At 39.9% G+C, this 57671-nt stretch carries 46 protein-coding genes and 1 pseudogene; 14 read left to right on the top strand and 33 right to left on the bottom strand.

Going from position 1 to position 57671, the window contains the following annotated elements:
- The first annotated feature begins 151 nt into the window (after window positions 1-151).
- Window positions 152-1078, top strand: a complete 927-nt coding sequence (locus G622_RS0112910; RefSeq protein WP_026511064.1) for an ArsR/SmtB family transcription factor — start codon at window positions 152-154, stop codon at window positions 1076-1078.
- Window positions 1079-1284: 206 nt separating this feature from the next.
- Here the strand turns inward: G622_RS0112910 and G622_RS24720 are convergent, their stop codons facing one another.
- From G622_RS24720 to G622_RS0112880, 6 genes are all read right to left on the bottom strand, one after another.
- A complete protein-coding gene (locus G622_RS24720; RefSeq protein ID WP_049945848.1) occupies window positions 1285-3231 on the bottom strand; it encodes a DUF3298 and DUF4163 domain-containing protein in 1947 nt (648 codons plus the stop codon).
- 151 nt (window positions 3232-3382) lie between these two features.
- Window positions 3383-4303, bottom strand: coding sequence for a carbohydrate ABC transporter permease (locus G622_RS0112900; RefSeq protein ID WP_044913777.1), 921 nt, complete (start codon window positions 4301-4303; stop codon window positions 3383-3385).
- A 14-nt stretch (window positions 4304-4317) separates the two neighbouring features.
- Window positions 4318-5199, bottom strand: a complete 882-nt coding sequence (locus tag G622_RS0112895; protein WP_242833000.1) for a carbohydrate ABC transporter permease — start codon at window positions 5197-5199, stop codon at window positions 4318-4320.
- Window positions 5200-5352: 153 nt separating this feature from the next.
- Entirely contained in the window at window positions 5353-6891 is a 1539-nt protein-coding gene (locus G622_RS0112890) for an ABC transporter substrate-binding protein (RefSeq protein ID WP_026511061.1), read from the bottom strand.
- 209 nt (window positions 6892-7100) lie between these two features.
- Window positions 7101-8753 carry a glycoside hydrolase family 43 protein gene (locus G622_RS22880; RefSeq protein WP_044957642.1) on the bottom strand — a complete coding sequence of 551 codons (1653 nt, stop codon included), beginning with the start codon at window positions 8751-8753 and terminating at the stop codon, window positions 7101-7103.
- Window positions 8754-8926: 173 nt separating this feature from the next.
- Complete coding sequence (locus G622_RS0112880; RefSeq protein ID WP_026511060.1) at window positions 8927-9883, bottom strand: glycoside hydrolase family 43 protein; 957 nt, start codon at window positions 9881-9883, stop codon at window positions 8927-8929.
- A gap of 319 nt (window positions 9884-10202) precedes the next feature.
- On the opposite strand from G622_RS0112880, the gene G622_RS0112875 reads away from it, so the two are divergent.
- Together G622_RS0112875 and G622_RS0112870 are read left to right on the top strand one after the other, a co-directional pair.
- Entirely contained in the window at window positions 10203-11546 is a 1344-nt protein-coding gene (locus G622_RS0112875) for an MATE family efflux transporter (RefSeq protein ID WP_026511059.1), read from the top strand.
- A gap of 370 nt (window positions 11547-11916) precedes the next feature.
- Window positions 11917-13134: an iron-containing alcohol dehydrogenase gene (locus tag G622_RS0112870; protein WP_026511058.1), complete on the top strand. Its 1218-nt coding sequence runs from the start codon at window positions 11917-11919 to the stop codon at window positions 13132-13134.
- 207 nt (window positions 13135-13341) lie between these two features.
- Here G622_RS0112870 and G622_RS0112865 read toward each other — a convergent pair whose 3' ends face one another.
- The 3 genes from G622_RS0112865 to G622_RS0112855 are packed head-to-tail and all read right to left on the bottom strand — an operon-like array spanning window position 13342 to window position 14913.
- Window positions 13342-13971, bottom strand: coding sequence for a hypothetical protein (locus G622_RS0112865; protein ID WP_026511057.1), 630 nt, complete (start codon window positions 13969-13971; stop codon window positions 13342-13344).
- A 1-nt stretch (window position 13972) separates the two neighbouring features.
- Entirely contained in the window at window positions 13973-14374 is a 402-nt protein-coding gene (locus G622_RS0112860; RefSeq protein ID WP_026511056.1) for a hypothetical protein, read from the bottom strand.
- Complete coding sequence (locus G622_RS0112855) at window positions 14371-14913, bottom strand: RNA polymerase sigma factor (RefSeq protein WP_026511055.1); 543 nt, start codon at window positions 14911-14913, stop codon at window positions 14371-14373. Before G622_RS0112855 ends, G622_RS0112860 begins: the two co-directional genes overlap by 4 nt.
- Window positions 14914-15104: 191 nt before the next feature.
- Here G622_RS0112855 and G622_RS24715 point away from each other — a divergent pair, with 191 nt between their 5' ends.
- The gene (locus G622_RS24715) at window positions 15105-15596 is read left to right on the top strand and encodes a cyclic nucleotide-binding domain-containing protein (protein WP_049945847.1); all 492 of its coding nucleotides are present in this window, start codon (window positions 15105-15107) and stop codon (window positions 15594-15596) included.
- A gap of 321 nt (window positions 15597-15917) precedes the next feature.
- On the opposite strand, the gene groL is transcribed toward G622_RS24715, so the two are convergent.
- The 3 genes from groL to G622_RS0112830 form a co-directional block, all read right to left on the bottom strand.
- Window positions 15918-17540, bottom strand: coding sequence for a chaperonin GroEL (groL, locus tag G622_RS0112840; protein ID WP_026511054.1), 1623 nt, complete (start codon window positions 17538-17540; stop codon window positions 15918-15920).
- Window positions 17541-17594: 54 nt separating this feature from the next.
- Window positions 17595-17879, bottom strand: coding sequence for a co-chaperone GroES (locus tag G622_RS0112835; protein WP_026511053.1), 285 nt, complete (start codon window positions 17877-17879; stop codon window positions 17595-17597).
- Window positions 17880-18025: 146 nt separating this feature from the next.
- A complete protein-coding gene (locus tag G622_RS0112830; protein ID WP_026511052.1) occupies window positions 18026-18922 on the bottom strand; it encodes a metallophosphoesterase family protein in 897 nt (298 codons plus the stop codon).
- Between the two features lie 123 nt (window positions 18923-19045).
- On the opposite strand from G622_RS0112830, the gene G622_RS0112825 reads away from it, so the two are divergent.
- Window positions 19046-19348 (top strand): hypothetical protein, encoded by a 303-nt coding sequence (locus G622_RS0112825; RefSeq protein ID WP_026511051.1) that lies wholly within the window; start codon window positions 19046-19048, stop codon window positions 19346-19348.
- A 109-nt stretch (window positions 19349-19457) separates the two neighbouring features.
- Here the strand turns inward: G622_RS0112825 and G622_RS0112820 are convergent, their stop codons facing one another.
- From G622_RS0112820 to G622_RS0112810, 3 genes are all read right to left on the bottom strand, one after another.
- Window positions 19458-21869, bottom strand: a complete 2412-nt coding sequence (locus G622_RS0112820) for a glycoside hydrolase family 3 protein (RefSeq protein WP_026511050.1) — start codon at window positions 21867-21869, stop codon at window positions 19458-19460.
- A 296-nt stretch (window positions 21870-22165) separates the two neighbouring features.
- On the bottom strand, window positions 22166-24802 hold the full coding sequence (ppdK, locus tag G622_RS0112815) for a pyruvate, phosphate dikinase (protein WP_026511049.1): 2637 nt from the start codon (window positions 24800-24802) through the stop codon (window positions 22166-22168).
- A gap of 99 nt (window positions 24803-24901) precedes the next feature.
- Entirely contained in the window at window positions 24902-25777 is an 876-nt protein-coding gene (locus tag G622_RS0112810) for a glycerophosphodiester phosphodiesterase family protein (protein ID WP_026511048.1), read from the bottom strand.
- A 252-nt stretch (window positions 25778-26029) separates the two neighbouring features.
- Here G622_RS0112810 and G622_RS0112805 point away from each other — a divergent pair, with 252 nt between their 5' ends.
- Window positions 26030-27670, top strand: coding sequence for an ABC-F family ATP-binding cassette domain-containing protein (locus G622_RS0112805; RefSeq protein WP_026511047.1), 1641 nt, complete (start codon window positions 26030-26032; stop codon window positions 27668-27670).
- A 131-nt stretch (window positions 27671-27801) separates the two neighbouring features.
- Entirely contained in the window at window positions 27802-28671 is an 870-nt protein-coding gene (locus G622_RS0112800; RefSeq protein WP_026511046.1) for a phosphoribosylaminoimidazolesuccinocarboxamide synthase, read from the top strand.
- A gap of 227 nt (window positions 28672-28898) precedes the next feature.
- Here G622_RS0112800 and G622_RS0112795 read toward each other — a convergent pair whose 3' ends face one another.
- Together G622_RS0112795 and G622_RS0112790 are read right to left on the bottom strand one after the other, a co-directional pair.
- Entirely contained in the window at window positions 28899-30320 is a 1422-nt protein-coding gene (locus G622_RS0112795) for an MFS transporter (protein WP_044957660.1), read from the bottom strand.
- A 246-nt stretch (window positions 30321-30566) separates the two neighbouring features.
- A complete protein-coding gene (locus tag G622_RS0112790) occupies window positions 30567-31418 on the bottom strand; it encodes a PHP domain-containing protein (protein WP_026511044.1) in 852 nt (283 codons plus the stop codon).
- A gap of 147 nt (window positions 31419-31565) precedes the next feature.
- Here G622_RS0112790 and G622_RS0112785 point away from each other — a divergent pair, with 147 nt between their 5' ends.
- Both G622_RS0112785 and G622_RS24710 read left to right on the top strand, forming a co-directional pair.
- The gene (locus G622_RS0112785; protein ID WP_026511043.1) at window positions 31566-32585 is read left to right on the top strand and encodes a NifB/NifX family molybdenum-iron cluster-binding protein; all 1020 of its coding nucleotides are present in this window, start codon (window positions 31566-31568) and stop codon (window positions 32583-32585) included.
- Between the two features lies 1 nt (window position 32586).
- Window positions 32587-33393 carry a Cof-type HAD-IIB family hydrolase gene (locus tag G622_RS24710; RefSeq protein ID WP_049945845.1) on the top strand — a complete coding sequence of 269 codons (807 nt, stop codon included), beginning with the start codon at window positions 32587-32589 and terminating at the stop codon, window positions 33391-33393.
- Window positions 33394-33581: 188 nt separating this feature from the next.
- Here G622_RS24710 and G622_RS0112775 read toward each other — a convergent pair whose 3' ends face one another.
- The 8 genes and pseudogenes from G622_RS0112775 to G622_RS27040 all read right to left on the bottom strand — a co-directional run.
- Window positions 33582-34022 carry a DUF3592 domain-containing protein gene (locus G622_RS0112775; protein ID WP_026511042.1) on the bottom strand — a complete coding sequence of 147 codons (441 nt, stop codon included), beginning with the start codon at window positions 34020-34022 and terminating at the stop codon, window positions 33582-33584.
- A 108-nt stretch (window positions 34023-34130) separates the two neighbouring features.
- Window positions 34131-34544, bottom strand: a complete 414-nt coding sequence (locus G622_RS0112770) for a hypothetical protein (protein ID WP_026511041.1) — start codon at window positions 34542-34544, stop codon at window positions 34131-34133.
- Window positions 34545-34695: 151 nt separating this feature from the next.
- Window positions 34696-34950, bottom strand: a complete 255-nt coding sequence (locus G622_RS0112765; RefSeq protein ID WP_026511040.1) for a hypothetical protein — start codon at window positions 34948-34950, stop codon at window positions 34696-34698.
- Between the two features lie 52 nt (window positions 34951-35002).
- Window positions 35003-35587 (bottom strand): Maf family protein, encoded by a 585-nt coding sequence (locus G622_RS0112760; protein ID WP_026511039.1) that lies wholly within the window; start codon window positions 35585-35587, stop codon window positions 35003-35005.
- 116 nt (window positions 35588-35703) lie between these two features.
- Window positions 35704-37860 (bottom strand): RNA degradosome polyphosphate kinase, encoded by a 2157-nt coding sequence (locus G622_RS22865; protein WP_044957639.1) that lies wholly within the window; start codon window positions 37858-37860, stop codon window positions 35704-35706.
- An 87-nt stretch (window positions 37861-37947) separates the two neighbouring features.
- Window positions 37948-39492, bottom strand: a complete 1545-nt coding sequence (locus tag G622_RS0112750; protein WP_026511038.1) for a Ppx/GppA phosphatase family protein — start codon at window positions 39490-39492, stop codon at window positions 37948-37950.
- A 117-nt stretch (window positions 39493-39609) separates the two neighbouring features.
- Window positions 39610-40944, bottom strand: a complete 1335-nt coding sequence (locus tag G622_RS0112745) for an ATP-binding protein (protein ID WP_044957657.1) — start codon at window positions 40942-40944, stop codon at window positions 39610-39612.
- 63 nt (window positions 40945-41007) lie between these two features.
- Window positions 41008-41247, bottom strand: a pseudogene (locus tag G622_RS27040) (chorismate mutase); the annotation flags it as partial.
- Between the two features lie 168 nt (window positions 41248-41415).
- Between G622_RS27040 and G622_RS0112740 the strand changes: the two are divergent.
- From G622_RS0112740 to G622_RS0112730, 3 genes are all read left to right on the top strand, one after another.
- On the top strand, window positions 41416-42438 hold the full coding sequence (locus tag G622_RS0112740) for a DUF5050 domain-containing protein (protein WP_026511036.1): 1023 nt from the start codon (window positions 41416-41418) through the stop codon (window positions 42436-42438).
- 111 nt (window positions 42439-42549) lie between these two features.
- A complete protein-coding gene (gene pyrB / locus G622_RS0112735) occupies window positions 42550-43506 on the top strand; it encodes an aspartate carbamoyltransferase (protein ID WP_026511035.1) in 957 nt (318 codons plus the stop codon).
- A 130-nt stretch (window positions 43507-43636) separates the two neighbouring features.
- The gene (locus G622_RS0112730) at window positions 43637-44074 is read left to right on the top strand and encodes an aspartate carbamoyltransferase regulatory subunit (RefSeq protein ID WP_026511034.1); all 438 of its coding nucleotides are present in this window, start codon (window positions 43637-43639) and stop codon (window positions 44072-44074) included.
- 165 nt (window positions 44075-44239) lie between these two features.
- Here the strand turns inward: G622_RS0112730 and G622_RS0112725 are convergent, their stop codons facing one another.
- The 5 genes from G622_RS0112725 to G622_RS0112705 form a co-directional block, all read right to left on the bottom strand.
- On the bottom strand, window positions 44240-45013 hold the full coding sequence (locus tag G622_RS0112725) for an ABC transporter ATP-binding protein (RefSeq protein ID WP_026511033.1): 774 nt from the start codon (window positions 45011-45013) through the stop codon (window positions 44240-44242).
- 1 nt (window position 45014) lies between these two features.
- Window positions 45015-45899: an ABC transporter permease gene (locus G622_RS0112720; protein ID WP_026511032.1), complete on the bottom strand. Its 885-nt coding sequence runs from the start codon at window positions 45897-45899 to the stop codon at window positions 45015-45017.
- Window positions 45900-46012: 113 nt separating this feature from the next.
- Window positions 46013-47230 carry an ABC transporter substrate-binding protein gene (locus tag G622_RS0112715; RefSeq protein WP_026511031.1) on the bottom strand — a complete coding sequence of 406 codons (1218 nt, stop codon included), beginning with the start codon at window positions 47228-47230 and terminating at the stop codon, window positions 46013-46015.
- Between the two features lie 125 nt (window positions 47231-47355).
- Window positions 47356-47913 carry a CAP domain-containing protein gene (locus G622_RS0112710; protein ID WP_049945844.1) on the bottom strand — a complete coding sequence of 186 codons (558 nt, stop codon included), beginning with the start codon at window positions 47911-47913 and terminating at the stop codon, window positions 47356-47358.
- A gap of 209 nt (window positions 47914-48122) precedes the next feature.
- Window positions 48123-50336, bottom strand: a complete 2214-nt coding sequence (locus G622_RS0112705; protein WP_026511029.1) for a leucine-rich repeat protein — start codon at window positions 50334-50336, stop codon at window positions 48123-48125.
- An 806-nt stretch (window positions 50337-51142) separates the two neighbouring features.
- On the opposite strand from G622_RS0112705, the gene G622_RS0112700 reads away from it, so the two are divergent.
- The gene (locus G622_RS0112700) at window positions 51143-51958 is read left to right on the top strand and encodes a class B sortase (RefSeq protein ID WP_026511028.1); all 816 of its coding nucleotides are present in this window, start codon (window positions 51143-51145) and stop codon (window positions 51956-51958) included.
- 3 nt (window positions 51959-51961) lie between these two features.
- Here the strand turns inward: G622_RS0112700 and G622_RS24705 are convergent, their stop codons facing one another.
- Window positions 51962-53581 (bottom strand): DNA polymerase Y family protein, encoded by a 1620-nt coding sequence (locus tag G622_RS24705; protein ID WP_049945843.1) that lies wholly within the window; start codon window positions 53579-53581, stop codon window positions 51962-51964.
- Window positions 53582-53626: 45 nt separating this feature from the next.
- Window positions 53627-55018, bottom strand: coding sequence for a PhoH family protein (locus tag G622_RS0112690; protein WP_026511027.1), 1392 nt, complete (start codon window positions 55016-55018; stop codon window positions 53627-53629).
- A 237-nt stretch (window positions 55019-55255) separates the two neighbouring features.
- Between G622_RS0112690 and G622_RS0112685 the strand changes: the two genes are divergently transcribed.
- Window positions 55256-56521, top strand: coding sequence for a hypothetical protein (locus tag G622_RS0112685; protein ID WP_026511026.1), 1266 nt, complete (start codon window positions 55256-55258; stop codon window positions 56519-56521).
- 277 nt (window positions 56522-56798) lie between these two features.
- Here G622_RS0112685 and G622_RS0112680 read toward each other — a convergent pair whose 3' ends face one another.
- Entirely contained in the window at window positions 56799-57527 is a 729-nt protein-coding gene (locus G622_RS0112680; protein WP_026511025.1) for an SEL1-like repeat protein, read from the bottom strand.
- Window positions 57528-57671 lie beyond the last annotated feature (144 nt).

Genomic DNA, 57671 nt, shown 5'->3' with positions numbered 1-57671 from the left:
TGCACTACTACACTTTCGAAATTACAATACTTTTATATCCCTTTATCGATATTTATTACAATTTTTACAAAGATTTTATAATTGAATCTTAGACAGCTTCTGTGATATTATATTAATGTTAAATATTTTACTTTTATTTAAAGGAGTTATCATGCTTCATATTAAATCACTTTCAGAAGGTCTTGATCTTTTCAAGGCACTCGGTTCTGATGTACGAATAGAGATAATCAAGATTTTATTAGAAGAAAACGGCATGAATATGAATGAACTTGCAAGCCGTTTAAATATAACGAATGGTGCTCTTACAAGTCACATTCGCAAGCTTGAGGAATGTGGAATGATCACAGTCAGCAACGAGACGAATGGTCATGGTAATCAGAAGATTTGCTCTGTGCACGTTGATAAAATTCTAATCGATATTCAGGATGATGAACACGATGAAAATATTTATACTGCTGATATAAAAGTAGGACAGTTTTCAGATTACGAAGTATACCCTACCTGCGGGCTTGCATCATCAACTCAGATTGTAGGGCAGGTAGATGACACCAGGTATTTTTCACATCCTGATCGTTACAACGCTGATATTCTTTGGTTTACCAAGGGTTATGTAGAATATGTTGTACCTAATTTCATCCCTTTTAATCAGAAAATCGATGAAATATGTATCTCTGCAGAGTTATCAAGCGAGGCACCCGGTGTAAATAATGTATGGCCTTCTGATATTTCTTTCTTTATTAATAATGAATTTTTAGGGACATGGGTTTCACCGGGAGACTTTGGTGATGTGAAAGGTATATTCACGCCGGATTGGTGGTTTCCTAACTGGAATCAGTATGGTCTTTTGAAGATGCTTGTTATAAATCATCATGGAACTTTTATTGATGGTTTGAAGATTTCTGATGTTACTATTGATCATTTTGCTCTTACAAGTAAAAGCAATATCAAGTTTAAAATGGCAGTACTTGATGACGCTGAGCACGTTGGTGGTCTTACAATTTTTGGAAAGACCTTCGGAAACTACAGTCAGGATATAAATGTTAAGATCGCATATAGTCCTATTACAGTTGAGGAATAAGAGCATTTTGAATTTCTGCCAGGTACACACTTGCCCGCAAGCTCCACTAAGCCTGCCAAACAGACTTACGGGGTTGGGCCCCGCTCGTTCAGACAAGTTTTCACTTGTCTCGTCCTACATCTAATGAAGTAATTTGCTCAAATAAAATATTAAAAGCGCTTTCCCTATTTGATTTTTAATAAGGAACGCGCTTTTTTGAATTAATGTCAATCCACTATTTTATACAGATATTCTGTATTATATGTCAGCACATACATGGTTTCTTCCTGCACGATAAAGTAATATGGAGCTGATTTTACATTTATTTTTTGCTGTACTTTTCCATTCTTTATATTAAGTACATAGATATAATCAGGCTCCTGGGTAAATCCATATCCGCAGTAAATACTGTCACCAAGGATTACGAAATTATATGAACTGCATACCTGATCATCGCTTTTCCAAAGTGTTTCACCGGATACCATATCAATTGCTACCATATATGATTTATGAGGATTGGCTGACGCATAGGTTCTGTGTCCAAGTGACACATAAAGTATGTTGTCCTTTATTTTTGCATAGTAAATATATGGTGTCGTAACGTCTGCAAATAATCCATCTCCCTGATCAGGTGGATTCAGGAACTCATCGAAATAATAATTACCTTCAAGACTCCCAAGCTCATTATTAAACACCGTAAGCGAGAGTTCACCGTTATCAGCATCATTCACAACACTATAGCTATAGGTTTCATCTGAGTATGGAAATCTTTCAGGAAGAGGTATTCCTTTTTCCTTAGCCCATGTTTCTTCATTAAGCCAGTCTGTGGTGTTTGAGCTGATTTCGCTTAATTCATATGAAGGTTTTCCTGCTTCTGTATCTATCCCGTCTGCTGTAAAAGAAGTCCATCCGGGATTTTTGACAACAGCATGGTACCACCAGTCCTCACCATATTCCTCATCTTCGCCTTTGCCATCATCGTCTAACCCTCCGGGGAATTTCCCTTTGTTATCAGTTATATCAGTAAGAAAAGGTGTGGCATCGACAGTTACGGTATCAGTTTCTTTAAGCTCTTTTCCTATCTCATTTATGTCAGGCATTTCGCTCTCATCATAATTATCATATGTATCTGTAAATATTTCAGGGTAATCTTTGAATTTCACTTTTACCATCTGCCATCCAAGGGCATAGCTACCCATTGCATAATCCTCAAAGCAAAACACTACTCCATCATAATCCAATGCCCAAGACAAAGCTTTGGCATTTTCCTTTAGTCTGTCAGGGAAGCTTGAAATAAAATTATTTCTGTCATCAGGATATCCCCTGAAATCTTTTGCTATATCTTCATTTTGCTTTTCAATTTCATTTGCAATTATCTCCGGTAATGTCTCAGTATTTTTTACAACATCTGAGAATGCTATCTCTTTACCGGTTACCGGGTCAAAATTATAATCTTTAAAATATGTATATCCGTGAGCGCCTCCAAGAAATGCATAGTCTTCGACTACGAAAGAAAATACTTTTCCATCTGCTCTTATCGGATAGTAATTAAGAGCCACTTCATAAGGAATATTCCATTCGCTTTCAAACATCTCCTTAATTTCCGGTGCACTTGAAGAGAAAAATTCGTTAGTCTCTTTCTCACCTTCAGCGCCAAAAGCATCCAGTGTTTTTTGAAGCTTATCAAATTCGTTAATTACGTTTTTATCAAGTTTTACTGTATAGTAGTTAGCACTGGCATAATCAGTATCTCCATTCTTAAGCGTCATTGGATGGCTCTGATAGGTGTAATCCAAAGTCGCTTTAAGATCTTCATCTGTGAGTTCATGAGATGACTCATCATTCAGCGCACTATCTGTTGGGATATTTTCTTTGGATGCATCTCCATTTGTAGAGTTATCATTTTCTGAATCATCTTCCAAAGGATTATTCCCGGCATTATTTGATTCTTCATTATTATTTGAAGATCCATTATTTTCATCATCTGCAATGATATTATTTGGAGAATCATTTGATGTCTCACCTGCCGTATCTGCTTTATCGGCGGATTCAAGCGGCTTATCTCCTGCAGCCTTTCCGGAATTATTCACACCACATCCTGATGAAAAAACAATTACTCCCGACAGCATAAGTGCCATGATTTTTCTAATAACATACTTATTTCTTCTATTCATATGTCCCCCTATATCAAGTAAACCTGCCAGCTAAAGTGCTGCAATTGTCTTTGCATAATTGTTTCTAACTCTTTTCTGGTAATTTGATGATACCATCAAAAGGACAAAAATGAAAAGGGACAACAGATATGATGTCTGTTGTCCCAAAATTTTACTTTATTCCACTTATAGCAATTGATTCGATGATAACTCTCTGGAATAAGAAGAACAATACCAGTGTAGGTAACATCGCGATTACAGAAGCTGCCATAATTAAAGCGTAATCACTTTGAATCGCATAATATGAATTGAAGGATCTGATTACAACCTGAAGTGTCCAGTGTTTCTCACTTCTAAGGAAGATCGTAGGTGCAAGGTAATCATTCCAGATTCCCATGAACCAAAGCATAAGCTGTGTTCCAAGAGCTCCCTTCATAAGGGGAAGGAATATCTTGTAGTAAATCTCAAAATAGTTACAGCCATCGATTTTTGCTGCATCCATGAGTTCTGTGGGTATGCTGTAAAGGTTCTGTCTTAAGAAGAATATCATGCTGACATTACCGAAGCATCCAGGAATGATAAGTGGTGCAAGTGAGTTAGTCCAGCCAAGTTTTGTAAAGAGAACGTACTGAGGAATCATAACTACTGCAAACGGAATCATGATAGTTGCAAGTAATGCCAGGAAAAGGGCATTTTTACCTCTAAAATTCATCTTGGCAAAAGCAAATGCCGAAAGTGATGAAGTGAATCCACCGATTAGAAGAACCGGTATTTCTACGGTAATAGTATTTATAATGCCGCTTATAAACTGGCCTTTACTAAGTACCTGGCTGTATTTTCCAATCAGGATCGGGTTAGGAAAAAGTGTTAATGTTCCTGAAAGAATCTGATTTTTAGTCATGAATGATGTAGCCACCATGTAAACAAGAGGGAACACCATTGTTATAGCAAATGCAAAGAGTAAAACAAAGATGATTATATTAACAATCTTCTCTTTAGAAGATGTGACGCGATCTGTCTGATAGTCTTTAGCACTTGACTTCGCTCTTTTGGGCGATTGTGAATTCATATTTGATTTTAAAGCCATTTCCATCTGTCACACCTCCTTTACTCTATAGTTTTAACCCATTTATCCTGACCCCAGAAATTGATGGCAGTGATAATGAAGATAATTATTGCAAGAATTACAGCTACTGCACTTCCGTAGCCAAGCTGTCCGTTTGTAAATGCCTTTTCATACAGATAGAATACAACCGTTGCTGCACTGTAGTTTGGTCCGCCTGAAGGTGTCATTACCTGTACTTCTACAAAAACCTGGAACCCACCGATAAGCGATGTGATGAGAACATAGAAGGTTACAGGTGAAAGAAGAGGCAGTGTGATGTTTCTGAACTTCTCCCAGCTGTTTGCTCCATCAATCATTGCTGCTTCATAATAATCCCTCGGGATATTCTGTAAGCCTGCAAGATAAAGGATAATCGTTCCTCCGAGTCCTTTCCAAACCATAAAGATGATCATGGATACTTTAACCATAGTCTCATCTCCAAGCCAGTTAGGACCATGTATTCCTGTGAGCGCTTTGTAGATACCATTCAAAAGACCATAATCATAGTTGAATACCCATGCCCAGAGGATAGATACAGCAACCAGTGAAGATACTACAGGAACATAATACATTGTAGTAAGAACTCTCTTGCCAGGGATTTTTCTGTTAAGTCCCATGGCTACGAGCATTCCAAGTATCATACCAATCGGGATACCAATCATGTAGATGATAGTTGTTCCCATTGCCTTCCAGAACTTAGCATCGCTTATTATCTTAATGTAGTTTCTAAGACCAACAATATTTCCCAACAGCGAGTTGATTCCGGTCCATTTGCTTGCGCTGGCAACCAGGGCAAATACGATTGGGTAAGCCATAAAAAGCATGAACCCTACAAAAGGTGCAGCAATAAATAACCATGCCCATCTTTCTTCTCTCTTTGCCATCGCAGACATCCGAACTTTTACTTTTTTTGATGCCATCATGTACTCCTTAAAAACGTTCCTTATATATAGAAGGAACAATGCTAGTTATAACCCACTTCAAAGTCTGTTTAAAGTTATCTCCTGCCCTTTGGCAGGCAGGAGATATAATGTCAATTAGTTTGTTGCTGAATTCTGAAGTTCAATTGCTTCATCAAGTGCTTCCTGCATTTCAGGCTCTACCTGATTGAGGTAATCCTCTACAGAGATATCACCATTCTTGATGTTAAATACGCCTGACCAGAAAGGTGTGAACCACTCACCGTTATATGTGTAGTCAGTCTCCTGAAGAGCTGCTGCATAGTGATCATTGCCGTCGAAGTATCCGAAGATTACATCTACGTTTGAAGCATAAGGAACTTTTCCGCTGTTTACTGCATCCTTGAATTCGCCATAAGCAAGTTCTGTGATGTTAGGAAGCTGGATAGATTCACCTGTTGTGATACCGGAAACTGCCTTCTGTCCTTCTTCGTCAGTTGAAAGCTTAGCTGCAAGCTGTGCTGCAAGATCAGGATTCTCAGATGTTGCTGATACACAGTAACCAACTGAACCCATCCATGTGTGTGATCTTCCATCACCTGAAGGTCCTACAGGCCATCCGCAAAGGTTCCACTTGTAAGGGAATGTAGCCTCATCCATGAATGCTGCAACATCCCATGTACCACATGCATAGAATGCAACCTGCCCATCGAGCCATCTCTGATATCCGCCAAGTGCTGTATCCTGCTCAACTGAAGGTGTAAGTCCATCTTTTGTAAGATTTGTGTAGAATGTAAGTGCTTCCTTAAGAGGCTCGTTGTTAGCAACATTAACCTTTGTCATATCATCGTTAAGGAACTTAACGCCATTAGAATAAAGGAAAGGAGTCATACCGAACTGGTCTGCGTTAGCAACGCCCCACTGATCGATCTCACCATCGCCGTCCTTATCTATTGTAAGCTTCTTACAAACTTCGACAAATTCATCATATGTGTAAGGCTTCTCGGGATCAGGATATTCAAGTCCTGCTGCATCAAACAGATCCTGGTTGTATGCAAATGCAAAGCATGAAAGATCCTTGGGAAGTGCATAGAGAGAACCGCTACCAACATTTTTACCATCATAACGGTAAATCTCCTGTGTAGTTCCCCATACGCTGCTGATTGTATCAGCATCTACATAATCATCAAGAGGAAGAACATATCCGTTGTCTACATAAGAACGAACTGCTGCAGGTCCTACATAGAATACATCAGGCATATCGTTGGCTGTCATGTTAGCGATCATCTTCTGGTTGTACTCATCCTGAGTTGTAACCTCAAATACAACCTCCTTGATCTCATCCTTGTGCTCATCTACGAACTGCTTTACAAGATCTTCATAAATCTTCTTCTCATGCTCCTGCATGTAAAGGAATACATGAAGTGTCTTATCACCATTACCTGTAAGAGAATCTGAAGATGATCCGTCTGAACTCTCAGCTTCTGCTGCATCTGCGGTCTCAGTAGCTTCACCGGCATCAGATGCTTCTGCAGTATCTCCACTTGCAGTCTCTTCCTTTGCTTCTGTTGTGCTCTCAGCTTCGCCTGCTTCTTCAACAGTTGTTGTTGCGCAACCAGTCACTGTACTAAGTCCCATGATGGTTGCAAGTGCAATACCTAAAAATTTCCTTCTCATGTTAAAACCTCCTAAAAAACTTGTCTAAGTAATTAACTTATGTAGTAATTCTAACTAATCCAATTTACATCGTCAATAAATATTTTAGATTTTTGTAAACAATTTTACATTTTTGTTATTTTATATAAAAACTTAAAATACTTTTTGTGTAAATAAACAAACTTATCAAATATTGCTGCCTTGTCTTTACAAAATTGCTTTTTCGTGCTCTATTTCAAATATTTTACTGCCCACAGAGTCTTATTGTCAGTGCCTTTTGCAGATATACAAAGTGTATTGTTACCTGCTTCATCCGTCATTGTAAAAGCGCAGCCATCATAACTGATTCCGTCAATTGTGAAATTCACATAGGTCTTACCTCCACTTAATGCATAAGTTCCCTGCAGAGCATCTTCACCTTCATATGATTCGATCCTGCCTGCTTCAAATTTGCACTTAACAGGCTTATTTACTATGTCATTCACATCTAGTCCATGACTTAAAAGGTAAAAGGTTCCATTCAGCATGTCATCTGTCACATTAGCATTTTCCCCAATTGAAGTAATGCTCTCATCTCCTGTGTATTCAAATGGTGCTGCCGTAAACCATCCATCCTCTGTCATGAAAAGCTTATGAATTCTGGGCTCATGGAATTCCTGTCCATCATCAAATCTCTGATGATAAACAATGTAGTATTCTCCATTTTCATCCTGAAATACAGACTGTCCTCCCGGTGCCATATAGGTAACGGATAAGCTGGGAAGTGTATAATTTCCCATCATTTTAAGTCCGTAGCTCATGTAATTTTCTTCGTTGCCAAGCCTGTTTCCCGCTGCATCAACGTAAGGTCCTGTGGGATTCTCACTTCTAAACTGCCTTATCTGATATCCTCCATTACTTGTAAGTCCGCCATATGAAAGGAAAAGGTAGTAGTAGCCTGACTCTTTTGAATAGGTAATATATGGGCCTTCAATTGCATGATGTCCGCCGCCTACAAGTCTGTAACCATAGTACGGGTCAGGAGCATCCTCTCCGCCTTTTGCAGCTTCTTCAATAGGATGAATTGGTTTTCCTGTGGCAGGATCAATTTCCAGAAGAAAAATTCCGCCTGACCATGATCCATAAACCATCCACATTCTGTCATCTGCATCCGTAAAAATTGCGGGATCTATGCAGTTTGGCCACTTTTTGTTATCATACCCGCCAAGCTTTAAGTAGGGCGTTATATCCGCATCTTCTCCCAATACATCATATATGTCTGTTTCAGCTGCATGTGAACTGGTAAATCCGGAGTAAAGAATCGTATCCGTATATGTATACTTTCCACTAGGTTCATCAGACACTGCCATGCACAAATTTGATTTTATATAGGAAGAAGTCGTACAAAAATACATGACATATTTTTGCATTATCTCGTTGTAAAAGGTGTTAGCTGCCCAGACAGAATATCCACCTTCTTCATTTTTCCCGACATAAGAAAAAGCCGGGAGACTGCCCGAAAACAAGTTGTCAAAGACATTGTTCCCATTACCGATATAGCTCCAATCCTTTAGGTCATCTGACTTTGCAAGTATCTGATGACTGCCTGTCATATAATAAGTACCATCAGCAAGAATAATCTGTGGATCATGGCAACTCACAGCATTTTTGTATACACCTTTTTTTATTTCAGATTCACTCAGTTCATTCTGATTCACTTCGTCATCTCCCTGTGCAGCATCTGCACTTCCATTATTATTGTTCGTGGCATTCTCGCTTTGAGTATCACTGACTTCTGCTTCATTGTTTTTTGCTGCATTTCCTGCGCATCCTGAAAGAGTCCCAACCATAAGGGAAGTACAGATTGCAGCCAGCGTCCTCTTATAAAAATTCCTTCTTCTCATATCATTCCTTTCGCACCAGCACTAAACTTAACTTTCAAAATTCATCTGCGCATGAGGCACATCCATAGCGCATCGTTTTTATCCTAAAGGAAATCAAATGTAATTACCCTTAAGGTGGAAAAAATCCCCATCTTTCATACGAAAGACAGGGATTTAAGCCTTATAACCGATTATTATCTACAGGAAAAAACCGGACGACCGCTTTCGTCGTATTTAATTTTCATTAACATCGCATGGCGATTGGGATTGTAAAGAGGATCTCCGACTATCTCTGTCTCGGTTCTGGCATGATAAACCATTATGTCATTGCCATCCTCATCTACAGTAAATGAATTGTGTCCTGGGCCATAAACAACAGCATCTGCATCACTCTTCAAAACAGGATAGCGCTCTTTTGACCAGGATCTTGGATCCAGTAAGTCAGCATCTTCATCAGCAGTCAGCATACCAACGCAGTATGCAATTCCTGTTTCGCTGGCTGAATATGTGACAAATATCCTGCCATTTCTTTTAAGCACCGCAGGGCCTTCGTTTACCCAGAAACCAACTCTTTCCCAATCATAGTCAGGTGTTGTAAGAAGCACCTGCACAGTCTCAAGTTCATAGGGTGACTTCATTTTTGCAATATAGAGATTTGATATTTGTTTTCCGACTCCTACCTTCTCAGCCCAGATGTAATACCAGTCACCTTTATGCTCAAACACTGTACCATCCAGCGAAAATGCTTCAAATGAAAACTCATCATCAGCAGCTCTTTTAATTTTACCTTTTTCGATCCACTCATCGTTTATGGGATCATCGCCCTGACATTCAAGCACATATGGACGAATCGCCCATATGTCATCGACATCTCCGGCAGCAAAGTAGATGTACCATTTTCCCATCACATAATGAAGCTCCGGGGCCCAGACATGTTTACTCATTACCCCTGAGTCATGCTTCGTCCAGATTGTATGTTCCTCAGCATCTTTAAGTCCCTGAAGAGTAGTTGATCTTCTAAGTGCAATTCTGTCGTATTCGGGCACAGATGCAGTAAAATAATAAAAACCATCATCTGCCTTGAGAACATAAGGATCTGCTCTCTGGAGTATCCATGGTTCATTGTATTTAAGGTCTTTCTCATTACTCATAATAACCAGCTCCTCTGATAAACGTAGCTTTAATCTATCTCATTCCATCAGGATACGGATACTGTAAGCACTCCAAAAGAAGTATGCTGACAGCTACTAATCCCTTAATGGTTTAAAGAATTTTGATCAATAGTTCAGGTTATAAGTTAATCTTAGACATTGATTTATTTTTAATTCGTTCTGAACTATTTTATATTTTCCTAAATTATATTATTATTATCTAAAATTTTCAAGTTTTTTATAAAAGCTATATTGAAAATGATTTTTTTAGAGCATAAAATCATATAAATAATTTCGTATGTCTATGGAGAATGTACTTATGAACGGAAAAATGACTGAGGGAAAGCCTCTTAATATTTTATTGAGATTTGTTATACCGATATTTTTAGGATTCATATTCCAGCAATTTTATAATATGGTGGATACAGTTATAGTCGGCCGTTTCGTTGGACCAAAAGCTTTGGCAGCGGTGGGATCCACAGGAACTATCATGTTCATGATCATGGGACTTGCCAATGGTCTTACCACAGGATACACAGTGCTTATCAGCCATAAATTCGGTGCAGGTGATGATGCTGGAACAAAAAAGGCTTTCATCAATGCAATCTTACTTGGCATCATAAGTACATTCGTTGTAACTGTTATAGCTATTTTGGTCATGCCTTCTTTGCTACATATAATGAATACTCCTGATGACATATACAAAGATGCTTATTCCTACATAATTACAATATGCGCAGGCAGTATAGCACTTATAGGATATAACCTTCTCGCATCTTCACTAAGAGCAATAGGGAACAGTAAAACACCTCTGTACTTTTTGATTTTCTCAGCATTTTTAAACATTTTGCTGGATTTATTATTTATCGTAATTTTCCGTCTTGGAACCTTTGGTGCTGCCCTTGCTACAGATCTCTCGCAGGGAATTTCTGTTATCCTGTGTGCAATATACATTTATAAGAACGTTGATCTTCTAAGGCCCCAGAAAGGTTGCTGGAAGATGGATGCCAATTTTGCAGCAAAACAGCTGAATATCGGCATTCCCATGGCACTTCAATTCGGAATAACTTCATCAGGCACAATGGTAATGCAGGCATCAATCAACATATATCAGTCTGTTGCAATTGGCGGATTTACGGCTGCCGGAAAAGTTGTAAATCTAATGACAGCAGGCATGCCTTCAATCGGTCAGGCTACAGCTGCCTATGTAGGACAAAACTACGGTTTTGGGAATCTGGACAGAGTTCACCAGGGTACAAAGGATGCTATGAAAATATCCGTGGTGTATTCTATAATAACCGGTATTTTAAGTGTTGTTCTTATGCCTTATATTGTTTCTCTGTTCTTTGACAGTAGTGTAAATCTTGCAGAATATATGCCTTATTGCAGAATATATATTACAGAAGCTGCCCTATTCTATATCCCGCTTTGTATGATTTTCATATACAGAAATGCCATGCAGGCCTGTGGGTACGGAAAAACAGCTCTAACCCTTGGTTTTATGGAATTGACATCAAGGCTTTTAACAGCCTATGTTTCAATCAGACTTCACAGTTATGCCATCGCAGTAGCAGGTGATGCACTGGCATGGTTCACTACCGGAGTATTCTCATGGATTTTATATACGATAGTACTAAAACAGTGTATTAAAAAAGTTTCTTAAATATAGTACTAAAACAGTGTATTAAGAAAGTTTCTAAATATAGTACTACTAGAGATTAAAGTATAGTACTAATAGTAAATTAAGTGTAATTCAATCAAGTAGCAGTTTTGCTGAATATGCATAGTTTCATATTTTTCTTCATGAAAACGGGAATCGTATGGGGCAGGTCCTCGCGAAGTAAGGGGTGTGTCCTGCCAAAGGCAGGATTCTTGAACGCATTTTCATCTCTTTGTTTGGAAGGTCATATTTCACATATAAATACTTATTTTGCTTTTTATTTTTGACGTTTTATACTATAATAATCCTTAGGGTTACGTTATTTGTTTAACATTTTTAACAAATTCAATAAGCAATAAGGAGGTTTTTTAGTATGGCACGTTTTACATTGCCCAGAGACATCTATCACGGAAAAGGTGCTCTTGAGGCGTTAAAGACTTTTGAGGGCAAAAGAGCTATGGTCTGCACAGGTGGCGGATCTATGAAAAGAGGGGGATTCCTTCAGAAGGTTGAAGAGTATTTGAAGGAAGCAGGAATGGAAGTTGAGCTCTATGAGGGTATTGAGCCCGATCCTTCCGTTGAAACTGTTATGAAGGGTGCAGCAGCCATGGAGAAATTCCAGCCTGACTGGATTGTTGCTATCGGCGGTGGTTCACCTATTGATGCAGCTAAAGCTATGTGGATCAAGTATGAGTATCCTGACACCACATTTGAAGATATGTGTAAGGTATTCGGTCTTCCGAAGCTTCGCACAAAAGCTAAGTTCTGTGCTATCTCTTCTACTTCAGGCACAGCAACAGAGGTTACAGCTTTTTCAATCATCACTGATTATCAGAAGGGTATCAAGTATCCTATCGCAGACTTTGAGATTACTCCCGATGTAGCTATCGTTGATCCCGAGCTTGCACACACAATGCCTAAAAAGCTTGTTGCTCACACAGGTATGGATGCTATTACTCATGCTATTGAGGCTTATGTTTCTACAGCTAACTGTGACTACACAGATCCGCTTGCTATCCACGCAATCGAAATGATCATGGACAACCTTGTTAAGTCATATAACGAAGACATGGAAGCAAGAGATGCTATGCACAATGCTCAGTGCCTTGCAGGTATGGCATTCTCTAATGCACTCCTTGGTATCGTTCACTCTATGGCTCACAAGACCGGTGCTGTTTTCGCTGATCTCGGCGCTCACATTATTCATGGTGCTGCAAATGCTATGTATCTTCCTAAGGTCGTTGCATTCAACGCAAAGGATCCTGTAGCTAAGAAGCGCTATGGTGTTATTGCTGATTACATGCATCTTGGAGGATCAAATGATGACGAGAAGGTAGACCTTCTTATTAAGTATCTCCGCAAGATGAATGATGACCTCAATATTCCTCACAGCATCAATCATTACGGTGCTGACGGCCTTCCGGCAGAACAGGGCTTTGTACCTGAGGATGTTTTCCTTGAGAGACTTCATGACATTGCTGCCAACGCTCTCCTTGATGCCTGCACAGGATCAAATCCTCGTCAGCCCAGTCAGGAAGAGATGGAAAAACTTCTTAAGTGCTGCTACTACGACACAGAAGTTGACTTCTAAATAAACTATAAAAAGAAGGTGGACCCGTATTGTGATCCACCTTCTTTTTTAGTATTTGACAAGGTATCTTTGAATTTCTATTCTGTTCCTCGCTCCACTAAGCTCGACAAAAGCCTATCCTAGTGAACTTATATGACTCCACTAATCTCAATAAAGCCTATCTAAGTGGACTTGTATAGCTCAACCTTGCTAGTGCTCTTCTCAAAATCAAATAACACCCTGACCTTTTTCCTGATCATCTTTCTTGGTAAACTCATTTTGAGTATAAATGGGTGCACTATCCATATATTTATCAGTAATATACAGGTCTTTCTTTTTTCCAATAATAAGTCTTATTCCGATATATACGATTACAATTGCGAATATGAATGTAGGTAAAAAATAAAATGCATTATTTATAATTTCGAAGATAGCCAGTCCGGTGTAATCCGCGATATAATTCAAGCCTTCAGAAATAGGACTCATTATCATATTCCATATTATTGATAAGCCGGCGATAATGAGAACCCAGGCAACAATCTTTCTTGCAGTTGATGATTGAATATTTATCTTTTTCTCACCAAAAAGCTCATTCCAAAAATAATCATCCTGTACTGTCATGAAAAATTGAGGATTACAGGTTGCAAGATTTCTTGCATGGAAAAAGGCATAAAACCACAGTACAACCGGTATAATCATAAACGCATCACTTAATCCTAAAAAGCCTATGATTCCTATCATTCCCATAAAGCTGCCCATAATGCTTATTCCCATTTTCATGAACCCCATATACATTTCAGCAGCCCCCGGCATAAATGCAAATATAAAATTAAAAAATCCTCTCTTCTGTGCTTTCATATCAATCCTCCTTGTCCTTATCAAAATGACATCCGGTCATCGTCTCACTCATTACGTGATTTCCTAAAATTGCTGACACGTAATTTGTTCTTATTCTTTCTGAAGTCTGTTTTTCAACTACCTGAGCTTTTATAGCATTTATGCTGTCACTCTCCGATATAAATGGCGAAACTATCAGAAATAGAACCGCAGCAGCCATGGCCATACATACCTGAAATCTGAATTTCTTGTACTCTCTCTTTTTGTCCTCAAAAGAAACAGTGCTTTTCATTTCTGCTCTTTCAAGTCTCTTTAGCACTTCTGCCTCAAAACTAATCGGAGGTTCAAGAAGGCCTGCTTTTTCAGTTGATTCGATAAGACTATTCAAATCATCATCGCTTAAATATTTAAAATCATCATTCATGCACGAAGCCACTCCTCTCCATAAGATTTTTTCAGCATTTCTTTCGCACGATAAATTCTTGTCTGTACTGTTTTTATGTTTGATCCATTTTCTTCTGCAATCTCTTTTGCTGTCCTTCCGTTCACGAAATGCTCAAGAGCCACTTCATTGTAGCCATCTGGTAATTCTTTACAACATTTTGTGAAGCTACTCATAACTGCTTCTGATTCGTATATTTCTGCCGGATTATTTGAAGAAATACCTCCGCCCAAATAACCGTCATCCAAATCAGGCATCTCATCTTCTGCAGTCGGAAGAGCCCTTGCAGCAGCACTACGCAGATAATCTGTACATTTATTTGCCGCAATTCTGCAAATCCAGGCCTTTTCATTTTCTCCATCAAAGCTGTCCATGTGCATATATGCCGAGAGGAAAGTTTCCTGAGCAATATCTTCTGCTGTAAAATAATCTCCGGTCATTCTAAGGCAGATGGAAAAAACCAGCTTCTTATATTGGTCCATCCAGCGTATTAAATTGTCCTTTGCCTCTACTTTTTTCACCCTTTAGCTCCAATATCACCAGCAAAATCTTATTTTCGTCTCTCATATAATATAACGAGATAAAAATCATAAAGTCTTCAATTTTTTATTTTATATAATATTTATTTTTAAATAAACATTATTCTGCTTTCGCATATACTGATTCATGTATAATTTTATTATAGTTATTGTATTTCTAAGAGGAGGTCCTTATGAATATATCTGTGCCAGAGGGAACAATCATAATAAAGGAAGGTGAAAAAAATAAAGATCTGCATAAAATTGTAAGTGGTAATGTGGAGATTTATACCGGTTATGGCACAAAAAATGAATGTCTTCTGGGCATACTATCAAAGGGTAATTTTGTTGGAGAACTCGGATTTTTCACCCAAAAACCGTCCGTATATACTGCAGTTACTTATAATGATTGTATCATTTACAGGATACCAATATTGGATATGCGCAGATATCTTCTCGATAATATAGACGATGCCATAATGCTAATGCATAACATGGCTGATTCTGTATATAGTATCAGTTACATGATTGACCATATGCAAAAAGAATTAAATGAATTTAACAATGTAAATAAATCTGAGAATACTATTATCGCCAGAGATATGGCAAAGGAAATGACAAAACAAATCCTTAAATACAACATGGGATTAACAAGAGCCGTTTCGGAATTCAATCTTAAGACCTGATTTATTCTATAAGTAACCATTCTATCCATAAAGCAGCGCTTGACTTCATGCCGACAAAAAGCAGAATATATTCATGAGTTTTTGCTAGTGCTGCTGTCATTAAATACCTCGACTTTTTACGAAGTATACATTGTTCTTCTGCAAGGCGGAGGAATGAGTCGTACCGGGCGGTACGGCGATTGACGCCAACGCAGCAGAAGACAATTTAGACAAGTAATAAAGTCGACTTATTTGATGACAGTAGCACTAGATATAAAGAAAGACGACCAACTTATCACACATAAGCTGGCCGTCTTCAATAATTTCTATTTAAATGTCAGATTACATCATGCCCATTCCAGGGTTTCCTGCAGGCATCGGAGGTACGGGCTCCTTAACAGTAGCTACTGCAGCTTCTGTTGTAAGGAAGCTTGATGCTACTGATGTAGCATTCTGAAGTGCACTTCTTGTAACCTTAGCAGGATCGATGATACCATCCTTAACCATATCTACATACTCTTCTGAATATGCATTGAAACCAATACCCTGCTCAGATTCCTTAACCTTGTTAACAATAACTGATCCATCAAGACCTGCATTGTTTGCAATGTGGTAAAGAGGAGCTTCAAGAGCCTTAAGAACTACCTTAGCACCTGTCTTCTCATCACCTTCAAGTGTATCAGCAAGCTTTGCAACTTCCTTAGAAGCGTGGATATATGCACTACCACCACCAAAGATGATACCTTCTTCAACAGCAGCTCTGGTTGCGTTAAGAGCATCCTCCATACGATACTTAGCTTCCTTCATCTCTGTCTCTGTAGCAGCACCAACTCTGATAACTGCAACACCGCCAGCGAGCTTAGCAAGTCTCTCCTGAAGCTTTTCCTTATCGAAATCAGATGTTGTATCTTCAATCTGCTTCTTGATCTGAGCGATTCTAGCCTCGATCTCACTCTTCTCGCCAAGACCATCAACGATTGTTGTCTTTTCCTTCTCAACCTTGATGCTCTTAGCACGACCAAGATCATCCATAGTTGTATCTTTAAGCTCGAGACCAAGATCTGAGCTGATTACCTTACCGCCTGTAAGAATAGCGATATCTTCAAGCATAGCCTTTCTTCTGTCACCATAGCCGGGAGCCTTAACAGCTACTACATTGAATGTACCACGAAGCTTATTAACAATAAGTGTTGTAAGAGCTTCACCATCAACATCCTCAGCGATGATAAGGAGCTTAGCACCTGTCTTAACGATCTGCTCAAGAAGAGGAAGGATATCCTGAATATTTGAAATCTTCTTATCTGTGATAAGAACATAAGGATCATCAAGGTTAGCTTCCATCTTGTCCATATCTGTAGCCATGTAAGCAGAGATATATCCACGATCAAACTGCATACCTTCTACAAGGTCAAGCTCTGTAAGCATTGTCTTGGATTCCTCGATTGTGATAACACCATCGTTTGAAACCTTCTCCATTGCATCAGCGATCATCTGACCAACTTCATCATCACCTGATGAAACTGCTGCAACTCTCATGATCTGATCTTTACCCTTAACCTTAGTAGCCATCTTGCTGATAGACTGAACAGCAGCATCTGTAGCCTTCTTCATACCTTTTCTAAGTACGATGGGATTAGCACCTGCAGCAAGGTTCTTAACACCTTCATTGATCATAGCCTGTGCAAGAACTGTAGCTGTTGTTGTACCATCACCTGCTACATCGTTAGTCTTTGTAGCAACTTCTTTAACAAGCTGAGCGCCCATGTTCTCATAAGCATCCTCAAGCTCGATCTCCTTAGCGATTGTAACACCGTCGTTAGTGATTGTAGGAGCACCATAGCTCTTATCAAGAACTACATTTCTTCCCTTAGGACCAATTGTTACTCTTACTGTATCTGCAAGCTTATTAACGCCTTCAACCATAGCTGTGCGGGCATCAGCGCCATATTTAATTGTCTTTGCCATTTCTATTTGCCTCCGTTTTTTATATTACCTTCATCAGGCTCTATATAAATCCAATTATTTGATGATAGCTAAGATATCATTCTGCTTAACAATGATGTATGTTACATCATCAAGCTTAACCTCTGTTCCAGCATATTTTGAATAAATTACATTATCACCGGTCTTAACCTGCATCTTAACTTCCTTACCATCCACGATACCTCCGGGTCCAACAGCAATAACCTCTGCCTGCTGGGGCTTCTCCTTCTCAGCACCTGGAAGTACGATTCCTGATTTAGTAGTCTCCTCAGCTTCAAGTGCCTTAAGTACGACTCTGTCTGCAAGTGGTTCTAACTTCATTACAATTGCCTCCTTTATATTATCATTTTCTAATAAGCTATTTTTAATTGTTAGCACTCATTAGTTTTGAGTGCTAATCACTAGACATAATATTACCACACACATTAAAAAAATCAATACCCCTGACAGCAATAATTTGAAAAACATCAATCATTATTCCTTGGTTTTGGTATATCCTTGCCTGCAAGATCAATGAAATTTTGCTTTAATGCCTCTGCCCAATACTTCTCCGGAATCACCGGCCATCTGACTATTCCTCTTTCGGCTTCACATAATCGCATTGCCTGCAAGAGAATTGCTTCACTTAAATCTATACCGGTCCTTATGGTATGCATTGTTGCTGCCGCCCAGGCCGGCGCATATTCCATAAGTCCACTTGTCTGAAACTCTTTTATTAACGCATGCCTGTCATATTTTACCTGAATGAGCTCTTCCTCCCAGCCACTTCTTCCACTGTGCACTATGGCAAATTCAGCAAAACAATTCTTATTTCTTGGAAGCCCGAGAGCGCCTGGATTAACGACCCTTTTCCCCCTATATAAAAAACTTTCCTGCACATGCGTATGCCCATGAAAAAGAATATCCGTCTTCAATTTATTCATTATTTTCTTCGTATTACGTTTATCCCCAAATAAAAGCTCAGATGCTGAAGTCGGTGAGCCGTGGCAATATTCAAAACCCATGGTCTTTTTGGGATTCCAGATTCCATATATAGGTAAGCTGTCAAAAAAATTAAAATCCTTGTCAGTAAGCCTCTCATATGTAAACAAAAGACTTCCACTCCCGGATCCTTTCTCCCACCCAGTTTCGCCGTTTTTTCTATAATTAAGCATGTATTCCTCTCGGTTTCCTCTAACTATATAGCAAGTAAAATACTGCTTTAAAACGTATATTAATTCCATGGTCTTTTTTACACCTGGACAATCAGAAATAAAATCACCCAGCAGAATATAATTTGTAATCCCCTTCCCCATGCAGTAGTCGATACATGCCTGAAGCGCCGCACTGTTTCCATGAATGTCGCTAAATACAGCTATATCCAAAACTTTTCCCCTTTTCTTAAGTTTTTAATAATTTTATTATAAGTAGTTTATAGTCAAATAAAACCCTCTGTGCGAAAATATATTTAAAGTTTTATTCGGATATTTTTTATATGGAGGATAACTATGGCTGGTAATCGTGAAGATTTGATTCGTTCACTCGCAGGTGTTATGGGCATGAGTGGAGAAAAAAAGAAGGAAGCTTCACACTTCGATTCAACTACAGGAACTCTTTATTGCGGCAGTAAAGTTTTCTCTCAGACTGATATATCAGAAGCCAGAAAATTCTGCGAAAATAATATGAAAAAAATGGCTGAATTGAAGGATAATGCAGAAATGTATTACGAAATTGCAGCCTCCGCCATTGAGCTTCTTCAACAGGATAGTGTGAAGAACGGAGGAAAAGTAGTGGTAAAAGATCAATCGTAAAATATATCACCCCGGGCATATGCCCGGGGATTTCTGTATCATAATAAATTTATCGAACGCAGCTTTTATTGGAAAAGACTTTCATCATGCCATGCATGCCACTTCAGCATCAATCAATTCTCAATATAAGTGTGAGGATATTTTTAACTGCTGTATTAAGCTCATCTCTGGATATAGCGCCCTTTTCAAGTGCTGCCAATATTCTATCAGGATAGCCACAGCCCATTTTCATATCGTTTCCGGCTTTACATTCCTTATAGTTTTCACCAAAGGTCCACCAGTCAGTTGTAACCATTCCATCAAATCCCCACTCACCTCTAAGAATTCCATTCAGCAAATCCTCATTCTCAGAAGCACGTCTTCCATTAATAATATTGTAGGAAGTCATAATGCTCCAGGGATGTGATTCCTTTACAACAATCTCAAAGGCCTTCAGGTATATTTCTCTTATAGCTCTCTCAGAAGCTCTGGAATCACTGTTCTTACGGTTGGTCTCTTTATTATTCAATGCGAAATGCTTAGCCGTAGCTGCAACATTATTACTCTGAATTCCACGGACCATTCCTGCAGCCATCTTTCCTGTAAGATATGGATCCTCTGAATAGTACTCGAAATTTCTTCCACAAAGAGGTGATCTGTGAATATTTATAGCAGGTGTAAGCCATGCACCAATATTGTTCTCTTTTACTTCCTCACCTCCGGCGATACCAACCTTTTCGGTTATATCCGGATCCCAGGTGCAGGCAAGAAGTGTTGCGCAAGGAAATGCAGTAGTCTTCACCCCGACCTGTGGCTGAATACGAAGACCTGCAGGGCCATCTGCTGTCATAACATTAGGAATACCAAATTCATAGTTGTTACCATATCCAAAGGTATTGGCTACGCCGACATTAGGCTGACCTCCTACAAGCCATGCAGCATCCTCATCAGAAAGTGCTTTCACAAATTCATCAAGTGAAAGTTTACCATTAAAGACATCGATGAGCTGAGGTTTCTCTGATGGCTTAAAGCAGCATCTTGGTCCTTCCGGTCGAACTCTGGGAGTCGGTAAATCAGGCTCTTCACATGGCATATCTCTAAGCACATTCTCATTATATTTTGTAATATCTCTCTGCTGAAGCATCTCATAGGAACCATCAGCCAGAAGACGCTTAGTAAGAGCTGCAGGAGCCATTCTCTCTGTAAGCTGAAGGACTACTCTGTTATCATCCAAAGTATACTCGGTATCTACCTTTTTAGCATTTCTTACATCTGTGCCCACATAGAATTTATATTTACCCTTTTCAAGCACATAAGCAGACTTCTTAACCTTTCCAAGGTCATCATAGGAAGCCATTTCATCTGCTGAAAACTCGATAATTATTCTCTGTGTCTGTCCCGGCAAAAGCTCTGCCGTTTTCTTGAAGCCTATAAGCTGTCTTTCAGGCTTACCAAGTTTACCCTGAGGTGCACTAAAATAAACCTGAACTACTTCCTTACCGGCGCAGTTACCGATATTTGTAACATTCAGCTTAACCGATATCTTACCGTCATCATCACTGACTTTGATGTGATTTAAACTAAATTCGGTATATGAAAGTCCATAGCCAAAAGGATAAACTACCTTCTTAGCTGCATCCTTCATGGTTTCAAAATATCTGTAGCCCACATAAATATCTTCTTCATACTCTACATAATCATCAGAGTCATGGAAATGCTCTGTTCCGGGATAATCCGCCAAATCTTTTGCAAAAGTATCCGAGAGCTTACCACTGGGATTGCCAAGTCCGCAAAGAAGCTCTGCTGTTGCAAGTCCGCCTTCCATGCCTCCCTGCCATGCAATGAGCGCAGCACTTATATCTTCACTATCTTTGATCCAGGAAACATCAAACATGCCTCCAATATTAAGTACTATGATAGTCTTATCAAAGGATTTTCTTACGTCATCCAGTAGTTTCTTTTCTGCCTTGGATAAATAAAAATCTCCGCGCTCAAAAAGCTTATCCGTTATATCAATAAGCTCCTGGTCAACATCTTTGAGTTTACGGTCAATAACCTTATCACTCTTTCTGTCCCAGCCCTCTCCGGAATATCTGCTAAACGAAACAATTGCTGTATCTGTAAAGGCTCTGGCCTTAGCAAAAAGATCCTGTGGAACTTCAGGCTCTGCTATAAGCCCCGGAAGAATTCCTTTCTTATACTTAGCAGATACATAATCCTCATAAAATGAAACGGAATCATTAAATAACGACACCTGTCCCGGCAACTTATTAAACCCTTCTGCAAGATTTGTTACATAAGGAACAGTGACATCACCACTTCCGCCACCACCTTTAACATAATCTATAGTAGCTTTTCCAAAAAGAGCGATCCTCTGTCCTCTTTTAAGCGGCAATGTTTCACCATCATTTTTTAACAGGACCATACCCTCTTTAGCTGCATTTTTGGATATCTCAATATGCTCCTTAGATGCAGTAACCTTGCAACCATCCTCTCTGAGTGGCAGATTTGGATGATACTTAACGCGTGTCCATTTCTCCATGTATTAACCCTCCAATTTTAAAAATGAAATATCTTTTTATCGCTTCCCATCTGAAAGTGTAAAATGCCAGAAATCCCATATTTTCCAAACAAGTACCTATCGGATTTTAACGATAACAATATTATATCTGTTTTACCTGTATTCTATATCAAAAAAGTTAGAAAACATAAAAATATCTCTAAATTTTGAGTAGCATTTAATAAGATTGATTAATGTATGAAAGGCCGGACACATATCCATAATGAATAGTGTCCGACCTTTATTAAGCCGAGTACATAACGCGATTAACGCGAATATTATTTGTTAGCGATAGCTGCCTGAGCTGCTGCAAGTCTAGCAACAGGTACACGGAAAGGTGAGCATGAAACATAGTCAAGACCAATCTTGTGGCAGAACTCAACTGATGAAGGATCTCCACCGTGCTCTCCGCAGATACCAACGTGAAGGTTAGGATTAACGGGCTTACCAAGCTTAAGTGACATATCCATAAGCTTACCAACACCTGTCTGATCAAGCTTAGCGAAAGGATCGTTCTCGAAGATCTTCTCATCATAGTAAGCGTTAAGGAACTTACCAGCATCATCACGAGAGAATCCAAATGTCATCTGTGTAAGGTCGTTTGTACCGAAGCAGAAGAAATCAGCTTCCTTAGCGATCTCGTCAGCTGTAAGAGCAGCTCTCGGGATCTCGATCATTGTACCAACCTCATACTCAAGCTTAGCACCAGCTGCAGCGATTTCAGCATCAGCTGTCTCACATACAACCTTCTTAACGAACTTAAGCTCTTTAACTTCACATACAAGAGGGATCATGATTTCAGGCTTAACATTCCAATCAGCATGAGCCTTCTGAACCTCAAGTGCTGCACGGATAACAGCCTTTGTCTGCATCTTAGCAATTTCAGGATATGTAACTGCAAGACGGCATCCTCTGTGACCCATCATAGGGTTGAACTCATGAAGTGAAGCGATGATAGCCTTGATGTCTTCAACGCTCTTGTTCTGAGCATCAGCAAGCTTCTTGATCTCTTCTTCTGTTGTAGGAACGAACTCATGAAGCGGAGGATCAAGGAATCTGATTGTAACAGGGCATCCCTCAAGTGCTTCATAGAGCTGCTTGAAGTCGTTCTGCTGATAAGGAAGAATCTTCTCAAGTGCAGCTTCTCTCTCTTCTACTGTATCTGAGCAGATCATCTCACGGAATGCAGCAATTCTGTCTTCCTCGAAGAACATGTGCTCTGTACGGCAAAGACCGATACCCTCAGCACCAAGCTCACGAGCCTTCTTAGCATCAGCGGGTGTATCAGCATTTGTACGAACCTTAAGCTTTCTGAACTGGTCAGCCCAATCCATGATACGGCCAAATTCGCCTGCGATCTGAGCATCTACAGTCTTGATAACGCCATCATAGATGTTACCTGTTGTACCGTCGATTGAGATGAAGTCTCCTTCGTGGAACTCTTTACCAGCAAGTGTGAACTTCTTGTTCTCTTCGTCCATGTTGATGTCGCCACAACCTGAAACGCAGCACTCACCCATACCACGAGCAACAACGGCAGCGTGTGATGTCATACCACCACGAACTGTAAGGATACCCTGAGCAGCCTTCATACCTGTGATATCTTCAGGTGATGTCTCAAGACGAACAAGGATAACCTTCTCACCTCTCTCAGCCCATGCTACAGCGTCATCAGCTGTGAATACAACCTTACCGCAAGCAGCACCGGGTGATGCACCAAGACCCTTACCCATAGGAGTAGCAGCCTTAAGAGCAGCAGCGTCGAACTGAGGATGAAGAAGTGTATCAAGGTTACGAGGATCGATCATTGCTACAGCTTCTTCAGGAGTCTTGTGTCCCTCATCAACAAGGTCACAAGCGATCTTAAGAGCAGCAGGAGCTGTTCTCTTACCATTACGGCACTGAAGCATGTAAAGCTTCTTGTTCTCAACTGTGAACTCCATATCCTGCATATCGTGATAGTGGTTCTCAAGAGTATCACAAACTTTGATGAACTCAGCGTATGCTTCAGGGAATTCCTTCTCCATCTGAGCGATCGGCATAGGTGTACGAACACCAGCAACTACGTCCTCACCCTGAGCGTTGATAAGGAACTCACCCATAAGTTTATTCTCACCTGTTGCAGGGTCACGTGTAAATGCAACACCTGTACCAGACTCGTTATTAAGGTTACCGAATACCATAGGCATTACGTTAACAGCTGTTCCCCATGAATAAGGGATATCATTGTCACGACGGTAAACGTTAGCACGAGGGTTATCCCATGAACGGAATACAGCCTCGATAGCAAGCTTAAGCTGCTCTACAGGATCTGAAGGGAAATCTGTACCAAGCTGATTCTTGTACTCAGCCTTGAACTGCTCAGCAAGTTCCTTAAGATCTGCTGCTGTAAGGTCTACGTCAAACTTAACACCCTTCTGCTCTTTCATCTTGTCGATGAGCTGCTCGAAGTACTTCTTACCAACTTCCATAACAACGTCAGAGAACATCTGGATGAAACGACGATATGAATCATATACGAAACGCTCGAATGCAGGATCAGGATTGCCCTTGATCATTGCATTTACAACCTCGTCATTAAGACCAAGGTTAAGAATTGTATCCATCATACCAGGCATTGATGCACGAGCACCTGAACGAACTGATACAAGAAGAGGATTCTGAAGATCACCAAACTTCTTGCCGTTGATCTCTTCCATCTTCTTAACGCCTTCCATAGCCTGAGCCATGATCTCGTCGTTGATTTTACGACCATCTTCATAGTACTGTGTACAAGCTTCTGTAGAAATTGTGAAGCCCTGAGGTACAGGAAGTCCGATTGATGTCATCTCAGCGAGGTTAGCACCCTTACCGCCAAGAAGGTTTCTCATGGTCATGTCGCCTTCGCTGAACATGTAAACGTATTTTTTCGCCATTTCACTACCTTTCTTACCGATTATTCGATTCGGTAAAACCCTTTCCATTTATGTTACAAATTTATAATTAACTATGAATAGCATAGCAATTACCAAAAGTTATGCAGGGATAAATCCCTCAAAAATAAAAATCTCAAATCTTCCGCGATTATTATCAAGCTCTTCCTGGGACTTAATAGTCCAGGCTGCAGCAGTATTCCTATATAAGCCATGGCAAATCATTCTAGACAGATTCCCGGCATATTTATGATTATATGCAACAAAATCCGGCTTAGTCAGAAAGTTAAAAATAAGAAACGCCAGTAAATAATAAAGCGGTGTATGCCAAAGTGTTTCAGGCTCTCTGAAAAACTCCTCTGAAAGCTGACCTCTGAATACCTCCTTATGATTCCGGCGATACCACCAAAGTCCTAAAGGATTAAAGGATTCGATACAATAAACTCCCTTATAATTACGAAGCATATTGTCAACTACAGGACAAACTGTTGTATCAAATAATTCAATCTTCAGTTCGATGATAAGCGGAACCTTCCCATCTACCATTCTCAGAAAATCTTCAAACTTCGGGATCTTCTCATCTGAATCAAGTAAATGAAATTGCTGCAGTTCCTCATAGGTGTAATCAATTACCTTACCGGCGACACCTATACTGCCATCCTCATTGCGTACTGCATCTTCAGGAATGCATTCATCTTCATATCTGGCAACTCTTGCCAATGTAAAATCGTGGAAAATAACCGGAACCCCATCCTTAGAGAGTTGAACATCAAGTTCTATTCCATACCCCGCATCAACAGCCTTTTTAAATGCAGCCATGGAATTCTCCGGAGCTGTAGTCCTGTTATCATGCAATCCTCTGTGCGCATAAAGATTCTGTTTAAGAAGTCTGTCCGCAGAAGGTCTTCCAAACATACGTGGCATAATGGCCAATAGGTAAAGAATTAGTAAAATAACAACTATAAGCAAAACCCTCAAAGTAACTACCTGACTTCCTAATATACTTTTCTTATTTAAAACGCCTAGAGTATTTTAATATCTAACGCAAATTTTTACAAGTATAAAAAAATAAAATGTCAAGGCTTTTTTCACAATTTTTTCGATGTTTTTCCACCTTTTTGCTATAAAATGTAAATTATTTTTATTTAATTGCTTTTTTCAAATGTATCAAATATAATACCATGTTGGTTACATAATTATAGTAGAAACACATTTGGAGGAATCCTAAGCATGATAAGTGCAAACAATGTCACATTAAGAGTCGGAAAAAAGGCTCTGTTTGAAGATGTAAATATAAAATTTACCGAGGGTAACTGTTACGGTATCATCGGTGCCAACGGCGCCGGAAAATCAACTTTTCTTAAGATATTATCCGGCAGACTTGAGACCACAAACGGCGATGTAGTAATAACTCCCGGTCAGCGTCTCTCCTTCCTTGAGCAGGATCACTTTAAATATGATGAGTTCACAGTACTTGATACTGTCATCATGGGTAATGCCCGCCTCTACGAAATAATGAAGGAAAAGGATGCTATTTACGCAAAAGAAGATTTTACTGATGAAGATGGTATCCGCGCCAGCGAGCTTGAAGGCGAGTTCGCAGAGATGAACGGATGGGAAGCTGAGTCAGATGCCGAGAGCCTTCTTAATGGTCTTGGTATTGATACCGATCTTCACTACAAGTTTATGAAGGAGCTTGACGGTAATCAGAAGGTTAAGGTACTTCTTGCAAGAGCACTTTTCGGTAATCCGGATATTCTTCTTCTGGACGAGCCTACCAACCACCTTGACATGGACGCTATTGCATGGCTTGAGGAATTCCTCATTAACTTTGAGAATACAGTCATCGTCGTATCCCACGATCGTTACTTCCTGAATAAAGTATGTACACATATTGCTGATATCGATTATGGCAAAATGCAGCTTTATGCCGGAAACTACGACTTCTGGTATGAGTCATCACAGCTGATGATCCGTCAGATGAAGGAAGCCAACAAGAAGAAGGAAGAACAGATCAAGGAATTGAAGGAGTTCATCGCTCGTTTCTCTGCTAACGCAAGTAAGAGTAAGCAGGCTACTTCCCGTAAGAAGGCCCTTGAAAAAATCGAGCTTGATACCATTAAGCCTTCATCAAGGAAATATCCTTACATCGACTTCAGACCTGACAGAGAAATCGGTAATGAAGTCCTTACAGTAGATGGCATCAGCAAGACTATTAATGGTGAAAAAGTTCTTGATAACATTTCTTTTGTTGTCCAGCATGATGACAAAATCGCATTTGTAGGCGGTAATGAGCTTGCAAAAACCACTCTGTTCCAGATACTTACAGGTGAAATTGAGCCTGATGAGGGAACATACAAATGGGGCGTAACAACATCACAGGCTTACTTCCCCAAGGACAACACTAAAGAATTTGATAATGACTATACAATCACAGAATGGCTCACAGGATATTCTGAAATAAAGGATGTAACTTATGTCCGCGGATTCCTTGGCCGTATGCTCTTTGCAGGTGAGGATGGTGTTAAAAAGGTCAAAGTCCTCTCCGGTGGTGAAAAAGTAAGATGTATGCTCAGTAAGATGATGATTAGCGGTGCCAACTGCCTTATCTTCGATGAGCCCACAAACCACCTTGATATGGAATCAATCACGGCACTTAACCAGGGTATGATCAAGTTCCCCGGCGTTGAGCTATTTGCCTGCCGTGATCACCAGGTTGTTCAGACAACAGCTAACAGAATAATGGAGATCCTGCCTGACGGCTCACTTATCGACAAGCGCTCTACTTACGATGAGTATCTTGAAAGTGATGCTATGGCAAGAAAGCGTACTGTATACAGTACTAATGAAGATGAAGATAATGATGATTAATATCATTTTATCTAAGATTCCTGAACACACATAATATGCGTTCAGGAATCTAAAGATTTATGAAAGATTTTCATTATCATTCATAAATCATTAAATTGTAAATCACAGTTAAAGCCAAAGGGAGGATAATTATGCAGGAATATAGTCCGGTAAAAGAAGGTAAGGTTCGTGAGATTTATGATGTTGGTGATGCACTTATTATGGTAGCAACTGACAGAATCTCCGCATTTGATGTAATTCTCAAGAACAAAGTTGAGAAAAAAGGTACTGTTCTCACACAGATGTCAAAGTTCTGGTTTGACTATACCAAAGATATTGTTAACAACCACATGATCAGCACAGATACAGCTGATATGCCTGAGTTTTTCAGAAGTCCACAGTTTACCGGTAACAGTATGCTCTGCAAAAAGCTTACTATGCTTCCCATCGAATGTATTGTTCGTGGCTATATTACAGGTAGCGGCTGGAATAGTTATAAGGAGAACGGAACTGTCTGCGGTATTAAGCTCCCTGAAGGGCTTAAGGAATGTGACAAGCTTCCTGAACCTATCTACACCCCCTCTACCAAAGCAGAAATCGGTGATCATGACGAGAACATTGATTTCGAGAGATCTGTAGAAGTTCTTGAAAGAGACTTCCCCGGACATGGTCAGGAATATGCAGAGAAACTTCGCGATTACACTATAGCTCTTTATAAGAAGTGTGCAGATTACGCTCTTACACGCGGAATCATCATCGCTGATACCAAGTTCGAGTTTGGACTTAATGAAAATGGCGAGGTTGTACTTGCAGATGAGATGCTTACACCTGACAGCAGCCGTTTCTGGCCTGTAGAAGGTTACGAGCCCGGAAAATCTCAACCTTCCTTTGATAAGCAATTTGTCAGAGATTACCTCAAGGCTAATCCTGATTGTGACTACAATCTTCCTTCAGATGTAATCGATAAGACAATTGCTAAATATGAAGAAGCATATGAATTATTGACAGGAAAAACATTATAATTATTGATAGAAAAAACATTATAATTATTGAAATACCCTCTTTACCGAGCAAAACCGGTAAGGAGGGTATTTTTTATACGTTACAGTTTCGAATATAAATGAAAACAAGTGGAAATATGACTTTTGAACGCATTAAGGAAAAACATTCAAAATCCCGCCTTCATCTTACGATGAATCCTATGTCTTTTTTATAATCAAAAAGGAAATGAACCACAGAAATTCATCCGTCAGATTTTCTCAACCTTAATAGGTGTCCTGCGTTTTAAGGGTTTAGTATCCCCATGCCTGACCATCAGCATGGTAATAAATGCAAGCATTGAGAATACCACTGCATAAGGAAACAATGTTCTATAAGACACATGTTCCAACAGAAATCCTGAGAAAATAGGAGTAAATACCTGTGCTGCCATTGAAAAGGTATAGTAAAGACCTGTATATTTTCCTATTACTGAGCTTCTGCCCATCTCAACAACCATTGGATATGAATTAACATTAATCGCTGCCCAGCCAATTCCTATCAATCCAAAATAAAAATTCATTATCGGATTGTACTGAGGCATAAGTGCAGCTGCAAGATAACACAAAACCATTAAAGCCACACCCATAAGAATTGTAAGCTTTCGCCCTATTTTTGCTGAAAGATTACCAATAGGAAGATACGCCAGTACCGCGGCAACAGTTGCTACCATAAGGCAATCGGCATAAGCTCCGTTACGAAGTCCCCAGACTTCACCCACATATCTTGAAAAGGCAGTGGTCACAGCATTATACGCCGTAAACCATAGAAATACCGAGAGGAGAAGAAAGAGCATACTTCTCTTAACATCTTTTGTAAGCAAATCGCCTTTTGCATCATTAACGGAATTACTTTCTGTATTTTTTTCAGCATCACTTATCCTGGCACTGACCGAATTACTTACTGTAGCCCTATCAGAATCACTTGCATCAACAGACGCTAAATCCTTTATCCTTTCATGATCATTGTCATTTAGCCTTCCGCCCTCTCCATCAAAGTCATCAACTCCCTCTCTGACCTTTGTTATAAGCTTGTTTTCAGGAATTGTGATAAAGAGGATCATCACTGTAAGAACCATAAAAATTACAAGCGACAGCATGAGCGGAATATAATTGGTGTCCGCTTCATTTTCAGCAGATTTAAGAAGCATCTTTATCATAACCAGGGTATATACTGCCCCAAGTGTTCCCATTAAATTGATAATGGCATTAGCCTTACTTCTGTGGACTGCAGGCGTCAATTCAGGCATAAGTGCAACTGCAGGTGACCTGTAGGTTCCCATTGATAACAGAAGAAAAAACAGAATTGCAATAAAAAGCGCCAGGTTGCTGCTTACATGTGCAACATATATAAGCAATATGAGCAGTGCTGATGAAACAAATGTTCCAATAAGAATAAAAGGCATTCTTTTTCCTATTTTCGTGTCCACTTTATCTGAAATGGAACCAAAAACAGGCAACATGAAAAGAGCAAGAATATTGTCAAGTGCCATAATAGCGCCTGTCCAGGTCTCGCCGAGACCAAAATGATATGTCAAAATCTTTGGGATTTCGTTATCGTAGAATTGCCAGAATGAACAGATCGACATGAAAGCCAATCCGATTAGTATTGTTCTCTTATAATTCAATTTCATTATAGATTTTCCCCCAAAAAACTTTTTTTCTATCCCCTGGATAAAAATATGCCCCAAATCTTTATCCAAAAATTATCCTCTTATCTGATTCTATTTATCTAATTTTGTTTATCTGATTTTATTTATCTAATCTCATTTATGAATTTTATTTTTATCTTATTATTGCCAGAATCTAATACTGAAAAACCTTTCAATTTCTGTTAATTTCATTTTTGACTTTTATTGCCAGGCTTTGCTTTTTCAGGATTAGTTCTTCCCCGCATATTCCTTGATTTTATCCAACACCTCCATTGGTACAACCATTCTTCCGGTGCCCACAGCCAAATCAATGTGCGGCTTATTAGCACCATGGAAATCAGAACCACCGCTGATCAGAAGGTCATACTTTTTTGCAAGGGCCTTTATATCCCGCTCATCCTGGGCAGTATACGTGCCATAAAGTGCCTCAATACCTACAAGTCCAACGTCCTTAAGCTCGTGAACAAGCTTATCCATCTCATCCTTTCCAAGTCCATACAAAACCGGATGAGCCAGAACAGGCACACCATTAGCAGATAAAATCTGCTCCACCGCCATCTGCGGCGTGATTTTTTCTCTGGGAACATAGCATGGGCAGTGGTCTCCAACATATCTGTCAAAGGCCTCCTTCACGCTACTTACATATCCTTTGGAATAAAGAAATTTCGCAAAGTGTGCTCTTGTAATAACAGCACCAGGATTCATATCAACCAATTCCTCAAATGTAACAGGGAAACCGGCTTCAGTCAGTTTCTCACACATCTTGCGGTTTCTGTTTACTCTTGAATCAATAAATCCTTTCAGACTAGCCTGATATTTCTTATCCTGGTAATCAATGTAAAGTCCAACAACATGAACATTTTTCCCGTTTCTGGTTGTGGAGTACTCGATGCCCGGAATAATCTCAAGATCAGGATACATCTCTCCTCTCTCCATGGCTTCAGATAATCCCCATACCGTATCGTGGTCCGTAAGAGCAAGGGCTGACAAGCCCTTTTCAACAGCATAATCTACCAGCTCTGTGGGAGAATAGGTTCCATCAGAAGCAGTTGAATGAGTATGTAAATCAACTATTTTCATAAGCATTTTCTCTTTCGAATTAAGGTTATCAGTTTAGAATTATTATAATACCTTATAAATGCTCTGTTCAAATAAAAACCAAATTTGATTAAACATTTCAAATATGTTAATATCTTGTAATTGTGAACTATCAGAAAGGAAGAAATTATGAAAATAGCAGTGACATATAGTAATGGTGAAGTGTTCCAGCATTTTGGACATTCCGAGCAGTTTAAAATATATGAAGTTGAAGAAGGCAACGTAAAATCATCAGAGGTTATCGGTTCTGATGGACAGGGCCATGGCGCTTTGGCAGGTCTTCTTGCAAGTGAAGAAATTGATGTTCTTATATGCGGTGGCATCGGTGGTGGTGCTATGCAGGCTTTAAATGATAACGGAATCGAGGTTGTTGCAGGTGCTTCAGGAGATACTGATGAAGTCGTAACAGCTTATCTTAATGGTGAACTTGAAAGCACCGGTGTCAACTGTAACCATCACGGTGAAGGCCATAGCTGTCACGATCATGAGGATGGACACTCCTGTGGAGGTCATGGTGAAGGTCATTCCTGCGGTGGCCATAATTCCGAGTCAGATGCAAATGATGCAGCCAATAGTAACAGTGATGAAAAATCCTGCGACTGTGGTGATAATGAATCCTGTAATTGCGGCGATGACGAAGTTTGCGGATGCGGCGATGATGAGGAAGGCTGCGGTGGCGGATGCGGCGGATGCCATGGTTGCCACTCTGCTCCTGCCATTGAAGGTAAAAATGTTGGAAAAACCTGCCGTACTCATTATGTAGGTACATTTAATGATGGTACCCAGTTTGATTCTTCCTACGACAGAGGCGAGCCTCTTGAATTTGTATGCGGAGCAGGTATGATGATCCACGGTTTTGATGCTGCCGTTGCAAATATGGAGGTTGGTGAAACAATTGAAATCCACCTTGATCCTTCTGAAGCATATGGCGAGAGAAATCCCAATGCCATCATGACAACCGAGATTTCTGAGCTCCCCGGTTCTGAAGACCTCACAGTAGGTCAGCAGGTATATCTTCAGGATATGTTTGGAAGACCGATTCCTGTAGTTGTAACTGAAAAAACTGACAGCACAATAACTCTTGATGCAAATCATGAGATGGCTGGAAAAGAATTGAACTTTAAGATTGAACTTATGGAAGTAGTCTGAAATGAGTAAGCTTTTTTTCACAGATTTGGATGGAACTCTATTAACAAATGACAAAAAGGTGTCTCCTGCTACAATGGATGCGCTTGTGAAATTCACTGCTGCAGGTAATCATTTTGCAATTAATACAGGGCGTGGATTGGACAGTGCAATGTTTGCCCAAAGGGAAAATAACCTCTTCTTCCCCGGAAGCTATCTGGTTGCATATAACGGTTCACAGATTTACGACTGTGATGCCAAAAAAGATGTTTACAGAACAGGAGTCCCTTTCGACCTTGTGCCTAAGATTTTCTCACTTGCAAAAGAATATGGTATCCATTGTCACACATACAATGATACACATCTTGTAAGCCCTGCAGAGGATGATGAACTGGAATTTTACAGACATGTCATAAAAACGCCATATATCATAACAGAGGATATATGTTCTGCTCTTAGTGATGTTCCCTGCAAAATCATAGGAATAGAGCTTCATGACAGAGCTAAAATAGAAAGATTCAAGGATGCAGTCATGGAAATGGCCGGCGACAGACTTACTCTTCTTTTTTCCAATCAATATTACCTTGAGATTTTCAACTCCGAAGCAGGAAAAGGAAGTGCGGTTAAGAGACTTGCCGATCACCTTGGCATTCCTATTGAAAACACAATTGCAGCAGGTGATGAGGAAAATGATATTTCCATGATTGAAGCTGCAGGCCTCGGCGTAGCAATGCTAAACGCCGTTGAAATGGTTAAGGATGTTGCTGATGTTATAACAAAATCTGATAACAATCATGACGGACTTGTACCGATTATACTTGATAATATTTGAGTTTTTCTTTAAGACATGAAATCCTATGGGATTTCCTATGAAACAAGCTACAACAGGCTCGATAAAGTCTCTCTAAGATTTACTATGAAACAAACTCCAACAGACTTGATAAAGCCTCGCTATGTTTTCCACTAAAACTAATAACAGGGTAATACCATTATCATATGGCGTTACCCTGTTTTACTTTACTATTTGACAAATTGGATTATTGCTCCTAATACTATCATGACAACTGAACATCCTAATATTATCAGTCCGCCCTTTTTATTCGCATCAGGATCTGCAGTATACTGATCAACATGAGCATCATCCGGTTCTTCAGGATTATATGAGATGTCCACTCCATCTCCCACAGTTGGTTGTGAAACAGCAGGTATATTGTGAAGTATATAATCCTTGCCGTTAACTGTATAGTTGCAGGATATCTTATAAGTGTGTGTCTCATTATACCCCGGACGGTTTCTCTTTTTGGTTCTGTGTGTTTTGACAATCACATCACTTATTGTACCACTTGTTTTTGCTGTTCTTCGCTCAAACTGTGCCCTTGTTCTCGGCGTTTTTATAAAAACGTGATACAATCCGGCAAATAAAAAAACTACTCCAAGAATAATAAGTGCAATTCCTACCATAGCAAATCCCCCTTTTATTTACTACATAGTTTTATTTAATCAGAATAATCTGATTATTTGCATTTATTTAAAGCTTTCTGCAGACAAACCATGCTACGAATAATTCGATTAATCCTCTGGAGACCAGTTAGACTGAAGGTCTTCAATAACTACATTTTCATCGACCTTTACTACAATCTGATACTCGTCCTCATAAACTATCTCTCCGGGAAAATTGGTATATACCACATAATATGGATGCTTATAACGCTCAAGCAGCCACAGAAGCGGATTTACCATCTTCATCATCATCTCGGTGTTTTCCATTTTAAAGTAGCATATAACACTTTCCTGCCTTTTACACTGAGGTGGCCAGGGAAGCTCTTCTGCAAACCAGGAGTCTATCTCCTTAAAAAGACCAATATCTTCTTCATCCATAACACCATTTGTCACCATCTGATTGAGCATACTGAATATGCCCTTTCCGGTTCTGGTATTTGCCGCAAGTTCTTTTCCCTGAATTCTGCAATACTTAAATTTCATAAGCACCTGCTAACTCGTAGTACTTCACCAGTATTAGTAAAGACCTACGGAAACCTCATTGGTGTTCTGTTCAAATAAAAATATGAAGCATAAAGTTTATTGTCATGATTCTTATCAAATCCTTGTTATGATTCTTCTCAAATCACAGCCATTATCCTTCAACAATAAGATATCTTCCGTCACCTACATCAAATACTTCTGAAGCTTCCATAACGTCTCCATCCCCAGGATCAAGACCTGCTTCTTCAAAGTACTCTTCTACTTCCTCAGGTGAATTAACAACTACTGCCATGCAGTCCTCAAGAAAAGCCTCGGCCTCTTCAGGGCTCTCGGCAACATTCTCAGAAAAAAGCTGTCCCTGATTCTCCAAAAAGCAATTTAGTACGGCATCGTCATACTCGTGCATAGATACTCTCTTTCTCCCATGTCCAAATTTCATTAAAAGACATGCGTTTTGTTTAAATTAATCTGTGTTTCTTCATTTCCAAATAAAGTCGTGCAACCGGAAGACCAACAACACAATTGTAATCTCCCTCTATTCCACGGACAAATTTTCCAAAAAGTCCCTGGATTCCATAGGCACCGGCTTTGTCATAAGGTTCGTCAGTATTTAGATAAGCCTCTATCTCATCTTCATCCATGGGATAAACATTTACCTTGGTACATTCATAAAAAGTGAATTCTTTTTCTTCACCGGAAGTACCATAAATTACCGATACTCCTGTGTATACCTCATGGGTGTCGCCTGAAATAGATTCTATCATTTTCCTGGCATCATCCTTATCCTTGGGCTTACCAAGTATTTTCTCTTTATATGATACAACGGTATCTGAACCAATTACAACGAGGGTATCTTTATTATCTCTTAAAACTTTATGAAAAATCTCTTTAGCCTTCTGATTTGCCAATGAAGTGACAACCTCGGAAGGTACCTCACTTGTAATAATCTCTTCACCTTCTGCAGGGATTATTTCAAATTTAAAACCAAGGCTTCCAAGAAGTTCACGCCTCCTTGGAGAGCCGGAAGCAAGTATATAACGCATATCTAATTCCTAACTAAGTTAAAATTTCGCCAGATTCAAAAACACCTGACCAGATGGATTTTAATGGCTTGTACCAGGCTTAAAATAACTTTGCCAAGTGCTCTGCCAAAACTAAATTACAGGCCATGATCATCGCGATATTCAGGCTCAAAGACCCTGCTCTCTGCGATGTTTTTGGGCTTACTGAGCTCTGTAGCTTCCTTGCCGAAAATCTTCTGCGAATTGATCAGATCGCCTCTCTTAGCCACCTTCACATACTGTCCCTCCTTGTTCATGATATGTGCTTTGACATTATCATGAAGCTCCGTGTCCAGTATATGCCACAGCTTTTCCCTCAGTCCGGGATTCTCAACCGGGAACATAATCTCAACTCTTCGCTCAAGGTTTCTGGGCATCCAGTCTGCACTGGATGCATAATACTCAGGACTTCCTCCATTTTCAAAGTAGAAGATTCTGCTGTGCTCCAGGAAATTACCAACAATTGAGCGAACATTTATGTTCTCGCTGACACCGGGAATTCCTGTCTTTAGACAGCATATTCCTCTTACGATCAGATCAATCTTTACTCCTGCGCTGCTGGCCTCATAGAGGGCAGCAATGACATCTTTATGACATATGGAATTCATCTTGGCAATAATATGAGCAGGCTCACCATTTCTCGCATGATCAGCTTCACGCTTAATGAGATCAAGGACTCTGTCCTTAAGCCACAATGGTGCAAGTGTCAGCTTGTTCCATACTGCCGGCTCAGAGTAACCTGACAGCATATTAAATACCGCCGTTGCGTCCTCACCATAAGCCTCTGCACATGTGAACATTCCCACATCCGTATATAACTTGGCAGTAGAATCATTATAGTTACCAGTAGCAAGATGAACATAACGCATGATGCCGTCCTCTTCTTTTCTCACCACGAGTGTTATCTTACTATGGGTCTTCAAGCCCTTAAGTCCATAGATAACATGACAGCCTGCCTTCTCAAGCATCTTCGCCCAGACAATATTATTTTCCTCATCAAAACGGGCCTTAAGCTCAACAAGTACAGATACCTGCTTACCGTTATCTGCTGCCTTCGCAAGCGCAGCAATAATAGGTGAATTACCACTTACTCTGTATAGAGTCTGCTTGATAGCCAGAACTGCAGGATCTGATGCTGCTGCTTCAACGAATCTTACAACCGGATCAAAGCTTTCATAAGGATGATGCATTAAAATGTCACCCTCTCTTATACACTCGAAAATATCCCTATCAGAAGGAAGCTGTATCACCGGAGCAGGAGAATTATAACCGTGCTCCTTCAAATAGTCAAATCCTTCTATTCCATACATCTTCATCAGGAATGTAAGATCCAGCGGACCATCTATAGTGTAAATCTCACGCTGCTCCACCTTAAGCTCATCCGTAAGGATTTTAAGAAGGCGCTTATCAAAACCTTTCTCAATCTCAAGCCTTATAGCCTGTCCCCACTGGCGCCTCTTTAGCTGCTTCTCAATCTCCTTTAAGAGATCCTCAGCTTCATCTTCATCAATGGAAAGGTCGGCGTTACGTCCAACTCTAAACGGATAGCAGCACACAATATCATAATTAAGGAAAAGCTTGCGGATATTTCTCTGAATAATCTGCTCAAGGAGCATGATTTTCCTTACACCGCTGACTTCCGGAATCTCCATGATTCTGGGCAAAACCGAAGGAACCTGAACCATGGCGAATTCCATTTCGTTGCTCTCTTTTCCTTTTACAAGAGCTCCGATATTAAGTGTCTTATTCCTTATGAGTGGGAACGGTCTTGATGAATCATATGCCATCGGTGTCAAAACCGGATAAACAAAGTCATCAAAATACCTGTCAATATAGTCCGCTTCTTCACTGTTTAATTTGTCATATTCTCTGACTATCTGAATCCCGTTATCTGCCAGTTCCTGAAGCAGCATGTGGTTATATACCCTGTACTGCTCATTCTGGAATTCATGAACGGCTTCCGTAACCTTATCAAGCTGCTCCTTAGGAGACATGCCTGCTATATCAGGCTTTTTATAGCCTGCATTTATCATATCCTTCAATGATGCGACCCTGACCATGAAAAACTCATCAAGATTGCTCGCAGTGATGCTTAAAAACTTCAGCTTTTCAAAAAGCGGTGTTGCTTTATCCTTTGCTTCAGAGAGACATCTGCTGTTAAACTGAAGCCAACTAAGCTCTCTGTTAATGTAATACTCATCATTGTAAAAATTTATTTTGTTTGATACTGTTTCAATTTTCTTTTTTGCTGACATAGGTAACCCTCATCCCTTTGCTTTGCTAAAATTCCCTCTAAAAGGGTGTTCAAATTATTATTTGTTTCCAAAATTCAAGAAAAAATATCAGAAACGTTTTTGTCTGATAACCGGTCTAAGTCCGTAAACCTGCTCGAAGAAGCCTCCCCTCTGACCAAACAAGCCTTTTTCAAGGGATATATCAGCCATGGTGTCCACCGTTATCTCAAGCTCCTTATCCTTAACAGCAACCTTTACATTTTTGAATTTCTGTTTATGGGTTCTGTCAAGGCCGTTGGCAATTCTTAAAATCGCAGTGAGTTTGGCTATCGTCAGATAAGCATCATGATCTATTCCATGAAATCTATAGCCGCCGTCCTTATAGTATTCAAAGTCATCATGATTGAACCTTACAACATTGGCAACTATTGACCTCTCAAGGTGGGACAGTCCTATAATCTCGGTTGACATTATTATGTTATAGGAACAGTCTCCAAGATTTACCATGCTTATATATTTTCCGCAATCATGTAATATCGTGCATATCTGAAGGAGCAAACGATCTCTTTTGGTGAGACCGTGTATTTTTTTCATACTGTCAAAAATATTAAGTGCAATTGTCTGAAGGGTTTCACTTCTGGACTTACTGCCCATATATCTTCTGGAAATATTCTGTGCACATGCAACTATATCCTGCTCGAAATTGTGAGAGCTCCTGAGGAACCTTTTCCTCTCAGCATATTCGAATGCAATACCATCGCAAAGTGTACCACCGGGAGCCCATATAGTCTCTGCGTTAAGAACTGACAGGATATTACTCAACAATAGTCCGGAAACATACATAAGCATAATATTGTCCTGTGCAAGTCCAAGCTTTTTCGCTGTATCCGTCAGGGACTTGCCTGCAAGAGTCCCTATGTAGTCCACAAATACTCTCGCTGAAGCGTAGGACTTTTCATCCATGCCAAGATTAACTCTTTGAAGGACAGGCGATACATAATCATCCAGAAGAATAACGTTCTCTACCTTTCTGTCCTTAAGATGCATCTTAGCAAAAACGTTCAGCTGGGACTCTACCAGTTCCCGGACAAGCATCGGATATTTGCTGTGGGGAGGCTGGATATGCTGCATGGTTGAATAAAGCCTCAGAACTCCGAGTCTTAGCTGCTGAGTTGTAACCAGAGTATCATTATCAAAAAGAGATATCTGAATACTACCGCCTCCAACATCCACGATAGCCGTAGGCTTTTCCAGGAATTTGAAAAATCGTTCATTATTTAGTGCAACAGATTTGTAGTCCAGAAATCTCTGCTCAGAGTTACTAATGATGTCAATCTCGATGCCGGTTCTCTGACGCAAAAGCTCCAGAACCGTGTCGTTATCCCTGGTCTCTCTCAAGGCACTTGTCGCGTACGCCTGATAACGTGTCACACCATATCCTTCCATGATCTTGTTATAATCCGTAAGGATTCTGATAAGCTCGTCCATGTGATAAGCTGAAATCTGCCCGGTAGCGTAGGTCTCTGTTCCCAGGTCGATTCTGTGCCTTACATGGTCGATCTGCTTAACGCCTTTTTTCTGTGACATTTCATAGATTTTCATTTCAAGCTCGTAAGAGCCGAGATCTATAGCCGCAAAAACATCTGTCGCCATAAATAATAAATCCCTCCTCATCTGTAAATAACAGTTTTAACCAAAATCATTGGGGCACATTGCTGCTGTTCATACCATAAGGTGTTCACAGTAACAGGACGTTTCTCAAATTATCGTTTATTTACCCAATAAATAATCGATAAACTGCTGGGCTGTACGTCCGGAGAGACCGCCATGGTTCATCTCCCATTTTCTCGCCTCTTCTATCAGCTGCTCCTTTGGCATTTTTATCTGATTCCTCTCAGCGAGTACACTTACTATTTCATCGTATTCCTTCATCTCCGGTGCACCAAAGTATATGGTTACTCCGAACCTGTTCGCAAGGGACAATTTTTCCTGAACAGTGTCATTTCTATGAAGGTCATCATCAAGTACAGCAGGCTTATCCTTAAAGCTCTCACGAATAAGATGCCTTCTGTTAGAGGTTGCATAGATAAGGACATTATCAGGCTTTTTCTCAAGTCCGCCCTCTATTACAGCTTTCAGATATTTGTAGTCAGTTTCGAATTCCTCAAAACTAAGATCATCCATGTAAATAATGAACTTATAGTTTCTTCCCTTTATCTGGGCAATGACATCATTCAAATCCTTGAACTGATGCTTGTAAATTTCAATTATTCTCAGACCTCTTTCAAAGTATTCATTCGCAATTGCTTTGATGCAGGAAGACTTGCCGGTTCCGGCATCACCGTAGAGCAGACAATTGTTTGCCTTTTTACCTGCAACGAAGGCTTCGGTATTTTCAACGAGCTTCTGCTTGGCAATTTCGTATCCCACAAGATCCGAGAGTTGTACATGTCTGATATTTCTAATTGGTTCAACGACTGCCTGAGGTTCTTCATGTCTTACCCTGAAGGCTTTGTGGAGGCCAAACTTACCTACTCCGTAGTGCTTGTAAAACAGTGCAAGTTCATCCAGCATCGCCTCAGCATCGCTGCATTTTGCAAGATCTTTGGCAAGGCCGCATATTCTGTCCCTCACCCTGGTATTAAACACCTTACTTTTGGTGGAGCTTACTTCAAATGAGAAAAGTGCGGAAAATTCAGGCACGTGAAGCCTTTCAATCATCTCCGAAAAATCGATGTCGAACCATCTTCTGAAACATTTCAGATCATGAAGTGCCAATTCTCTTATGGTTCCTCCGGTATCGCCCCTCATTTCATCTGCCATGCTGAAGGCATTCTCATCAGATACCAGAAGAAGTGCCAGAAAGGTGTGCCATAGGTTGCCGTTAAAGCCTCTTCTTGCTGATTCATCTATAAGAATATTCATGCATTTATGTATAAGCTTTTTTTGTTCCCTGATGTCAAACAGAGCATCTGCTGCCTTTTTGTCTGACAGAATCACAAGGCTGTCTCTTAAGTCAATCTGCTGCTTTGTGGCATTCCTGTATAAAATAAGTGAATCATCATCGACATCAAAAAAATCACCCGCGCCGCTTTTATCAAGTATCGGGTCATCGATTGCTCCCAGATCTGTAACCCCATTTTCACTTAGTCTTTCGTACTGCCTTTTCCTGCTTATCTCCATGATTCTTTCAATGAATTCACCGGCAGCAGCTTTATTGTCTTCATCACTTGCAAGGGCTTTAAAGGATTCAATTTTCTCCCTCTCCCTGTCTTTATCAAAGACACTTTTTCCTGTCTCTATCTTATACTCAGCTACCTTCTCGCTTATCTTCATTCTTTTTTCAAAAAGCGATAAAAGCTCCGAATCAATTCTGTCTATATCCCCTCGAAGTTCATTTAAATCCATTAATTATCTCCTCATCTATAAGCAAATCTTTATTATTAAATATACCACATTTTGCGGATAAATTAAGGGAAAGTTAATAGTATCATAGCTAAAAACCGTGTTATAATTTATAAAATAAAGTCAATATTTCGTACTGATAATATAAGTTAATGATGAGGTGTATCTCTTATGCGTAATAGAATCTTTCTCATTATTTTTTCAGTAATAGTTGTAACGCTTTCAGCACTGATTTTAATATATACTCTCTCAAAACGTGTCCCCATGAATGATGAAACTGTAGTTGGAAACAATCCGGGTAATCTGTATAATGGAGGACTTTTTCTGGAGATGGGCGATACAGTTTATTTTTCCAATCCTTTGGAAAACGACTGTCTGTATACCATGTCCCCTGATGAAACCAATCTCAAAGAGCTGACATCAATGGGTGTCCGCAGTATTGTCGGAGCAGGAAAACATGTCTACTACTACCTGGACTATTCTAAAACAAATCTATCCGGTGATTTAAAAGGACTTGGAAGAGTTTCAACTTTTTATGGCTTATACAGATGCGATTATGATGGAGATAATCAGACTCTTCTTGACAGAGAATCTATTTCTGCTGTACAGCTTGTAGGCAGTAATCTCTATTATCGCGTTGACACAGGTTCTAAGGCAGGACTTAATTCCATCCGAATCGACAAGCAGAATCAAAAGACCATAACCAGCGAATTATTGGATCCATCCTGCGCACTGGACGGCAAGATTTATTACAGTGGCATTGATCTTGATCACGACCTTCATGTGATGGACACCCTTTCAGAAAACTCATCCAGCATAATACTCAGTGGAAATATCTGGCAGCCGATCATACAGGGTGATTATGTTTATTATATTGACGCAGCCCACCACTACAGACTTTGCAGAACCAATCTGATAAGCAGAACTACAGATGTAATAACGAATTCCAGAGTCGATTTCTACAACATGAATGAGTACAACATTTTTTATGCCACATCAGAAGCAGGAAATCAGACCCTTAGGGTCACAAGACTTGACGGTTCCGGTAACACAGTAATAGCAGAAGGCATTTATCACGCCCTTAATCTTACATCAAAATATCTGTATTTTAAGCCCTTTGGTGTAGATAATGTCATGCTTCATGTACCGGTTGACGGCTCTGAAATGCCAAGCACTTTTCGTCCTCAAAAGTAATTCAAATTCGCTCTAGACAAAGCGCTTCAAACATATATAATGATGTAAGGGTCAAAGCAACTAAGCTATGTTCCTTACATCATTTTTATATATGGGAGTGCACAATCTATGATGAACAATCTAAGACACATGATGCGTCCGCTCGACTTTTCCATCGAGGAGTTGGATCAACTCTTTGATACAGCAGCCGATATCGAAAAGAACATGAGCAGCTACGCTCATAAATGCGATGGTAATATCCTCGCAACCTGTTTCTATGAACCAAGTACACGAACAAGACTCAGCTTCGAAACAGCAATGCTGCGACTTGGTGGTCAGATCATTGGTTTCGCCGATGCTTCCAGTTCCTCCGTTTCAAAAGGAGAAAGCGTCGCAGATACTATCCGTGTTATTTCCAGTTTTGCTGATATCTGTGCTATGCGCCATCCCAAAGAAGGTGCTCCTATGGTAGCAGCTGCAAATTCACTTATTCCTGTTATTAATGCAGGTGATGGTGGTCATCACCACCCCACTCAGACTCTTACAGATCTTCTAACTATTCGTTCACTTCACGGTTCACTCGGTGGCTTTACTATTGGTCTTTGCGGTGACTTGAAATTCGGCAGAACCGTTCATTCTTTGATCAATGCTTTAGTTCGATATAAGGATATCCATTTCATTTTCATATCTCCTAAAGAGCTTCGCGTTCCCGACTACATTACGGAACTTCTTAATGAAAAGGGCATATCATATGAAGAAGTAATTAAACTTGAAGATGTAATGTCCAGACTTGATCTGCTTTATATGACTCGTGTTCAGAAGGAACGTTTCTTCAATGAAGAGGATTATATCCGTCTGCGTGATTTCTACATTCTGAATGAAGAGAAGATGACTTTAGCTAAAAAGGATATGCATATCCTCCATCCTCTTCCGAGAGTTAATGAGATTTCTGTCGAGGTTGATAAGGATCCGAGAGCTGCATATTTCAAGCAGGTTCAGTATGGCCTATACGTAAGAATGGCACTGATTCTGACCCTACTTGATAAGACAGGTGCGCATATGAACCACGGACTGCTTAGGGTATTCTAAGCGCTTATAGATTATTATATTTCATAAGAAATTCAATAATCTTGCCATATGATGACCATGCTCATATCAGAGTTTTGGATTTTATAAGAAAAGCAGTTCATAAATCATTATACTTTTGAAAGGATAAGCTATGCTTAATGTAGGTAAAATTGAAGAAGGCTTCGTTTTAGACCATATAAAGGCCGGGAGAAGCATGCAGATATATCATCATTTAGGGCTTGATAAACTTGATTGTACTGTGGCCATAATAAAAAATGCCCGCAGTAATGTTATGGGCAAGAAAGATATTTTGAAGGTTGAATGCGATATCGATACTCTGGATCTGGATGTATTGGCATTTATAGATCACAATATCACCGTCAATGTTATAAAAGCCGGAGAAATCGTTGAAAAAAGAGCCCTTTTCCTTCCTCACGAGATAAAGAACGTCATTAAATGTCATAATCCCCGCTGTATCTCATCAATCGAGCAGGGACTGCCTCATATCTTCTATCTTGCTGATGAAGAAAAAGAAATCTATCGTTGCAAATATTGCGATGAGAAATATACCGAAAGCGACCAAAACTAAAGTAAAGACCGTCGCCTTTTGCACTTTATCAAAACGCACCTATGACTTCTTGAACGCTTTTTCCTTAATGCGTTTAAGAAAATCACAGGTGCGTTATTTAGTAGTACTCCAGGTACATCATCGTCATTTTTCACCAGCTTAGAAAAGCCTGCTAACAGACTTATCTTAATTTCCACATTCAACACTTATCTCATTGAATAGGTGCATTATCTGATCAGGATCCATCTTTTGTTTTTCTTCACCTGACTTATCCAGAATAACCGAACCCTCATGCATCATAAGAAGTCTGTCGCCATACTTGGTGGCATAACGAAGATTGTGTGTAACCATGATGGTCGTAACCTTCTTCTCTCTTACGATTTTCTCAGTGAGTTCCATTATTATATCAGCTGTTTTAGGATCAAGTGCAGCTGTGTGTTCATCAAGAATCAAAAACTCAAGAGGTGTCATGGTGCTCATAAGAAGTGCAACTGCCTGCCTCTGTCCGCCGGAAAGAGAACCAACCTTGGTATAAAGCTTGTCCTCGAGTCCAAGACCCAGACTTTTAAGAAGCTCTCTGTAATAGTCCTTGCGTCTGTGGTTGACACCGGGCTGAAGGCCAAACCTTTTTCCCTTATTGTCAGCTATTGACATATTCTCAAGGATATTCATAGAGGGACAGGTTCCTTTGGAAGGATCCTGATATACTCTTCCAATCGTCCTATGTCTCTGATAGTCGCGCTCATTGGCTATATTTACACCATTTACCAAAACCTCGCCTCTGTCTGCCTGAATAGATCCGCAAATGATATTAAGCATTGAGGTTTTTCCTGATCCATTACTTCCAACCACTGCCACAAACTGACCGTCAGGAACTACCAGATTGAAGTCATCAAAAAGGCACATCTCATTGACGCTGCCGGGATTATAGTTTTTATAAATTGATTTAAGCTCCAGCATATCAGGCCTCTACTTTCCGCTTTCTATCCCTGGTGATAATGAGAATCACAAGGAAAAGAACAGCTGTGATGAGCTTAAGGTCTGTTGACTGTAATCCGCATTTAATAGCGATTGCAACACACGCCTTATAAACAATAGCTCCTATTACAACACTTGTTGTTATTTTGAAAAATGATATCTTACGAAGAAGTGCTGTTCCGATAATAACACTGGCAAGTCCGATAACTGCTGTTCCGGTACCCATGGATACATCAAAATAGCGTTGCTGCTGAGCGTAAATAGCACCAGAAAGGGCAACCAGGCCATTTGCAATTGCAAGCCCTGTGATGCGAACCTTACCTCTGTCAACACCCATAGATGTTACAAGCACATCGTTATCACCTACCGCCTGAAGCATAAGACCTGATCTTGTCTTCAGATACCAGTCAAGTATCAGCTTCACAACTACAGTTATAACAAGAAGTATTATAACTGACTGAAACTTATCCAATCCGGGAACTGCACCAAATAATGAATTCATGGTTCTATTGTCAAAAATAGTATAGTAATCATACATGGGAAGGTTTGCTCTTCCTGCAATCCTTAAGTTAACAGAATACAATCCTGTCATCATGATAATTCCTGCAAGAAGGTCCCTTACCTTGAACACCACATGAATAATACCGGTACATACACCAATAAGGCAGCCTGCCGCAAAACAGATGGGAAGCGTAAGTATGGGAGCAACTCCTGCCCTTATCATAACCACCGCAAGGCATATTCCAAAAGGGAAGCCACCATCGACGGTCATGTCCGGGAAATCCAATATTTTATATGTTATGTACATTCCAAGAGCCATGATCGCATAACACAATCCCTGCTCCAGCACACTTACTATCAGTGCCATATTTCCTCCTAGATAAACAATAGTTTATATCTGATTAAATCCGGTGGGATACAAATACCGTAAGCACTCTGTGAATATGCACTAACGGTACCTGGCTCCTATACAACCTGTTATCAGTTGGATGCGATGCTGTCAAAAGTCTCTGCTGCACTTGATACAAGAGCATCATCAAGTGTCATGCCGATTTCTTCAGCAGCCTTTGTATTTACATAAAGGCTGGGCTCGTTGATAACTTCAAAAGGCATCTCCTCAGCCTTGCTCTCACCCTTAAGAACCTTGGCTGCCATCTCACCGGTCTGAATTCCAAGCTGGATATAATCAAGTCCCATGGCTGCTACACAACCAACCTTAACCTGCTCAACCTCTGAACCAAAAACAGGAATCTTCTGCTCTTTTGCATAGCTAAGAACTGTCTGAAGACCTGAAACTACTGTATTGTCTGTGAGGTTGTTGATGCAGTCAACTTTTGTAACAAGGTCTGCTGCTGCCATATCAAGATCTGCTAATGTATTGATACCGCTTTCTACGATCTCAAAGCCATATTCAGAAGCATGCTCCTTGTACTGGGCAATTGTGCTCTCTGAATTAGTCTCGCTTGTAGTATATAAAATTCCAATCTTCTTTGCATCAGGAAGCATCTTACGGATCATATCAAGCTGCTCTGTAACTGCAAGTGCATCTGAAGTACCTGTGATATTACCTACAGGAGTTCCATCTTCTTTTGCAAGTTCAGCTGCAACAGGATCTGATACAGCAGAATAAATAACGGGTACTGTTGTGCCAAGCGCTGAATTGTATGCACTCATGGCACTGGGTGTAGCTATTCCGCAGATCAGGTCAACACCGTCAGCAACGAAAGCATCTGAAATCTGGCTTGCAGTACCTGTGTCTGCCTGAGCATTCTGGAAATGAACAGTGAGGTTTTCACCCTCTACGATTCCTTCATTTGCAAGTCCCTGAAGGAAACCTACACGGCAGTTATCAAGTGAACCGTGCTCTGCAAACTGTGAGATACCGATTACGTACTCCTCAGCACCCTCAGAAACATCTGTGGCATCGGTCTCCTCTTCTTTTTCTTCTGTAGCGTCATCTGAAGTCTCTTCAGTAGCATCATCTGATGCCTCTTCTGCAGCCTCTTCAGTAGTCTCTTCGGAGCTTTCTGCCTCTGCAGCTGAAGTATCTTCTGCATTAGAAGTATCCTCTGCAGTCTCCTCTGAAGTGTCCTCTGCAACACTGTTGTCCTCTGCTACCTTACGATTGTCTCCACAACCGGTGACTGAAACCACCATCATGGATGCAGCCAAAATAGCTGCCAGCATTTTCTTTTTCATAAATCCCTCCTTAGTGCGTTTGCACTTCACTACTGTAAATTAACACAGTCAGTAACTGTTTTATAATACAACAAAAAGTCCTGTGACGCAACGTCACAGGACCTTCCAAAACACGTTTATTCTTTTTAATATCCGAACTCCTGAGCCCAGTACCAATTGCCGTTACCGGCCTGAAAAACTGCAATTCCCACTGTCTTAAATCCTGCCTCCATAATGTTAGCAGCGTGTGTGGGAGATGCCATCCAAGCGGCAACTACTGAATCGCCGGTATTGTAAAGCTTAGCAAGGTTCTCGCCAAACATAATGTTGCTGTTTACAGTGTACCAGGGACTTCCATCAGGTCTGTTATGTGAGAATGTTCCAACAATCTCCTGTGCTCGTACCAAAGCAGCCTGAGTAAGTGAATCACTCCACTGGAGCTGTCCAAGTCCTGATGCAGCTCGCTTCTGATTAACAAGTGCGAACGCTGCCTGAGCTGCTGCCACAGCACCTTCACTTGAAGTGATCTCACCTGCAAGAGCTATAGCCTCGTCATCAATATAAATATTCTCAATATCCTCATTGATCCCTCTGAGAGCAGCCACATCGTCAATAGTAGCTACCTGCTTTTCACCGCATGCCATTACATTTAATGAGAAAACGACTGCAACTAATGTAGCAATAGCGCGTCTAAACTTCTTCATTTCCGTTCCTCCAAATTAAAGAATAGTTTATTGATAATTACATAGCATAATAATAGCATGTTTATCATATTTGTCAATTAAATAATCATAAAATTTTTCATTTATGATTGATGCTATTATTATTTTCTTTCAAAATATGTATCCATACAGAAGCGCTATACGCAGTACTTATGATATTTTCATTATTCGGACAAATCGATTAAGCCTTCTCAACCCTTTTTATAAGCAAAAGTCGCATTTTTAGCACCGGCTTTTTTCAGCTTTTTCACAATTTTATTATATTGTTTCTTATTTGCAGCTATTATTGTTATCTTACATTTGCCGTTTATATTCTTAAATGCACCGCTCCGGACTGTCGTAAGATTATCCGCATAAATTCTGATTGTCTTTAGTTTAGTGCAGTTTGCAAATGCGTTATTACCTATTGTTGTAACAGTTTTCGGAATGACAAGCTTTTTGAGCTTTTTATTTCCCTTCTTAAGCTTAGAACCAATCTTTGTGACAGTGTAGGAGAGTCCATTTTCATCTGTGATGACCTGAGGTATTGTAAGACTTGATGCATTCTTCTTCCCTACCTTCTGTAAGGTGACTGTCGCCTCTTCATCATTAACAACATAGGTTCCGTTTTCAGAACTAACTGAATAACTTATGTACGTACCTGCAGCTTTGGGCAAAGGAGCTTCCTGATTGCTGCTGCCTTGTGACTGATCATTATTATCTGACTGGCCACCGCTTTGCTGATCACCATTTCCGCTTTGTCCGCCATCCTGCTGGTCAGTATTTCCGCCTTGTCCGCCGCCCTGCTGGTCACTATTTCCGCTTTGTCCGCCGCCCTGCTGACCATTATCTCCGGACTGACTATTATCGCCTGAGCCACTTCCTCCGGCATTCTGGTTTCCACCATTCTGACCACTATTATCCTTTTGTCCGCTACCACTATTCTGCTCTGTATCATCAGTCTGATTCTGAACTGCTTTAACAGTGACAGCGCATGTTTTCGTGAAGCCTCCATCAGTTGCTTTTATCGTAATATTGGCAGTTCCTGCAGAATTTGCATACAGCATTTTGCCGTTAACCTTAACTACATTCTGGTCACTGCTTTCATAGGTATATTCCTTTATAGACGCATTTTCGGGAGTAAAAGTAGGCTTAATGGTAAAGTTTGTACCTTCATCAACTTCCATAGCTTCTGCTGAAATACCTATTCCCTGAACAGCAATATAATCTGAATCTTTTTGCATAGCACTACTATTCTGAGTAATGTATGAATAGGTATAGTGTGTTCCTGTCGCAACAGGCATGCGATAGCCTACATAACCCTGATTTTCCGTTCTGATATGCTTATGATTTTTTATTCCATTAGCATATTCAGAGGTGGTTTTGTTAAAGTAATCGTGTGATACAGTTCCGCCACTTGATGTTGATGCCCACGTAGTATCCGCTTCATACCATAATCCATCAAGTCTTACAATATTCCAGGCATGCCCGCCTCCAGAGCCGGAACTGCTTGTAGTAGCTTTTCCTGCTATAACCATGGCGTCTATTCCAAGCTTTTCCAAAATCATCTGATAGCCTGTAGAATACCCGTCACATACTGCTTTTTTGTTATATAAAGATCCATAGGCGGTGTGTGCAACGTTGAAATAACCTGAATACCCTGCGTCATTTGCAGCATCATTATCGTAAGAAACCATCTTGGAAAAATAGTCATGAACATTAAGCTCTGTAATGGCAGGCCAGTTAGCATCCACAAGGTTCTTACTTTGTATGTCGGCAACAATTGTATTTAAAGAGTTCTGAATTGTAGTATTTATTTTTGCAAACTGAGTATCATCAAAATATGCTTTTGTGTACACATAGGACTCCACTGTGCCATTTCCCCGAGTGACAATTCCATAGTTAGCCATGCACATATAAAACTCAACATTACCAGGATGGTCAAAATAAAGCGCCTCCTGAACTCTGTTGAGAATACTGTTCATACTACTTATGCCATAAATTTCACTAAAAGACTTATTTCCTGAATAAATCACATAAGAATAATTTGAATAAACGTCACTTGCGTTTACATTATTTCTTTTGCTATATGGAATATATTTTTTTGTAGAAATCAAAGAGTAGATAGCTTCATAGAGAATCTTCTCCTCTTGTGAAAGATATTCATAATGAGGCCCGGTTTCTACCGGAACAGCATCCAAAGGATAAACTGCACTTCCTCTGAGAAGATTGGGATTATCATCTAAGCTTTTTTCCGTGTCATCTATTACGATAGTCTCAATTTCTTCACGTTCCGGAATCCACATTCCTCCTACAGGAGTACCATTTTTTGCACTTACATTTACCCGGATCATTCCTATCATAAAGAATGTCAGCACAAAGATAAACGCTGATAAATAAGTTCTTTTCTTTCTTATAAATTTCATTTTGTATCCCTGCTTCTTTTACATTTTGCTCTAGTGCTGCTGTCATTAAATACCTCGACTTTTTACGAAGTATAAAGTCGATTTATTTGATGACAGTAGCACTAATGGTTTGTATAAAAAAGTCTGTATCTACCTTATAAACTTCATCCAAGGCTTATATTTTAAAATATGGCATTGCAAAAAACATTTCAAGGAAAATAAATATAAATTTTTTCGTTATCCATATCGATAAAATCATTTATCGGGAATTAGGTTCTATTTTTGGGGTATAATTTTGTGGTATTTCGGTTGCCTACAGTCACAACAATTAGAAATTGAAAACAGACTCCTCAGTATTCATAATAACATTTTGTAGTTATCACTTTTTTGATATATATTTCAGTCTAAATCTTGTTTATCTCATAAGTGACTGAACATATTCATATTATAGTTTATATTTTATCTGTATATAGTGTAATTGTGCAGTCACTTTCTTCTTTTTTCATATATTGACTCTTCCGTGCATTTACGCACAGATTTTTGCCAAATCACAAAGAATGAATATTCCCAGGAAAGATACAAAGTCTGATTCTATTTAATATTTGATCAAATTACAAATAACGATTATTCCTTAGGAAAGTTGCAAAATTAGATTCAATTTACTAGGATAATGAAAGGATGAAATTATCCCTCATGAACGATACACACATAAAGCGAAAATAAACTGATAATTTTGCTTTGTATAAACTAAGATGTTCACAGGACTTTTTTCGAATTTTCTAAGGGAATACCAATAAGAGTATTAAAGGAGAATATTAACAAGAGTTATGAGTAAAAACAAGAACAATACCACTAGTCCGTTATACAGATTTTTTCATGTAATAATTATAATTGCACTACTTGGAGTAGTCATATACGAAGCTGTTATGATTTACAAGGATCAGTCCGAATATTCAGCAGCAGTTAATGAATACAACTCAATCAAGGATACTTATGTTAAGCCTGCAGAAACAAATCCTGGTGATGATTCTGAAAGTCCGGAGGACTACCCGAAGCTCGACATCAATTTTGCTGCGTTAGAGGAAATTAATTCAGATTTTATCGGATGGTTGTATTTTCCGGCATTTTCCAAAATCAACTATCCTATTGTTAAGGAGCAGAGCATAGATCAGTATCTCTATAAGACCTTTGATGGAAAAAATAATAAGGCCGGCGCAATCTTTATGGATGTCCTTAGTGATGAGAATTTCTGCGGCCTGAGCGATATGATTTTTGGACATAACATGAAAAATCAGTCAATGTTTGGTTCTCTCAAATCTCTATACAAATCAGGAGATGAGAATCCGCTTGAAAAGGATCCTTTCATATATATCTATACTAAAGATAAAATACTTAAGTACAGAGTTTTTTCCTATTACATTACAACTGACGGTTCCTACAGCTATACCGAAGTGAAGGACCATGAAGGCTATGATGAATATCTGAAATTTGTTAAAAGAAATTCCATGATGGATATTCCAAACGATGTTAGTTTTGAGGATTACCCTTCTCTTCTCACCTTGTCCACGTGCCAGGGGCAATCCGGAAGCGGAAGAAGATTTGTCGTGCATTCAGTGAAGGTTGATACATTCACGAATTCCTGATTCTTATAGTCCCTTGCTGATGGCGTCGTCTCCAAACTTGCCCTTTATTAGGCGCTCCATTTCCACAAGCTTTTCCTGCTTCTCATTAAGTTCCTTTTCTTTTTTGATTTCAGCCTGCCCGGTGGTTGCCCAGTCAAAGAGATTCACCTGTCGGTATTCTCCGTTATCAAGATTATCGACTCCGACCCCCACCAGTCTGATTCCAATGTCATCTTCAAAAAGTCCATTTTCTCCGGTTAGAAGATTCCCCAAAAGAAACATGGCATTATCATAGATGACATCTGCATTGTCAGTGGATTCTGAAAGCTTTATCTGCCTTGAAAAACGCTTGAAATCATTGGTTTTAACCTGCGCTGTCACTGTTCCGCCATATACGCCATCGCGCTTAAGTCTGCCGGATACTTTCTCAGAAAGGTACCTGACTACCGGAGGCATGTCCTGGTCATAATTTGCAGCAGTGATATCGTAGGTCATGGTGGTCTCATTCGAATAGCTCTTGGCATCCTCTCTCTCAGGATGAACAGTATCCGATCCGATTCCGTTAGCACTTCTTTTTATGTAATCCCCTGACTTTTCTCCAAGCTGAGACTTTAGAAGATCCATGTCAGCTGTGGCGGCTTCACCAATTGTTCGAATTCCTACTCCACGGAGCTTTTCAGCACTCTTTTTGCCACATCCAAAAAGGTCGCCTATATCGAGCCCCCACATTTTATCCTGTATTTCTTCAAGATAGAGGGTGTGGGTCTTGTCAGGCTTTGTAAAATCACTTGCCATCTTAGCAAGTAATTTATTCGTAGATATTCCCACATTTACAGTAAATCCAAGCTTCGTCCGGATCTCATACCTGATGGCAGCGGCAAGACATATCGGAAACGGCTCGTTAATTCCTTCGATTGAGTCTATCTTATTCTGCAACTGCTTTCTACCTGCATAAAGATCTTCTGCATGATTATTTCTAATAATATAGGATTCAGCCCCATTCCCGGGTCCATCAACATAGGATTCTTTTTCATGTTTAGTACCTTCAACATATGATTTCTCTACATGATTAGTTCCATCTGCATAGGATTCTTCTACATTATTAGTCCCTTTAGTATACTTTTCACCTGCAGAACTCATATTATCCGCATGTGCTTCTTCAATACTGGTTTTATCTGTATATAAGTCTTCATCTGTGCTTGCTTCACCCGAAAACACATCCATCAAATGCTTCTTCACATCAAATGATGATAGCCCGGTTACATCCAGGAATGCCTCATCGATAGAAACCTGCTCAAGGATCTCTGAGTAGCTCCTCAAAATATCGATAAATGCATGAGAATACTCCCTGTAGGTCTTGAAATCGGAAGGAACAACCACAAGCTTTGGGCATTTCTGCAGAGCACTTGTGATTGGCTCAGCGGTATTAATTCCATATTTTTTGGCAGGGATAGATTTTGCTGTCACTATCCCGTGCCTCGTTTTAATATCTCCTCCTACTACAGAGGGAATAGTCCTGAGGTCTATGGAATCCGGATCCTCTTTCAGGCGTTTCACCGCAGTCCAAGAGAGAAATGCAGAATTAACATCTATATGAAAAATTATCTTTCTTCTACTATTACCATTCATAACTATAGCCCACAAAAATACCCTCGAAAGACTCAACCTCACGAGGGTATTTACTATAAATCACATTATCACTTTATCTCTCATTCTTCCAATAGCATCCATTGCAAGTCTTGATCTCTCACATTCCTCTGTAGACAAGGTTATCTGCCAGCACAGTTCTGAGCCCTTCATGTGCTCGGACGCGTAGGACAAGCCATTTGTCCTCTCATCAAGGAATGGACGATCGATCTGGTTCGGATCACCTAAAAGAATTATCTTAGTGTCCTTACCTGCTCTGGTTATGATACCTTTTGCCTGAGCCGGTGTCATATTCTGAGCTTCATCAATAATGAGATAGGTTTTTAAAATAGAACGCCCTCTGATAAAATTCAGCGCTTCAGTCTGAACAATTCCCCTCTCAAATATCTCTTCTGTTTTATCCTGAAGCTCCTTTTCATCCTGATATCGTTCTTCTTCACTGGAATCAATCAGCTGCTCCAGATTATCTATTATAGGTCTCATAAGAGGCCCGATCTTCTCCTGTTCATCGCCAGGGAGGAAACCAATATCATCATCAAACTGCGAATTAGGTCTGCAGACCAGAATTCTTCTGTATTCTCCCGTGGGACGATTAACCATTTTCTCAAGACCAACAGCCAGCGAATAAAATGTCTTTGCAGTTCCTGCCATTCCCTTTACAATAACCAAAGGTGCCTTCTCAGCAGGCTGCATAAGTGCCTCCTGAAGGAAATACTGCCCGGCATTTCTGGGGGTGACCCCGTAGGGCTGTGCCTTTTCAAATTCAAGCTTCCTAATCACTCCATGATCAACCCTGCCCATCTGAGTCTTATTAGTGGCCTGATCGCTTTGGAGTACGACAAATTCATTTTCATAAAGCTCCGGCTTGATTTTATTACCCGCTCCATCGCAGGTATAAACTACGTCCACCGGAACTCCTTTTCTTCTAAACTCCTTAAAATTCTCCTCGGGTGCATAAACTCTTATGCGTCCGGCATACTGTTCTCCATGTGATACTACCTGTTCAGTTGTAAAATCCTGAGCTTTAATTCCTAGAAGCTGCGCCTTTATACGCATCAATATATCCTTCGTTACCAGAATAACCTGTTCCTTGGATGTATCGGAAAGCCCTTTGCATACTCTGAGGATACGATTATCGGATTTATACTCCGTCATATCCTTTGGCAATTCTACGTCTTTAAAATTCTTCTCAATCCTGAGAATTGCGCCATCCTGCAGCTCAACTCCCTTGGTAAGATCTCCTTTCTCCCGCAGCTCTTCAAGCAAACGGATCACTTCACGGACATTGGCACCCCGCTCACCCTCGTCGCGCTTGTGCGAATCCAGTTCTTCAAGTACCACCAGTGGCAGGATAACATCGTTATCATCAAAACACTTTAAAGCATGTGGTGCCTGAATGAGGACGTTAGTATCGAGTACATAGATTTTTTTCATGCACTTTCCCCCCGATTATGAAATTTGGTCGGTTGAAACAAAGTTGTTTATAAAGGAATTATACCATATATTGTGTTTTTTAAATACATTACTTGCAATAAATTGTGGTAACTCTTTTTTTATTTCTGCGGAAATTCACGAGCTATTATGGTATAATTTTACTATATATAGACTTTTATGAAGGTATGATTCTTAATCACTTTTACCTTACAATATTCTTGGGGAGGGGGCGTAATCTTGGCACTATTTGGCAGGGATTTTGATGATGAACTTGATAATAATTACTTGCCGCTTGAAGAGTATGCTCCTACAATCAGCAGGCAGGAGGTTGTAAAAAGGAAACGCCTTTCAGACCTCATCGCACCGATCCGCGATATTCCCACCGCTTTAAAAGGAAGACGCGATCAGATAGAGGGGGATCTTAATTCCTTTGCATCTGATCAGGACGAAGCCTTTGACAATCTTTCTGATATGCTGCTTGAAATCATTGCTGCTTCAGGCGGTCATATTGATGATGTAAATATTCTTGGGGAAACCATGGTAAAAATAAGCGATGCCCTTTCCTCAATCAGAGAATCTACCGATAATCTTCCGGAGCTTCCGGCTAATTCCGATCTTGCAGGGAATATTGAAATTCCTCAGATCAATCTGCAAAAGCTTTCTGATGAATATATGCCGGACCAGGAACTTATCATGCAGATAAGAAGTTACTCCTCTTTTTCCCATATTCTGAAAAAATCAGTATCATACACCCTGTCCAGCCTGGAGCAGTATCACAAGCAGGTGCAGAGTCTTTCGGAAAAGAAAGATATGCTCGAAGCCCTTGCATCCGAGGCAGATCTTTTTGCGCTACACACCACAATAGAAGCTACACATATGAATGAAGAAAGCCGGGAATTTTCAACCAGGATCGCTGCCGAGGTAGGAAATCTTTCAAGAAAAATCCACGATATATCTGCGGCTTTGGACGCTGAGCTGGGAACCCTTGAAAACGGCTTTAATACCGTTCGGTCATCTCTCAATACGATTGAATCTGCTCATCGGGACTCCACGAAATACGCTGATATGTATTCTTCCGTATGCAACGAATATTACAGGCAAAGTACAAACTATACGAATATTCTGATAAAAAGCCTGTCCACTCTTAATCAGGATTTTCGCGCTGCCATGAAAAAGCAGGATTCGCTTCAGAAAAACTATTTAAAAGCCCTGGAGGTTTTCAGATCTGAAATCATGAATTCTGCCAGACAGATTACCTATAAAGGGAGCAGAATCGGAAGTGTTCTGGATGGGTGCATTAGAGGCGCAAGGTCACTTAGTGATGAGATGAAGGAAACTCTTGAAAAAATAATAGAGCTTCAGGATTCCCTATCTGCTTTAAGGCGCACTGATGCTGTACGGAAATCCAAATACTCTGACGCACTATTAAAAGCATTTGATCAGGATATCGTATGGCTTAGAAACAAAATTGAAAATGTTCTTGAAGATGCAGAGAATGAATAAACAATCAAAAATGTACTTGAATTCGTAGAGATTGAATAAAGCACTCAAAATGTGCTTGAAGATGCTGAAAATGAATAAAGCAAAAGAGCCGGCGCGATATTGGCACCGGTTCTTTCTCCCTCATAATTCTATAAACCGCAGAACGATTTATATTTCGTACACTAAAATGTGCACTCTGAACTTATCATTCTTGATATATCTAGATTTTATCACACCAAACCCATAATACAATATATTTTATGGCTTTTTTTCAGATTTTTTACAAATAGTTTCCAATTTAAAATCTCATATATCGCGGTCTACCCGAACTAACAACATAGTCTTCTGCAAAGATATAAGCAACCAGTTTCCCGTGATAATAGAATTCGCACCTATTTCCAAACATCTCATCAATTGTGAGTGTTATAGAATCCACCCTGATACAGTCCTCATTTCCCTCAAACCATAAGCCCTGAACATTCTGCGCATAGGTTATTACAAAATCTCTGAGCTCACAGTAATGAAATCTGTCGTATGTGATCAGCATTCTTGAATTTTTGTTCTCTTCTCTTCCTGCCTTGGGAATTCTCGCACCTACAATTTTGATACGTCCGCTCTTAAGTGGTCTGAAGGAAACCATAAGGTCATGACCTTCATCAAGTGCCTGATAAAGTACAAAGGGATGTGTACTGCAATAAAGCTTCTCACTGCCATAACCCAGTTTTCTCCGAAGCTTGGTAAGAGCAAGTCTGACTCTGGCAAGAAGTGCCTCGTCTTCACTGCTTCTCTTAACCTGTAGTCTCAACTGCATCGCATATTCAGCCTGCAGATAGTAAGAATATGCCTTAGCTGTATCAACCGGACCTCCTATACCCTTCCGGTACATATCACCCATATCATAGGCAAGCTCAGCAAATCTGCACTTGTAATGACCTTTTCCTTCGCTTATAAATTTCTTAAGTTCTTTCCTATAACCCGCACGAACTTCTCTTCTGACGTAAGTTCTGCTTTCATCTCTTTCTTTCATAACCCATATAATAACATAAATCCAAAATTATGGAATATAATGATTTTTCACTAATTTTTTACTGTAACCATTATTTATTCCATAAAAAATAATCATCCCGGATAAAAAGCAGCAAAATTTTTGCCACAAAATTCTTTTAGATGA

The organism is Butyrivibrio sp. LC3010 (assembly GCF_000424385.1).
Taxonomy (GTDB): Bacteria; Bacillota; Clostridia; order Lachnospirales; family Lachnospiraceae; genus Butyrivibrio.
This window is presented reverse-complemented; position numbering and strand designations above follow the sequence as displayed.

Bases quoted from the DNA above. Each gene is read 5' to 3' on its own strand.
- G622_RS0112715 (WP_026511031.1), bottom strand. From the start codon at position 47,230: ATGAAAAAGAAAATGCTGGCAGCTATTTTGGCTGCATCCATGATGGTG.
- G622_RS0112760 (WP_026511039.1), bottom strand. From the start codon at position 35,587: ATGCGTTATATACTTGCTTCCGGCTCTCCAAGGAGGCGTGAACTTCTT.
- G622_RS0112895 (WP_242833000.1), bottom strand. From the start codon at position 5,199: ATGGCAAAGAGAGAAGAAAGATGGGCATGGTTATTTATTGCTGCACCT.
- G622_RS0112870 (WP_026511058.1), top strand. From the start codon at position 11,917: ATGGCACGTTTTACATTGCCCAGAGACATCTATCACGGAAAAGGTGCT.
- G622_RS24710 (WP_049945845.1), top strand. From the start codon at position 32,587: ATGAGTAAGCTTTTTTTCACAGATTTGGATGGAACTCTATTAACAAAT.
- groL (WP_026511054.1), bottom strand. From the start codon at position 17,540: ATGGCAAAGACAATTAAATATGGCGCTGATGCCCGCACAGCTATGGTT.
- G622_RS0112785 (WP_026511043.1), top strand. From the start codon at position 31,566: ATGAAAATAGCAGTGACATATAGTAATGGTGAAGTGTTCCAGCATTTT.
- G622_RS0112890 (WP_026511061.1), bottom strand. From the start codon at position 6,891: ATGAGAAGGAAATTTTTAGGTATTGCACTTGCAACCATCATGGGACTT.
- G622_RS0112680 (WP_026511025.1), bottom strand. From the start codon at position 57,527: ATGAAAGAAAGAGATGAAAGCAGAACTTACGTCAGAAGAGAAGTTCGT.
- G622_RS0112730 (WP_026511034.1), top strand. From the start codon at position 43,637: ATGCTTAATGTAGGTAAAATTGAAGAAGGCTTCGTTTTAGACCATATA.
- G622_RS0112740 (WP_026511036.1), top strand. From the start codon at position 41,416: ATGCGTAATAGAATCTTTCTCATTATTTTTTCAGTAATAGTTGTAACG.
- G622_RS0112770 (WP_026511041.1), bottom strand. From the start codon at position 34,544: ATGAAATTTAAGTATTGCAGAATTCAGGGAAAAGAACTTGCGGCAAAT.
- G622_RS0112820 (WP_026511050.1), bottom strand. From the start codon at position 21,869: ATGGAGAAATGGACACGCGTTAAGTATCATCCAAATCTGCCACTCAGA.
- G622_RS0112910 (WP_026511064.1), top strand. From the start codon at position 152: ATGCTTCATATTAAATCACTTTCAGAAGGTCTTGATCTTTTCAAGGCA.
- G622_RS0112825 (WP_026511051.1), top strand. From the start codon at position 19,046: ATGGCTGGTAATCGTGAAGATTTGATTCGTTCACTCGCAGGTGTTATG.
- G622_RS0112700 (WP_026511028.1), top strand. From the start codon at position 51,143: ATGAGTAAAAACAAGAACAATACCACTAGTCCGTTATACAGATTTTTT.
- G622_RS22880 (WP_044957642.1), bottom strand. From the start codon at position 8,753: ATGAGAAGAAGGAATTTTTATAAGAGGACGCTGGCTGCAATCTGTACT.
- G622_RS24715 (WP_049945847.1), top strand. From the start codon at position 15,105: ATGAATATATCTGTGCCAGAGGGAACAATCATAATAAAGGAAGGTGAA.
- G622_RS0112800 (WP_026511046.1), top strand. From the start codon at position 27,802: ATGCAGGAATATAGTCCGGTAAAAGAAGGTAAGGTTCGTGAGATTTAT.
- G622_RS0112720 (WP_026511032.1), bottom strand. From the start codon at position 45,899: ATGGCACTGATAGTAAGTGTGCTGGAGCAGGGATTGTGTTATGCGATC.
- G622_RS0112805 (WP_026511047.1), top strand. From the start codon at position 26,030: ATGATAAGTGCAAACAATGTCACATTAAGAGTCGGAAAAAAGGCTCTG.
- pyrB (WP_026511035.1), top strand. From the start codon at position 42,550: ATGAACAATCTAAGACACATGATGCGTCCGCTCGACTTTTCCATCGAG.
- G622_RS0112880 (WP_026511060.1), bottom strand. From the start codon at position 9,883: ATGAGTAATGAGAAAGACCTTAAATACAATGAACCATGGATACTCCAG.
- G622_RS0112790 (WP_026511044.1), bottom strand. From the start codon at position 31,418: ATGAAAATAGTTGATTTACATACTCATTCAACTGCTTCTGATGGAACC.
- G622_RS0112725 (WP_026511033.1), bottom strand. From the start codon at position 45,013: ATGCTGGAGCTTAAATCAATTTATAAAAACTATAATCCCGGCAGCGTC.
- G622_RS0112690 (WP_026511027.1), bottom strand. From the start codon at position 55,018: ATGAAAAAAATCTATGTACTCGATACTAACGTCCTCATTCAGGCACCA.
- G622_RS0112900 (WP_044913777.1), bottom strand. From the start codon at position 4,303: ATGGAAATGGCTTTAAAATCAAATATGAATTCACAATCGCCCAAAAGA.
- ppdK (WP_026511049.1), bottom strand. From the start codon at position 24,802: ATGGCGAAAAAATACGTTTACATGTTCAGCGAAGGCGACATGACCATG.
- G622_RS0112710 (WP_049945844.1), bottom strand. From the start codon at position 47,913: ATGAAGAAGTTTAGACGCGCTATTGCTACATTAGTTGCAGTCGTTTTC.
- G622_RS0112775 (WP_026511042.1), bottom strand. From the start codon at position 34,022: ATGGTAGGAATTGCACTTATTATTCTTGGAGTAGTTTTTTTATTTGCC.
- G622_RS0112860 (WP_026511056.1), bottom strand. From the start codon at position 14,374: ATGAATGATGATTTTAAATATTTAAGCGATGATGATTTGAATAGTCTT.
- G622_RS0112865 (WP_026511057.1), bottom strand. From the start codon at position 13,971: ATGAAAGCACAGAAGAGAGGATTTTTTAATTTTATATTTGCATTTATG.
- G622_RS0112765 (WP_026511040.1), bottom strand. From the start codon at position 34,950: ATGCACGAGTATGACGATGCCGTACTAAATTGCTTTTTGGAGAATCAG.
- G622_RS0112875 (WP_026511059.1), top strand. From the start codon at position 10,203: ATGAACGGAAAAATGACTGAGGGAAAGCCTCTTAATATTTTATTGAGA.
- G622_RS0112750 (WP_026511038.1), bottom strand. From the start codon at position 39,492: ATGGCGACAGATGTTTTTGCGGCTATAGATCTCGGCTCTTACGAGCTT.
- G622_RS24720 (WP_049945848.1), bottom strand. From the start codon at position 3,231: ATGAATAGAAGAAATAAGTATGTTATTAGAAAAATCATGGCACTTATG.
- G622_RS0112795 (WP_044957660.1), bottom strand. From the start codon at position 30,320: ATGAAATTGAATTATAAGAGAACAATACTAATCGGATTGGCTTTCATG.
- G622_RS22865 (WP_044957639.1), bottom strand. From the start codon at position 37,860: ATGTCAGCAAAAAAGAAAATTGAAACAGTATCAAACAAAATAAATTTT.
- G622_RS0112705 (WP_026511029.1), bottom strand. From the start codon at position 50,336: ATGAAATTTATAAGAAAGAAAAGAACTTATTTATCAGCGTTTATCTTT.
- G622_RS0112835 (WP_026511053.1), bottom strand. From the start codon at position 17,879: ATGAAGTTAGAACCACTTGCAGACAGAGTCGTACTTAAGGCACTTGAA.